The organism is Tistrella mobilis, from assembly GCF_039634785.1.
GTDB lineage: Bacteria > Pseudomonadota > Alphaproteobacteria > Tistrellales > Tistrellaceae > Tistrella > Tistrella mobilis.
Genome location: NZ_JBBIAB010000020.1, coordinates 1 through 54,289 on the forward strand (window position 1 = coordinate 1; position 54,289 = coordinate 54,289).

At 69.9% G+C, this 54,289-nt stretch carries 58 protein-coding genes, 2 tRNA genes, 1 other RNA gene and 1 riboswitch (1 of these 62 cut by a window edge); of the genes, 41 read left to right on the plus strand and 20 right to left on the minus strand.

Translation table 11 applies throughout. The annotated features are described in order from the left end of the window. Nucleotides 1-732: 732 nt before the first annotated feature. Entirely contained in the window at nt 733-1,167 is a 435-nt protein-coding gene (locus WI697_RS21810; protein WP_062762513.1) for a CBS domain-containing protein, read from the plus strand. Between the two features lie 27 nt (nt 1,168-1,194). Here the strand turns inward: WI697_RS21810 and WI697_RS21815 are convergent, their stop codons facing one another. Both WI697_RS21815 and WI697_RS21820 read right to left on the minus strand, forming a co-directional pair. Beyond that, nucleotides 1,195-1,707 carry a GNAT family N-acetyltransferase gene (locus WI697_RS21815; RefSeq protein ID WP_345959916.1) on the minus strand — a complete coding sequence of 171 codons (513 nt, stop codon included), beginning with the start codon at nt 1,705-1,707 and terminating at the stop codon, nt 1,195-1,197. Further along, nucleotides 1,704-2,930 carry a diaminopropionate ammonia-lyase gene (locus WI697_RS21820; RefSeq protein ID WP_345959918.1) on the minus strand — a complete coding sequence of 409 codons (1,227 nt, stop codon included), beginning with the start codon at nt 2,928-2,930 and terminating at the stop codon, nt 1,704-1,706. The genes WI697_RS21815 and WI697_RS21820 overlap by 4 nt, the downstream gene beginning before the upstream one ends. A gap of 111 nt (nt 2,931-3,041) precedes the next feature. Here WI697_RS21820 and WI697_RS21825 point away from each other — a divergent pair, with 111 nt between their 5' ends. Further along, complete coding sequence (locus tag WI697_RS21825) at nt 3,042-3,548, plus strand: Lrp/AsnC family transcriptional regulator (protein ID WP_062762508.1); 507 nt, start codon at nt 3,042-3,044, stop codon at nt 3,546-3,548. Between the two features lie 21 nt (nt 3,549-3,569). On the opposite strand, the gene WI697_RS21830 is transcribed toward WI697_RS21825, so the two are convergent. The 3 genes from WI697_RS21830 to thyX form a co-directional block, all read right to left on the minus strand. Beyond that, nucleotides 3,570-4,874 (minus strand): hypothetical protein, encoded by a 1,305-nt coding sequence (locus WI697_RS21830; RefSeq protein ID WP_345959920.1) that lies wholly within the window; start codon nt 4,872-4,874, stop codon nt 3,570-3,572. Further along, nucleotides 4,874-5,161, minus strand: coding sequence for a YciI family protein (locus WI697_RS21835; RefSeq protein ID WP_062762504.1), 288 nt, complete (start codon nt 5,159-5,161; stop codon nt 4,874-4,876). Before WI697_RS21835 ends, WI697_RS21830 begins: the two co-directional genes overlap by 1 nt. Nucleotides 5,162-5,234: 73 nt before the next feature. Continuing rightward, entirely contained in the window at nt 5,235-6,173 is a 939-nt protein-coding gene (gene thyX, locus WI697_RS21840) for an FAD-dependent thymidylate synthase (protein ID WP_345959921.1), read from the minus strand. 103 nt (nt 6,174-6,276) lie between these two features. Here thyX and ssrA point away from each other — a divergent pair. From ssrA to WI697_RS21880, 8 genes are all read left to right on the plus strand, one after another. Then, nucleotides 6,277-6,600: a transfer-messenger RNA gene (ssrA, locus tag WI697_RS21845) on the plus strand. A 130-nt stretch (nt 6,601-6,730) separates the two neighbouring features. After that, nucleotides 6,731-7,246 (plus strand): SspB family protein, encoded by a 516-nt coding sequence (locus WI697_RS21850; protein WP_062762500.1) that lies wholly within the window; start codon nt 6,731-6,733, stop codon nt 7,244-7,246. Between the two features lie 6 nt (nt 7,247-7,252). Further along, nucleotides 7,253-7,771, plus strand: coding sequence for a YbaK/EbsC family protein (locus tag WI697_RS21855; RefSeq protein ID WP_345959922.1), 519 nt, complete (start codon nt 7,253-7,255; stop codon nt 7,769-7,771). Between the two features lie 10 nt (nt 7,772-7,781). Beyond that, nucleotides 7,782-8,138, plus strand: coding sequence for a ribbon-helix-helix domain-containing protein (locus tag WI697_RS21860; RefSeq protein ID WP_345959923.1), 357 nt, complete (start codon nt 7,782-7,784; stop codon nt 8,136-8,138). Nucleotides 8,139-8,234: 96 nt separating this feature from the next. Then, a tRNA-Pro gene (locus WI697_RS21865) sits at nt 8,235-8,311 on the plus strand. A 122-nt stretch (nt 8,312-8,433) separates the two neighbouring features. Further along, nucleotides 8,434-8,727, plus strand: a complete 294-nt coding sequence (locus tag WI697_RS21870; RefSeq protein WP_014745967.1) for an ETC complex I subunit — start codon at nt 8,434-8,436, stop codon at nt 8,725-8,727. Nucleotides 8,728-8,747: 20 nt separating this feature from the next. Next, a tRNA-Arg gene (locus WI697_RS21875) sits at nt 8,748-8,824 on the plus strand. A 188-nt stretch (nt 8,825-9,012) separates the two neighbouring features. Beyond that, nucleotides 9,013-9,615: a DUF4893 domain-containing protein gene (locus WI697_RS21880; protein ID WP_345959924.1), complete on the plus strand. Its 603-nt coding sequence runs from the start codon at nt 9,013-9,015 to the stop codon at nt 9,613-9,615. 25 nt (nt 9,616-9,640) lie between these two features. Here the strand turns inward: WI697_RS21880 and ubiM are convergent, their stop codons facing one another. Both ubiM and WI697_RS21890 read right to left on the minus strand, forming a co-directional pair. Then, nucleotides 9,641-10,834: a 5-demethoxyubiquinol-8 5-hydroxylase UbiM gene (ubiM, locus tag WI697_RS21885; protein ID WP_345959925.1), complete on the minus strand. Its 1,194-nt coding sequence runs from the start codon at nt 10,832-10,834 to the stop codon at nt 9,641-9,643. An 80-nt stretch (nt 10,835-10,914) separates the two neighbouring features. Next, nucleotides 10,915-11,946, minus strand: coding sequence for a bile acid:sodium symporter family protein (locus WI697_RS21890; RefSeq protein ID WP_156503068.1), 1,032 nt, complete (start codon nt 11,944-11,946; stop codon nt 10,915-10,917). A 107-nt stretch (nt 11,947-12,053) separates the two neighbouring features. Here WI697_RS21890 and WI697_RS21895 point away from each other — a divergent pair, with 107 nt between their 5' ends. The 3 genes from WI697_RS21895 (at nt 12,054) to WI697_RS21905 (ending at nt 13,731) form a co-directional block, all read left to right on the plus strand. Further along, nucleotides 12,054-12,926 carry a LysR substrate-binding domain-containing protein gene (locus tag WI697_RS21895; protein ID WP_345959926.1) on the plus strand — a complete coding sequence of 291 codons (873 nt, stop codon included), beginning with the start codon at nt 12,054-12,056 and terminating at the stop codon, nt 12,924-12,926. Nucleotides 12,927-13,005: 79 nt separating this feature from the next. Next, entirely contained in the window at nt 13,006-13,284 is a 279-nt protein-coding gene (locus WI697_RS21900) for a type II toxin-antitoxin system Phd/YefM family antitoxin (protein ID WP_345959927.1), read from the plus strand. A gap of 117 nt (nt 13,285-13,401) precedes the next feature. Then, complete coding sequence (locus WI697_RS21905; RefSeq protein WP_298649582.1) at nt 13,402-13,731, plus strand: hypothetical protein; 330 nt, start codon at nt 13,402-13,404, stop codon at nt 13,729-13,731. Nucleotides 13,732-13,748: 17 nt separating this feature from the next. On the opposite strand, the gene WI697_RS21910 is transcribed toward WI697_RS21905, so the two are convergent. After that, nucleotides 13,749-14,648 (minus strand): LysR family transcriptional regulator, encoded by a 900-nt coding sequence (locus WI697_RS21910; RefSeq protein ID WP_345959928.1) that lies wholly within the window; start codon nt 14,646-14,648, stop codon nt 13,749-13,751. Between the two features lie 145 nt (nt 14,649-14,793). On the opposite strand from WI697_RS21910, the gene WI697_RS21915 reads away from it, so the two are divergent. Further along, on the plus strand, nt 14,794-16,287 hold the full coding sequence (locus WI697_RS21915) for an MFS transporter (RefSeq protein ID WP_385999153.1): 1,494 nt from the start codon (nt 14,794-14,796) through the stop codon (nt 16,285-16,287). Here WI697_RS21915 and WI697_RS21920 read toward each other — a convergent pair. Beyond that, a complete protein-coding gene (locus tag WI697_RS21920) occupies nt 16,262-17,161 on the minus strand; it encodes a cation diffusion facilitator family transporter (RefSeq protein WP_345959929.1) in 900 nt (299 codons plus the stop codon). The two genes, WI697_RS21915 and WI697_RS21920, sit on opposite strands and share 26 nt — an antisense overlap. After that, the gene (locus tag WI697_RS21925) at nt 17,158-18,105 is read right to left on the minus strand and encodes a LysR family transcriptional regulator (protein WP_345959930.1); all 948 of its coding nucleotides are present in this window, start codon (nt 18,103-18,105) and stop codon (nt 17,158-17,160) included. The genes WI697_RS21920 and WI697_RS21925 overlap by 4 nt, the downstream gene beginning before the upstream one ends. 117 nt (nt 18,106-18,222) lie before the next feature. Here WI697_RS21925 and WI697_RS21930 point away from each other — a divergent pair, with 117 nt between their 5' ends. Beyond that, a complete protein-coding gene (locus tag WI697_RS21930; RefSeq protein WP_345959931.1) occupies nt 18,223-19,251 on the plus strand; it encodes an aldo/keto reductase in 1,029 nt (342 codons plus the stop codon). On the opposite strand, the gene WI697_RS21935 is transcribed toward WI697_RS21930, so the two are convergent. After that, on the minus strand, nt 19,248-19,775 hold the full coding sequence (locus tag WI697_RS21935; RefSeq protein WP_345959932.1) for a DUF488 domain-containing protein: 528 nt from the start codon (nt 19,773-19,775) through the stop codon (nt 19,248-19,250). The genes WI697_RS21930 and WI697_RS21935 overlap by 4 nt on opposite strands. A gap of 132 nt (nt 19,776-19,907) precedes the next feature. On the opposite strand from WI697_RS21935, the gene WI697_RS21940 reads away from it, so the two are divergent. Genes WI697_RS21940 through WI697_RS21950 form a run of 3 tightly spaced genes read left to right on the plus strand, consistent with a single transcriptional unit; the run spans nt 19,908 to nt 22,420 of the window. Continuing rightward, entirely contained in the window at nt 19,908-20,834 is a 927-nt protein-coding gene (locus WI697_RS21940) for an SMP-30/gluconolactonase/LRE family protein (RefSeq protein WP_062762480.1), read from the plus strand. A 57-nt stretch (nt 20,835-20,891) separates the two neighbouring features. Next, on the plus strand, nt 20,892-21,494 hold the full coding sequence (locus tag WI697_RS21945) for a GNAT family N-acetyltransferase (RefSeq protein WP_345959933.1): 603 nt from the start codon (nt 20,892-20,894) through the stop codon (nt 21,492-21,494). Beyond that, the gene (locus tag WI697_RS21950) at nt 21,491-22,420 is read left to right on the plus strand and encodes a carbon-nitrogen hydrolase family protein (protein WP_345959934.1); all 930 of its coding nucleotides are present in this window, start codon (nt 21,491-21,493) and stop codon (nt 22,418-22,420) included. The genes WI697_RS21945 and WI697_RS21950 overlap by 4 nt, the downstream gene beginning before the upstream one ends. Nucleotide 22,421: 1 nt before the next feature. Here WI697_RS21950 and WI697_RS21955 read toward each other — a convergent pair whose 3' ends face one another. The 3 genes from WI697_RS21955 to WI697_RS21965 all read right to left on the minus strand — a co-directional run bounded on the left by WI697_RS21955 (nt 22,422) and on the right by WI697_RS21965 (nt 23,794). Beyond that, nucleotides 22,422-22,703, minus strand: coding sequence for a hypothetical protein (locus tag WI697_RS21955; RefSeq protein WP_062762477.1), 282 nt, complete (start codon nt 22,701-22,703; stop codon nt 22,422-22,424). Between the two features lie 173 nt (nt 22,704-22,876). Continuing rightward, on the minus strand, nt 22,877-23,209 hold the full coding sequence (locus WI697_RS21960; protein WP_345959964.1) for an Hpt domain-containing protein: 333 nt from the start codon (nt 23,207-23,209) through the stop codon (nt 22,877-22,879). Between the two features lie 33 nt (nt 23,210-23,242). Beyond that, complete coding sequence (locus tag WI697_RS21965) at nt 23,243-23,794, minus strand: DUF192 domain-containing protein (RefSeq protein ID WP_269451103.1); 552 nt, start codon at nt 23,792-23,794, stop codon at nt 23,243-23,245. 342 nt (nt 23,795-24,136) lie between these two features. Next, a riboswitch (TPP riboswitch) is annotated at nt 24,137-24,245 on the plus strand. Nucleotides 24,246-24,299: 54 nt separating this feature from the next. On the opposite strand from WI697_RS21965, the gene WI697_RS21970 reads away from it, so the two are divergent. From WI697_RS21970 to WI697_RS22040, 15 genes are all read left to right on the plus strand, one after another. Then, entirely contained in the window at nt 24,300-25,031 is a 732-nt protein-coding gene (locus WI697_RS21970; protein WP_345959935.1) for an ABC transporter ATP-binding protein, read from the plus strand. Then, nucleotides 25,028-25,807 carry an ABC transporter permease gene (locus WI697_RS21975; RefSeq protein WP_062762474.1) on the plus strand — a complete coding sequence of 260 codons (780 nt, stop codon included), beginning with the start codon at nt 25,028-25,030 and terminating at the stop codon, nt 25,805-25,807. Before WI697_RS21970 ends, WI697_RS21975 begins: the two co-directional genes overlap by 4 nt. A gap of 40 nt (nt 25,808-25,847) precedes the next feature. Continuing rightward, on the plus strand, nt 25,848-26,819 hold the full coding sequence (locus WI697_RS21980) for an ABC transporter substrate-binding protein (protein ID WP_197465078.1): 972 nt from the start codon (nt 25,848-25,850) through the stop codon (nt 26,817-26,819). 336 nt (nt 26,820-27,155) lie between these two features. Further along, nucleotides 27,156-27,629 carry a Na+/H+ antiporter subunit E gene (locus WI697_RS21985; protein WP_014745989.1) on the plus strand — a complete coding sequence of 158 codons (474 nt, stop codon included), beginning with the start codon at nt 27,156-27,158 and terminating at the stop codon, nt 27,627-27,629. After that, nucleotides 27,629-27,952, plus strand: coding sequence for a monovalent cation/H+ antiporter complex subunit F (locus WI697_RS21990; RefSeq protein WP_062762472.1), 324 nt, complete (start codon nt 27,629-27,631; stop codon nt 27,950-27,952). The genes WI697_RS21985 and WI697_RS21990 overlap by 1 nt, the downstream gene beginning before the upstream one ends. Further along, nucleotides 27,949-28,305, plus strand: coding sequence for a monovalent cation/H(+) antiporter subunit G (gene mnhG, locus WI697_RS21995; protein WP_062762470.1), 357 nt, complete (start codon nt 27,949-27,951; stop codon nt 28,303-28,305). The genes WI697_RS21990 and mnhG overlap by 4 nt, the downstream gene beginning before the upstream one ends. Beyond that, nucleotides 28,302-28,910, plus strand: coding sequence for a DUF4040 domain-containing protein (locus tag WI697_RS22000; RefSeq protein WP_345959936.1), 609 nt, complete (start codon nt 28,302-28,304; stop codon nt 28,908-28,910). Before mnhG ends, WI697_RS22000 begins: the two co-directional genes overlap by 4 nt. Next, on the plus strand, nt 28,900-29,325 hold the full coding sequence (locus WI697_RS22005) for a Na(+)/H(+) antiporter subunit B (RefSeq protein WP_014745993.1): 426 nt from the start codon (nt 28,900-28,902) through the stop codon (nt 29,323-29,325). The genes WI697_RS22000 and WI697_RS22005 overlap by 11 nt, the downstream gene beginning before the upstream one ends. Nucleotides 29,326-29,332: 7 nt before the next feature. Next, on the plus strand, nt 29,333-29,896 hold the full coding sequence (locus WI697_RS22010) for a cation:proton antiporter subunit C (RefSeq protein ID WP_228382222.1): 564 nt from the start codon (nt 29,333-29,335) through the stop codon (nt 29,894-29,896). Next, the gene (locus WI697_RS22015) at nt 29,893-31,380 is read left to right on the plus strand and encodes a monovalent cation/H+ antiporter subunit D family protein (protein ID WP_345959937.1); all 1,488 of its coding nucleotides are present in this window, start codon (nt 29,893-29,895) and stop codon (nt 31,378-31,380) included. The genes WI697_RS22010 and WI697_RS22015 overlap by 4 nt, the downstream gene beginning before the upstream one ends. A gap of 4 nt (nt 31,381-31,384) precedes the next feature. Beyond that, nucleotides 31,385-32,902 carry a proton-conducting transporter transmembrane domain-containing protein gene (locus tag WI697_RS22020; RefSeq protein ID WP_345959938.1) on the plus strand — a complete coding sequence of 506 codons (1,518 nt, stop codon included), beginning with the start codon at nt 31,385-31,387 and terminating at the stop codon, nt 32,900-32,902. Further along, nucleotides 32,899-33,138 carry a hypothetical protein gene (locus WI697_RS22025; RefSeq protein WP_062761449.1) on the plus strand — a complete coding sequence of 80 codons (240 nt, stop codon included), beginning with the start codon at nt 32,899-32,901 and terminating at the stop codon, nt 33,136-33,138. The genes WI697_RS22020 and WI697_RS22025 overlap by 4 nt, the downstream gene beginning before the upstream one ends. Continuing rightward, entirely contained in the window at nt 33,131-34,852 is a 1,722-nt protein-coding gene (locus WI697_RS22030; protein WP_345959939.1) for a proton-conducting transporter transmembrane domain-containing protein, read from the plus strand. The genes WI697_RS22025 and WI697_RS22030 overlap by 8 nt, the downstream gene beginning before the upstream one ends. 198 nt (nt 34,853-35,050) lie before the next feature. Further along, nucleotides 35,051-35,605: a GNAT family N-acetyltransferase gene (locus WI697_RS22035; RefSeq protein WP_062761447.1), complete on the plus strand. Its 555-nt coding sequence runs from the start codon at nt 35,051-35,053 to the stop codon at nt 35,603-35,605. Nucleotides 35,606-35,673: 68 nt separating this feature from the next. Then, nucleotides 35,674-37,047: a hypothetical protein gene (locus WI697_RS22040; protein ID WP_345959940.1), complete on the plus strand. Its 1,374-nt coding sequence runs from the start codon at nt 35,674-35,676 to the stop codon at nt 37,045-37,047. Nucleotides 37,048-37,074: 27 nt separating this feature from the next. On the opposite strand, the gene WI697_RS22045 is transcribed toward WI697_RS22040, so the two are convergent. Next, entirely contained in the window at nt 37,075-37,443 is a 369-nt protein-coding gene (locus WI697_RS22045; protein WP_062761445.1) for a DUF4870 family protein, read from the minus strand. 154 nt (nt 37,444-37,597) lie between these two features. On the opposite strand from WI697_RS22045, the gene WI697_RS22050 reads away from it, so the two are divergent. Then, nucleotides 37,598-38,530 (plus strand): ChaN family lipoprotein, encoded by a 933-nt coding sequence (locus tag WI697_RS22050; RefSeq protein WP_345959941.1) that lies wholly within the window; start codon nt 37,598-37,600, stop codon nt 38,528-38,530. A 4-nt stretch (nt 38,531-38,534) separates the two neighbouring features. Here the strand turns inward: WI697_RS22050 and WI697_RS22055 are convergent, their stop codons facing one another. The 3 genes from WI697_RS22055 to WI697_RS22065 all read right to left on the minus strand — a co-directional run bounded on the left by WI697_RS22055 (nt 38,535) and on the right by WI697_RS22065 (nt 42,060). Beyond that, on the minus strand, nt 38,535-39,200 hold the full coding sequence (locus WI697_RS22055) for a QsdR family transcriptional regulator (protein WP_345959942.1): 666 nt from the start codon (nt 39,198-39,200) through the stop codon (nt 38,535-38,537). A gap of 144 nt (nt 39,201-39,344) precedes the next feature. Further along, complete coding sequence (gene arfB, locus WI697_RS22060) at nt 39,345-39,788, minus strand: alternative ribosome rescue aminoacyl-tRNA hydrolase ArfB (protein WP_014746008.1); 444 nt, start codon at nt 39,786-39,788, stop codon at nt 39,345-39,347. Between the two features lie 79 nt (nt 39,789-39,867). After that, nucleotides 39,868-42,060, minus strand: coding sequence for a methyl-accepting chemotaxis protein (locus tag WI697_RS22065; protein ID WP_345959943.1), 2,193 nt, complete (start codon nt 42,058-42,060; stop codon nt 39,868-39,870). A gap of 311 nt (nt 42,061-42,371) precedes the next feature. Here WI697_RS22065 and WI697_RS22070 point away from each other — a divergent pair, with 311 nt between their 5' ends. Next, nucleotides 42,372-44,036: a methyl-accepting chemotaxis protein gene (locus WI697_RS22070; protein WP_345959944.1), complete on the plus strand. Its 1,665-nt coding sequence runs from the start codon at nt 42,372-42,374 to the stop codon at nt 44,034-44,036. Here WI697_RS22070 and WI697_RS22075 read toward each other — a convergent pair. Together WI697_RS22075 and WI697_RS22080 are read right to left on the minus strand one after the other, a co-directional pair. Further along, nucleotides 44,002-44,865, minus strand: coding sequence for a zinc metalloprotease HtpX (locus tag WI697_RS22075; RefSeq protein WP_345959945.1), 864 nt, complete (start codon nt 44,863-44,865; stop codon nt 44,002-44,004). The genes WI697_RS22070 and WI697_RS22075 overlap by 35 nt on opposite strands. A 78-nt stretch (nt 44,866-44,943) precedes the next feature. Continuing rightward, nucleotides 44,944-46,014: a Panacea domain-containing protein gene (locus tag WI697_RS22080; RefSeq protein ID WP_296715638.1), complete on the minus strand. Its 1,071-nt coding sequence runs from the start codon at nt 46,012-46,014 to the stop codon at nt 44,944-44,946. Between the two features lie 317 nt (nt 46,015-46,331). Between WI697_RS22080 and WI697_RS22085 the strand changes: the two genes are divergently transcribed. The 6 genes from WI697_RS22085 to WI697_RS22110 form a co-directional block, all read left to right on the plus strand. Next, nucleotides 46,332-46,871 carry a peroxiredoxin gene (locus tag WI697_RS22085; protein WP_014746013.1) on the plus strand — a complete coding sequence of 180 codons (540 nt, stop codon included), beginning with the start codon at nt 46,332-46,334 and terminating at the stop codon, nt 46,869-46,871. A 294-nt stretch (nt 46,872-47,165) separates the two neighbouring features. After that, nucleotides 47,166-47,699 carry a carboxymuconolactone decarboxylase family protein gene (locus WI697_RS22090; RefSeq protein WP_345959946.1) on the plus strand — a complete coding sequence of 178 codons (534 nt, stop codon included), beginning with the start codon at nt 47,166-47,168 and terminating at the stop codon, nt 47,697-47,699. Between the two features lie 532 nt (nt 47,700-48,231). After that, the gene (locus WI697_RS22095) at nt 48,232-50,043 is read left to right on the plus strand and encodes an N-acetylglutaminylglutamine amidotransferase (protein WP_062767462.1); all 1,812 of its coding nucleotides are present in this window, start codon (nt 48,232-48,234) and stop codon (nt 50,041-50,043) included. Between the two features lie 82 nt (nt 50,044-50,125). Next, nucleotides 50,126-51,910: an N-acetylglutaminylglutamine synthetase gene (gene ngg / locus WI697_RS22100; RefSeq protein WP_323755109.1), complete on the plus strand. Its 1,785-nt coding sequence runs from the start codon at nt 50,126-50,128 to the stop codon at nt 51,908-51,910. Next, nucleotides 51,907-53,130, plus strand: a complete 1,224-nt coding sequence (locus WI697_RS22105) for an osmoprotectant NAGGN system M42 family peptidase (RefSeq protein ID WP_345959947.1) — start codon at nt 51,907-51,909, stop codon at nt 53,128-53,130. Before ngg ends, WI697_RS22105 begins: the two co-directional genes overlap by 4 nt. A gap of 233 nt (nt 53,131-53,363) precedes the next feature. Then, nucleotides 53,364-54,289 carry the 5' portion of a cysteine synthase A gene (locus tag WI697_RS22110; protein WP_345959948.1) on the plus strand. Its footprint extends 79 nt past the window's final position, so only the first 926 of its 1,005 coding nucleotides appear in the window; it begins with the start codon at nt 53,364-53,366; its stop codon lies off the right edge, out of view.

The following is a 54,289-nucleotide window of genomic DNA, read 5'->3' on the forward strand; positions in this document are numbered from 1 at the left end:
ATCTCTCTAGGCACAAGGTCATATCGAGATGCCAAGGCGCTCATCGGTCAGTCGTTCTTAAAGTCCTAAGATCGACGACCGCCGCCCTCGCATCCCTTCCGATCCGTTTCACAATGTCAAAAATCCAGACGAAGCGTCCCCGCCTCGCGGCACCCTCGGGCGCCCGCCTCTCTTAAGAGGCTGTATTCTCTGGCTTTTCAGCCCCGCCCGGCGCCGCGTCGTCCGCGGTGCCCGTCGGTGTGGGGCGGTTTATAAGGGCCACAGCCAACCCTGGCAACACCTTTTTTGACGGTTTTTTCGGACATCCGTCCGGCGACCGCACAACCCATTGGGACTCCGTGAAGAATCGCCTCCGGATTTTTTCGCGACGCAGAGACCGTTCCGGTCCGGGCAGCCATCACGCCCCCGTACCGGCCCGTCCACCTGCTTCGGCGGATCCCCGGTCGCGGCATCTTGTACCGGCGCCCGGCTATGCCCATCCTACATGGTTAAGGAAATGCTGCGATCAAGCCCCCACCCCACCCGTGGAGGCGGATCGTGGCGGCGACGCGGAGCCCATTCGCGCGCCATCCCGCCGCTTACGCGCGGGGACACCGATGCCGGGACCGGGGGCCACCCACGGACCCCGTCTCCGGGCATCGCAGGAGGAACGTCACGGCCGGCGGGTCCGTTCAACGGACAGACCGTCCCCCTTTCTGCCCGGGGACGGCCAGCTTGGAGGAGATCGGGCGCATGCTCGTCGAACACATCCTGCGGCGGAAAGGCCGCCGCATCGCCATCGTTGATCCGGAAGCCACCATTTCCCGCGCCCTCGAGATCCTGGCCCAGGACAATATCGGCGCCCTGCCGGTGGTCCGCGACGGCCGCATCGTCGGCATGCTGTCGGAGCGCGACGTCGCCCGCGGCCTGGTCGACCGGGGCGCCGCCCTGCTCGACACCCCGGTCACCGAGCTGATGACCACCCGGCTGACCACCTGCCGGCCCGAGACCACGATCGAAGAACTGATGACCATGATGACCATGCGCCGTATCCGCCATGTGCCGGTGCTGGGCGAGGATGGCGGCCTGACCGGCATGATCAGCATCGGCGACGTGGTGAAATGCCGCCTGGACGAGCTGGAGACCGAGGCCCAGGCGCTGCGCGACTACGTGGCCGGCGTTCAATGACCGGCTCTGCCCGGCCCTGACCGGCCGTCAGCCGGCCTCTGCGGCCAGCCGATCCAGCGCCACGCCGTCGATCATCTGCAGCATCCCGCCCGTCGCCTCGAAGCCCATCCGGGCATAGAAGCGGCGGGCGCGATCGTTGTCGGCCTGGACATGCAGCTCCAGCCGGTCGGCGCCGAGCGCAGTCGCACGGCCTGCGACATGGGCGATCAGCCGCCGGGCGACCGCCCCGCCGCGGGCGGCCGGCACGACGTAGAGATTGTCGAGCAGCAGATAGTCCCGCGCCCGAAAGCTGGAATAGACCGGGAACCAGCTGGCAAAGCCCAGCGCCCGGCCGGCCGCATCTTCGGCCAGCGCCGCCTGAAAACGCGGTGCCGGACCGAAACCGTGTGCGGCCACCAGCGCCTCGGTCGCGCGAAACCGGGCGCCGGCGCCGTCTTCCACCGCAAGATCGCGCAGCAGCGCCCAGAGCCGCCCGGCATCCGCCGCCACGGCCGCCCGGATCACGATCCCGGCGCCCTCTCCTGCTTCTGCTCCGGTCATCCCACCCTCTTCAGCGCCCCGGCTGCCTTCGCGTCAGCTGCCCGCTTCACATCTTCGGGCACCAGCCCGGTCGACAGCGACCAGGCATCGACATCATTGGCGCCTTCGGTCGCGATCACCAGCACCCGCGCCGCAGGCCCGAGCCCGAGTGCCGCCTGAAGCCCCGGATCCGCCACCGCCTGAAGCAGGCCCGCGAGCCCCGCGGCACCGCTTTCGCCCACCACCAGGGCAGGATCACCCGCAACCGGCCGGGCCAGCCGGTTCACCGCCGCCCGTGCCGCTGCATCGGGCACCGCCATGAAATCGCGGGCGAGGCGCGAGAGGATACGCCAGCCGGTCGCCGAAGGCTCGCGGCATTCAAGCAGCGCCATCACGGTCGGCGCATGGACGGCAAGCTGCAGGCGCCGCCCGGCCCGCGCACTTTCCAGCAGACAGGCGGCCCCGTCGGGTTCCACCACCACCAGCCGGATGCCCAGGCCCGCCAGCGCCAGATGTGCCGCGACCGCGGCCGCCATGCCGCCGACACCGGCCTGGAGGAACAGATGGGTCGGCGGCCGGTCGCCGCATTGACGCAGGATCTCGGCCGCCATCACGGTATAGCCCTGCATCACCAGGGTCGGGATCCGTTCCTGCCCCGGCAGGGCCATGTCCGAGACGTTGATCCAGCCTTCGGCTGCGCAGCTCCTGGCGACCGCGGCCAGGCTGTCGTCGTAATCGCCCGCCACCCGCACGATCCGGGCCCCCTCGGCCCGGATGGCATCGGCGCGCACCTCGCGCACGCCCTGATGCAGGAAGACCACGGCCCGCGCGCCCACCAGCCGCGCCCCGGCGGCGACCGACCGGCCATGATTGCCGTCGGTGGCGCAGGCCATGGTGAGGGTGCGGGTGACCGCAAGAAGGGCAGGCGTGCCGAGATCTTCCGGCCCGAAGCGGCGCCCCGTCCGCCGCCCGGCCTCGTCCAGCGCCAGACGGATCGCGGCATGGGCGCCGCCGAGCGCCTTGAAGCTGCCGAGCCCGTGGCGACCGCTCTCGTCCTTCACCAGCAGCGCACCAAGCCCCGAGGCCGCGGCGAGCCCCGGCAGTTCGACCAGCGGTGTCGGCCCCTCGCCATGGGTGACGGCGAACAAAGCCTCCGCCGCGGCAGCGGCCCCGGCGCCGAAGGCGGCCGCATCGGCAGGATCGAGCGCGCCGCCGGCATCGGCGAGCATGTTGGGCAGATACATGGTCCATCCCCTGGCTGCTGTGAGAGGATGGAAGAATATTGCGTGTGGTCAGAGAAAGGCGCTTTGATCCCGGGGTGTCGACGCAAGTTTTTCTCGTCCGGAGGCCACCAGATGACGATCGGATCCAACCGCGCCGAACTCGACGGCTTCGATCTGGCGATCCTGGCCCTGCTTCAGCAGGATGCGCGCCTGCCGCAGCGGCGGATCGCCGAGGCGGTGGCGCTGTCGACACCGGCGGTGCAGCGGCGGATCCGGCGGCTGGAAGAGATCGGCGTGATCCTGGCCAATGCCGCGATCGTCGATCCGGCCCGGCTCGGCCGGCCGATCACCATTCTGGTGCTGGTGGAGGTGGAAAGCGAACAGGCGGCCCCGCTGGACGCGACCCGCGCCGCCTTTGCCGCCGCCCCGGAGGTCCAGCAATGCTATTACGTCACCGGCGAGGCCGATTTCGTGCTGGTGGTGACGGTGCCCGACATGGGTGCCTATCAGGCGCTGACCCGCCGGCTGTTCCTGGACGACCCCAATGTCCGCCGTTTCCGGACCTTCGTCGCCATGGAACGGGTGAAGGTCGGGCTGGCGGTGCCGGTCGATGCCGCGGCCGTCAACGGCCGGTCGTGAATTCCCGAGGCGATCGTAAACTCAAGACGCCGTCGTGAAGGGATTGGCGCCGGTCGCGGCCAGCACCGCCCAGGCGGTGGCGCCCAGATGCGGCCAGCGGTGGTAGCGGAAATCATCGATCACGCTGTCGGGGCCGATGGCGAGGCCGGTGGTGATCGACGGCCGGCGCGTCGCCCAGAGCCAGCCCCCGGGCGAGACCTCGCCCAGCACCAGATCGAGCAGGCGCTGCGCCTCGCCCGTCTGGCCCAGATGGCCGGCAACCAGGGCCGCCTGGGCGGTGCCCTCGATCCAGACCCCGTCGCGGTCGTCGTTGAAATCGAAACCGCCATCGACGCCATGGGCATCGCCCGCCCAGGCCCAGGCGCTCCGCCAGGCCACGGGTGCCCCCTGCAACAGCAGCGGCCAGAGCTGGGCATCCAGCCCCGAGGTCCTGGTGTTGAGCGTGGCCCCATCGGGCAGGGTGCCGGTCGGGAAATGGTCGCTGCCGGCCTGCCACATCCGGTCGAGGAACCGGCGCGCCCGATCTGCCGCAACGCCCCAGCCGGCCGTGCCGGGATCAGCAGTCTTCAGGCGCGTGAACAGCGCCACCAGATCGGCATGATGCTCGGTCGATTTCCAGCCGATCCGGCGCAGCCCCGCCCCGGCCCCGTCCACCCCGCCGGTATAGCCGCCGGGGCCGGCCTCGTCGGCGGTCTGGTCGATCACCCAGCCCCCGATCCGGCGGGCGGCGTCGAGGGCCTGTCGGCGCAGATCGGCCGGGAAGGCCGGATCCTCGGGGCGTTCTGCCACCGCAAGCAGGGCAAGGCCCACCCAGGCCGCATTGCCGGTGGCGGTGCCGGTCTGATAGGGATCCTCCACCCAGCGGCCGGCGGCGGCATCCCACCAGCCATTGGGCGGCGGCGGGCTTTCGGTCTGGGCACCGGCGCGATAGGCATTGCGCACACGGCCGCGATCGGCACCCGCCTGGCGCGGATCTTCCGACAGCACGGCATCGGCGAAGGCGATGGCGATCCTGGCTGCGGCATCGCTGCGGCCGCAGGCGATCAACGCCCGGAGCGCCAGGGCGTTGTCATAGGCGAAGGCGGCGCCGGCAAGCGCCGGGTCCGGATGCGGGCCCGACCCCGCCGGGGCATCCCAGCTGCGCAGGAAAACCGGCCCGGCGCCGTCGATCGCATCCACCCGCCCGGCCATGGCCTGGCAGAGCGGCACCACGCCCTGGGGCAGGACCGGCGCCGCGGCCGGAGCCCGCATGATGCCGAGCGCGGTGAGCGCCGCGACCAGGACAGGAAGGGTCGGGCGCAGAGGATGGGTCGGGCGTCGCGACATCAGAGATCGGCGACCCGGAACGGCCGGATCTCGAAACTCTGCCACACGCCCTGCACGGTATAGGGGTCGGCGGCCAGGGCGGCATCCAGCGCCGCCCGGTCGGGATATTCGGCCAGCATGGAGGAGCCGATCATGGTGCCGGCCTCGTCCAGCATCGCGCCGCCGATGATCAGATGGCCGTCGGCCTTCATTCTGCGTGCATTTTCCAGATGGGCCGGGCGCGCCGCCGCACGGCGGGCCGGCGCTTCGGCATCGGTACCGTCGCGGGCGATGACCAGGAACTGCATGGGCGTCTCCTTGATATCTCGTCTCGGCCGGTCTGCCGCCGGCCCGGCGTGTCGCGTCTCTGTCGGGGCCGGATCAGGCGTCGCGGCCGAGCAGGGCCATCAGCTCGCGCCATTCGCGCGGGCTCATGCCGGTCTCCTCGCGCGCCGGCATCTCGCCGGCCAGCATGCGCCGGACGACATGCAGGGCGCTGCGCGACAGGTGTGCGCCGCCCAGCCGGTATTCCTCGAAGGCGGCGGCGACCAGCGGCACCCAGCGATGGGTGATGTCCATCATGGTCTCGGCATAGGCGCGGATTTCGTACTGGGCATGGGGATCGGCACGCAGCGACAGAAAATGCAGCAGGTTGTGCAGATCGGTCTTCCAATACCACTGCGTGTAGTAGTTCAGGGTCAGGTTCATCCGCGCCAGTTCGCGCGCCAGGCGGTCGCGGGTCGGATCCTCGGCCTCGCCCTCGTCGGTCTCGTTCAGCATCCAGCGGTAGTTGTCGTACACCCGCCGGGCATCGTCGCGCAGGATGTCCATCACCCGGCCGGCCTGATCGGCCGGCAGCAGCGCCTCGCGGCCCTGGCGGTTGCTGGTCGACTGCGCCGCCACCTGGTCGGCCGCCGGCACATAGAACTCCCGGTCCAGGATCGAATAGCGCGCCGAGTACTCGTTGACATTGGCGGTGCGGTGGCGGATCCACTGCCGCGCCACGAAGATCGGCAGCTTCACATGCAGCTTGATCTCGCACATCTCGAACGGCGTGGTGTGCCGGTGGCGCATCAGATAATTGATCAGCCCGCGGTCCTCGTTGACCTTGCGGGTGCCGCGGCCATACGAGACCCGCGCCGCCTGAACCACCGCCGCATCGTCGCCCATATAGTCGACCACGCGCACGAAACCATGGTCGAGCACCGGAAAGGCGGTGTGCAGCACGCTTTCCATGCCGGTCGAGACCGTGCGCAGGGTGGGCACCGCCTCGGCGCGCAGGGCGTCGATTTCGGCCTGCTGCTCGGGGGTTACGGTCATCGCGTCGGTCTCCTTCCGGCGTGGATCTGGTCGCCCCTGGATACAGGGGCCGCCCCCCGCAGGCAAGGGCGCGGCGTCCCCCTGCATCGCATGGCCGCAGCTTGGGCTTTGCATGTCACGGCCGAGCGCCTATATATGGGGTGCCGGTCGCAAGGCCGGCTATGGCGATACAGGGCCTCACGGAATAAACGTATCGGACCCGGGGGCAGTGCCCGGCGCCTCCACCAGTTCAGATCACCGGCCTTCGGGCCGGTGCTCCATGGGGGCGAGCCAGGATCGACGTGCGTGGTAAAGGTTTGGTCTTCGCCCGGCATGATACCGCCGTTATCGGGTCACTCAAACAGGTGCGAACGACAACCGTGTCGCCCTCGCTGCCTAACTAGGCAAGCGCGGTCCGGGGGGCACCGGGCAACAGAAGCCCCCCACTCTATCACCGGCCGCAGCCGGTCCGGATGCCGTGTCGCGGGATGCGGGGTCCGCCGTTGCAGCCGGACCTCGGCCCTTCTTGACCAGCCGACGATCATCTTCAACCGACGATCATCGAGACCGGACGCCGCATGCCGCAGATCGCCTACGACCAGCTCATCGACACCGCTCTGCGTGGGGTGGTCCGCACCGTTCTCGAACAGGCTGCCGAAAGCGGCCTGAGCGACGGCCATCATTTCTACCTGACCTTCCGCACCCAGGCGCCGGGCGTCGAGGTGCCGGAATATCTTCGCGCCCGCTACCCGGAAGAGATGACCATCGTGCTGGAGCACGAGTTCTGGGGCCTGGACGTGAACCAGCACGGTTTTGCGGTGACGCTGGCCTTTGGTGGCCGCCATGAGCGTCTGGTCGTGCCCTTCGTCGCCATCACCGGCTTCGCCGATCCGAGCGTCAAGTTCGGCCTTCAGTTCCACGCCATCGACGAGGCAGACGACCTCTTCGACGACGAGGATGAAGAGGTCGACGAGGAGATGTTCGAGATCGAGGACCGGCTGTCCGAAGGCCAGGACAACGGCCGCGCGGCGCCGACCCCCGAGGCCGAGGCCGGCGACAACGTCGTGGCGCTCGACCGGTTCCGCAAGCGCTGACCCCCGATGGCGGAGGCAACCACCGCCGATGGTGCCGCCGGCCTGCCGGCGGCCGCCCGCCGTGTGGCCGCAGCGCTTGAAGCGGCCGGCCATCCGGCCGTCATCCGCATTTTCCCCGACAGCACCCGATCCGCCGCCGAGGCTGCCGCCGCCGTCGGCTGCCGGACGGAAGAGATCGTCAAATCGCTGATCTTCCGGCGCAGCAGCGACGATGCCGCGGTGCTGGTGCTGATCGGCGGTGCCGACCGGGTCGATACCGCAAAGCTCGCCCTGGTCGTGGGATCGAAGACCGGCCGGGCGGATGCGGATTTCGTGCGCCGGGCCACCGGCTATGCCATCGGCGGCGTGCCGCCGCTCGGCCATGCGACAGCTGCGGTGGTGGTGATGGATGAAGGGCTGATGGCGCTGTCCACCGCCTGGGCGGCCGCCGGCACCCCGCATGCGGTGTTCGAGACCACGCCGGCCGATCTGGCCCGGATCACCGGTGCCGTGATCGCAGCCGTGGCCGCCACGCCTGCAGCCTGACCGGCCGGCCATGGCCGCTCCGCTCCCGCCCGCCCCCCTGGACGAAGATCCCCCGCAGGACCTGATGCTGCCGCCCCTTGAGGCGGCGGTCGAGAAACGCTCGGTCTCCATCCAGGGCCACCGCACCAGCGTGTCGCTGGAAGCGCCGTTCTGGCGGGTGCTGAAGCGGGCGGCACGCGCGCGCGGCATCTCTCTGGGCGCGCTGGTCGCGGCGATCGATGCCGCCCGGCGGGTGGACCGGGTCAACCTGTCGAGCGCGCTGCGGCTCTTCGCCCTGGCCGAGGCGGAAAGCCGGGCCACCGCGGCCCCTTCCGACCCGGAATCCACGCTGCGGGCCCCGTCGGAAGACGCCTCGGACCAGCTGTGACACCCCCGGCGCTTGCGCCGCAGCATCCGCGTGGTATATCTCTGGGCCGGGGATGAGAGCCGACGGCCCGTCCGTGACCACATTCCCGAATTTTGGCGGGGCGTAGCGCAGCCTGGTAGCGCATCTGCTTTGGGAGCAGAGGGTCGCGTGTTCGAATCACGCCGCCCCGACCATATCTATCCTGTCCGGCCGCGCCGGCCCACCAGCCTCGCGGCCACGAACCGGACCACCCGAAACGGCCCGCCGGCCCGAAGCGACCGGTATCGAGGCCCGTCGACAAGGATCGTGTGAGGCGATGGACGCGCGCATCTACCTGCCGGCGAAGAACGCCATGCAGTCCGGCCGCGCCAACACCCGCAAATGGGTGCTGGAGATGGAACCCGCTGCGGCGAAGCGCCTGGACCCCCTGATGGGCTGGACCGGCTCTGCCGATACCGACCAGCAGGTCGTGCTGCGGTTCGAGACCCTGGACGAGGCCGTGGCCTTCGCCAAGCGCAAGGGCCTGACCTACGAGGTCTACGAGCCGCATATGCGCGACCTGAAGATTCAGGCCTATGCCGACAAGTTCCGCTGGGACCGCGTGCGCTGAACAGCGTTCCGGCCTGACGGGTGCCCTTAGCTCAGTTGGATAGAGCATCGGCCTTCTAAGCCGGCGGTCGCAGGTTCGAATCCTGCAGGGCACGCCAGTCTTTCACGTCGCAGTCCGGTCCGCCGGGCTGCGGCGTGTCGTTTCGGGGGCGTGGCCGGCCGGTGCCCGTCTTCTTACCGAGACACCGTGTTCTTGCTGAGACATGGGGCTGCCGGGGGTGGCGGCAGGGCGCCCGCTCGATCATGCTGAGGGGCAGACCTTGCAGTCCGGAAACCGGAGGACGTGATGCCCCTGAACGCCCGCAAGGCGGTGCCGGTCGCCCTGGCCGCCATGCTCGCCGTCGCCACCGCCGCCCTGCCCGCCCGCGCCGACGGCACCTTCCCCACCAGCCTCGCCACCGAAGATCAGCAGCGGCTGGAGGCCTTCGAGACCGCCCGCGCCGAGGCGATCGCCGAGGCGCGCGCCGGCGGATCGCCCGAGGATGTGTCGGTGCTGGACGAGGTGCTGAGCGGCCGGCCGACCACGATGACGCCGGCCGAGATGGCCGGGATCTGGCGTTGCCGGACGATCAAGCTGGGCGGGCTGCTGCCGCTCACCATCTATCGCGACTTCAAGTGCCGGATCACCGATGACGGCGCCGGGCTGCGGCTGGAAAAGCTCTCGGGCTCGCAGCGGACCGGCGGCACCTTCTATGATCTGGCCGACGAAACCCGGCTGGGCTATGCCGGCGCCGGCTGGGTGGCGGGCGAGGCTCCCATGCGCTACGGCACCGATCCCGAGCGCAACCAGGTCGGCTATCTGGTGGTGCTCGGCCCCGAGCGCATGCGGCTGGAACTGCCGCTGCCGCAGTTCGAGTCCAAATTCGACATTCTGGACCTCAGGCGCTGACGGGACTTCAGGCACTGACGGGACTTCAGGCGCTGAGTTGCCGGGGCCGGCCACGATCCATAAGCAGCGCCGAAATCGCCCGGCGCACCGGTGCGGCCCCGCGGCCAAGATCCATCACCGCCCGCCGGGCAAGGCGTGCGGCGGGGTCGTCGCGGGTGTAGAGCCCGACGATGGCATTGGTCGCCGCCCAGAGCGGGGCCGTGGTCAGCTTGTGGCCGGCTTCGTAGCGATGCAGCATCAGGGCCGAGGCGATGTCGCCATCGGTGCGGGCGGCGCGGGCGATGCCCTCGGCCAGGCGTTCGGCGCTCTTCAGCCCCAGATTGAAGCCGTGGGCGGTGACCGGATGCATGCCGACCGCGGCATCGCCGATCAGCGCGAAGCGATGGCCGACGAAGCGGCGGGCCTGGACGGCGACCAGCGGCCAGCCATGGCGGGTGCTTTCAAGCTGCAGCCGGCCGAGCCGGCCGTCCAGCCGGACCATGATCTCATCCGCGAAGGCCGCGGGGTCGAGTGCGGTCAGCCGCGCGATTTCGGTATGGGGCAGCGTCAGCACCACCGAGGAGCGGCGGCCCGTGAGCGGCAGCAACGCCACCGTCTGGCCGTGACCGAACCATTCGGTCGCCACACCGCCATGATCGACCTGATCGTGGCTCATCCGGCAGACCAGCATGGTCTTGCCGAAATCCACCTGATCCGCGGCAATGCCGCGGGCCTCGCGCATCTTCGAGAACCGGGTATCGGCCGCGACCACCAGGCGGGCAGTCAACTCGCGGCCATCCTCCAGATCGACCGCCATGCCATGCGGGCGCACCCGGATGCCGGTCGCCTTCAGACCGTCCAGGATCGTCGCGGAGGTCTGCTCGCGCACCGCGTCATGAAGCGCCCGCCGGATCAGGTGATTGGGCACCAGACGGCCCAGCGGGCGGCCATCGGCGGCACCGTCGAAGATCAGGCTGCGATGGCCGGCCCCGTTCAGCACCCGGGCGGCGCGGAGGGGGGCGGTCTCTCCGGCCGGAATCCGCGCCCAGGCGCCCAGCCGCTCCAGCACCGCCATGGAATGATGGGTGAGCGCGATCTCGCGGCCGTCGAAAGGCGGGTCGGCCAGCACGGCCGCCGGCTGCGGATCGATCAGGGTAACGTCGAGCCCGGTGCCGTCCAGCGCCCGCGCGAAGGCAAGCCCTGCCGGGCCCGCGCCGATCACCGCCACATCCGTCTGCATGCGCCCCTCCTCCGTGACACCGGCCGCCGAGGCCGGGACGGCCTCGCGGGCGACAGGCTAGCAGCGGGCGCGGTGCGGTGCTATGCGGCGTTGTGTCCGGTGGCGGCACCCTTTGTCCTGGCGTCCGCTTCGGCCTCCGCCTCCGCTTCGGCGAGCCGGGCATAGCGGCGGGCCAGCACGGCGCAGACCATCAGCTGGATCTGGTGGAACAGCATCAGCGGCATCAGGATGGCGCCGGTATCGCGGCCGGCGAAGATCACATTGGCCATGGGCACGCCCGAAGCGAGGGTCTTCTTCGAGCCGCAGAACACGATGGTGATCCGGTCGGCCCGCGAGAAGCCGAGCCAGCGCGAGCCCAGCATGGTGATCGCCAGCACCAGGGCCAGCAGCAGGCAGTCGACCACCAGCATCACCGCCAGATCCAGCGCACCGACCCGGTTCCAGAAGCCCGAGACCACCGCGCCTGAAAAGGCGAGATACACGACCAGCACGATGGAGCCGCGATCGACCAGCCCCAGCGGTTTGCGGTGCCGGCGCAGCCAGTCGCCGATCCAGCGTTCCAGCACCTGGCCGGCGATGAACGGCACCAGCAGCTGGAAGACGATCGCCTCCACCTGATCCAGCGACACCCCCTGGCCGCTGGCCCCGAACAGCAGCGCCACCATGGCCGGGGTGATGAACATGCCGAGGATGTTCGAGGCCGAGGCCGAGCACACCGCCGCCGGGACATTGCCGCCGGCGATGGCGGTGAAGGCGATCGAGGACTGAACGGTGGAGGGCAGCACGCAGAGGAACAGCAGCCCCATCGCGATCGCCGGCGACAGCACGCTTTCCGGCAGCAGATGGGTGATGGCAAGACCCAGCACCGGGAAGATCACGAAGGTCGTGGCCAGCACCGCGATATGCAGGCGCCAGTTGGTCATGCCCTCGATCACGGTTGCGCGGGACAGCCGGCCGCCATGGAGGAAGAACACCGTCGCGATGGCGACGGTCGCGACATCGTGCAGGATCTCCGATGCCCGGCCGTCCACGGGCAGGATCGAGGCGGTCGCGACCGCCAGAATCAGCGCCAGCACGAAACGGTCCGGTAGAATGCGCGACAACAGGGCCATGGACGTCCTCCTTTCTGCTGTTCTGCGCCATCGCGGTTCAGGATGGAAGGAATAACAGGCATCATGTTTCACGATGACCGGATCCCCATCCCCGAGAGGCCGAGCCGATGCTCGATCCCGTTCAGCTGCGCAGTTTCATGGCCGTGGCCGAGGCCGGCAGTTTTACCGCCGCCGCCCGCGGGCTGGGGCTCGGCCAGTCGACCGTCAGCCAGCATGTCGCCCGGCTGGAGGCGGCGGCCGGCCGGCGGCTCATCGATCGCGACACCCATCATCTGTCGCTGACGACGGATGGCGAAGCCATGCTCGGCTTCGCCCGCGCCATGCTGGCGGTCGAAGATCGCGCCCGGGCGCATTTCGCCGCCCGTGAACTCCATGGCCGGCTGCGCTTCGGCGCCTCGGAAGGCTTCGTCACCAGCCGGCTCGGCCGGGTGCTGGAAAGCTTCGTGCGCGACCACCCGGCCATCGATCTGGAAATCACGGTCGCGCTCTCGGGCACGCTGCACCGCATGCTGGATGACGGCCTGCTGGATCTGGTGCTGGCCAAGCGGCGTCTGGGCCGGCCCCGCGGCCGGCCGGTGCACCGCGAGCCGCTGATCTGGGCGGCGCGCAGCGCCGACATCGCCGATCCTGCCCGGCCGCTGCCGCTGATCGCCTTTCCGCCGCCCAGCATCACCCGGGCGGCGGCGATCGACGCGCTCGACCGTGCCGGCCGGGCCTGGCGGATCGTCTGCACCTCGGGCAGCCTGAGCGGGCTCAAGGCCGCGGCCGATGCCGGGCTGGGCGTGATGGTCCAGCCCCGCAGCATGCGTCCTCATGGCCTGGTGGAACTGGAGGGTGGCCCCGGCCTGCCGGCGCTGGAAGAGGTGGAGTTCATCATCGAGGACGTTTCGGTCCGCCGCCCGCCCGACAGCCCGGAAGCCCGCGCCGCCCGGATCCTGACCGAGGCGCTGGTGGTGGGGGGGATCTGGCGGAATGGGTGAACCGGCCGCGATATGCGGCGCTGAAATTGACGCATGCGCCCCCCATCTCTAAAGTAGAACGGCAATCGGGAGGCCCGATATGAGTGACACTCTTGAAATTCCCTCTAAGGAATTTGAGCACAACTTCAGCCGGTACAGGTCGGCTGCAAAACATCAGCCGGTTGTCGTCCTGGACGAAGGGGAGGATGCCGTGGTTCTGATTTCGATGAACGAGTATCGTCGCCTGAAGCGGCGGGATCGGGAGGTTTTGCGGGTCGAAGATCTTTCCGACGATGACATCGCTGCCATCGAGGCCGCCGAGCCCGGCCCCGAATGCGCGCAGTTTGACCACGAATTCCCCGCACATGGCTGGAAGTGAGCGGGGACGGTGAGAGCCCCCGATCCGACCCCGGGCCTGGTCGTTCGCTACAGTTTTCTCTGGTGGTCTGAACACCGCGCCGGGCGAGAAGAAGGGGTGAAGGACAGGCCTTGTGCCGTGGTCCTGGTCAGCCTTGATGAAGACGGCCTCAAACAGGTGACGGTCCTGCCGATCACCCATTCACCGCCCGGCGATCCCGATGCGGCTCTGGAACTGCCTGCCGAGACCAAGCAGCGCCTCGGCCTTGATGGTTTGCGGTCCTGGATTGTCCTCGACGAAGTCAACCGTTTCATCTGGCCTGGGCCGGACCTCGTCCCAAGGGTACGGGGCGACATGTCGACCGTTGCATACGGACATCTTCCCCGCGCCCTGATGCTTGAACTGCGCCGGCGGGTCGGTGTCCTGGCAAAAGCAAGACGGCTGCGGACAGTGCGGCGCACGGAATAGACGTGGGCCGCGCGCCGTCAGCGCCGTTCCCCAACCACCTCCCGCACCACCCCGCGCAGCCAGCGATGGACCGGATCGGCATCCATCCGCGGGTGCCAGAGCAGCGAGATGGTGATGTCGGGCACCGGCAGTGGCAGGGGGATGGTGACGAGGCCGTCGCGCAGCCGGCCGGTGGACCGCTCGGGCACGGTGGCGATCAGCCCGCCGTCGCGGACCAGGGAAAGGGCGGCCGGGAAGCTGGCGACGGTGGTGATCACCCGCCGCTCCAGCCCCAGCACCGCCAGCGCCTGATCGACGGCTTCGTGGCCCGTGGGCCGGCGCGCCACGCGGACATGGTCCCCCGCGGCATAAAGTGCCGGCGTCGCCCGGGGCGCGTTGGCCAGCGCATGGTCGGCCCGCACCACCGCCACGAAGCGGTCGCGGAACAGGGCCTGGGCCCGCAATTCGGGCCCTGCGGTCCCGTCCGCCACCCCCGTTTCCAGATCCACCACCGCATCGCGCAGCGCCGTGCCGTCCTTGTCGGTGCGGGCGACGAAATGCAGGCGCACGCCCGGCGCCTCCTGCGCGATCCGCCCGAGCAGGGCTAGACCGAAGGTTTCGACGAAGCCCTCGCGGGTTCTGAAGGTGAACGCGCGGTCGATCCGGGCCAGATCCGGCGGGGCTGCCGGCCGCAACAGGGCGGCCGCATCGCGCACCAGCCGCGCCGCCTCGTCCCGCAGCTCCAGCGCCCGCGGGGTCGGCACCAGGCCGCGGCCGGCCCGGACCAGCAGCGGGTCGCCGGTGGTCTCGCGCAGCCGCGCCAGCACCCGGCTGGTCGCCGACGCGCTGAGCTGCAGCCGCGCCGCCGCCCGGGCGACACTGCATTCACTGAGCAGCGCATCAAGCGCGATGAGCAGGTTGAGATCCGGGATGGTCATGCCCTGATGATAGCACATGGCGCTGCATGACATATGGCGCCTGATGCAGCCTTTGACTGCAAATGCTGCATCTTCCGCCATGTGAAGGCCGGGCGCAGGCTGTCTGCATCTCCCGAGCGGGAGCAGGCGATCGACGGAGACCCCGATGACAGACATGCCTCCCTCCTCCTCCCCCACGCACGCCGATAGCACCCGGGCCGATGACACCCGGGCCGGCCGCACGGGTCTGGCCGGTCTGGCGCTTTCCATGCTGACCGCCTCGCTCGGCGTCAGCATCGCCAATGTCGCCCTGCCGACGCTCGCCCAGGCCCTCGACGTGCCGTTTCAGGCGGTGCAATGGGTGGTGCTGGCCTATCTGCTGGCGGTGACGGTAGCGATCGTCGGCGCCGGCCGGCTGGGCGATGCGCTCGGGCGCCGGCGGGTGCTCTCGGCCGGGCTCGTGCTCTTTGCGCTTGCCTCGGCGGCCTCGGCGCTGGCGCCCTCTTTCGACCTGCTGATCGCGGGCCGGGCACTCCAGGGGCTGGGGGCGGCCGTGCTGATGGCGCTGACCCTGGCACTGGTCCGCGAGACGGTGGCGGCAGAGCGCACCGGCGCCGCCATGGGCCTGCTCGGCACCACCTCGGCCATCGGCACCGCGCTCGGGCCTTCGATGGGCGGGCTGCTGATCGCCGCCGCCGGCTGGCGGGCGGTGTTCATCGTGCTGGTGCCGGCGGCGCTGGCCGCCCTGCTGCTGATCCGCCGCGGCCTGCCCGCCACGCCCGCCCCCAGTCCGGCCGCCCCCGCAGCCCCTCGCCCAGGGCTCGACCTGCCGGGCACGCTGGTGCTGGCCGTCAGCCTCGGCGCCTATGCCCTGGCCATGACCCGGCCGCACGGGCTCGATACCATGGCCTTCATCCTGCTCGCCATCGCCGCCCTCGGCGTCACGATCTTCCTGGGCGTGGAGCGCCGCGCCCGGGCACCGCTGATCCGGCCGGCGGCGCTCTGCGAACCGCTGCTCGCCGCCGCGCTGATCTGCAATCTGCTGATCGCGACCGTGATCATGACCACGCTGGTGGTCGCCCCCTTCTACCTCTCGCACACGCTCGGCCTCGACACCGCGCGGGTCGGGCTGGTGATGTCGGTGGGGCCCGTGCTGTCGGCCCTGACCGGCCTGCCGCTCGGCCGGCTGGTCGATCGGGGCGATGCCGGTTTGATGGCGGTCGCAGGGCTCGCCGCCATGGCCGCGGGCGCCGCCCTGCTCGCGGTTCTGCCCGGCTGGTTCGGCCTGCCCGGCTATCTTGCCGGCATCCTGGTGCTCACCCCCGGCTATCAGCTGTTTCAGGCCGCGAACAACACCCAGGTCATGGCCACGGTGCCCGCAGACCGCCGCGGCGTCACCTCGGGCATGCTGGGCCTTGCCCGCAATCTGGGGCTGGTGACCGGTGCGGCGGTGATGGGCGCGGTCTTTGCCGCCGCCGCCGGCGGCAATGTCACCACGGCCGGCGCCCATGCCGTCGCCCGGGGGCTGCGCGTCACCTTCGCCACCGCCGCCCTGCTGATGCTGGCCGGCATCGTCATCGCGCTTGTCGGACGCACGATGGCGGGGCGCATGATTGCGGGACGGTCGGCGGCGGTCAGATCCAGGCGGGATCGGTCGTGAACACGATGGTCAGCCAACGATGCGGGCCGGCCTCGCCCAGTGCCTCGCCGATCTCGCGGCGGATGCCGTCGAACCAGGCGGTCGTGCCCGGATGATCGGCGGGCACCACCACATGGATCTCGATGAACCGGCCGCGGCCGACCTTGGCGGCATAGCTGGAATAGGTGGTGAAGCCGTGCCGCGCCACCACCGCATCCATCACCCGCCGCACCCGGGCATCCAGCGTGTCGGGGGTCATCAGGAAGATCTCGGTCGCCGCCCGCCACACGATCCGCGCCGGCACCGGCAGCAGGCAGAGCGTCAGCACCATCAGCACCGCCGGGTCGACATAGGGGGTGAGCCACGCATGGGGCGTGCCGTCCAGAACGGCCCCCGCGACGAAGGCCGCCAGCAGCGCGCTGGTGATCAGCGCCGAGAGCAGCCAGCCCCGCGCATCCAGCGCCAGCAGGTCCGATCCGATCTGCCGGTTGGCGCGCCGGCCATAGGCGAACATGATGAAGCCGATCGCGGCCACCACCACCGCATAGCCGGCCGCCCAGCCGAAGGCCAGCGGCCGGCCGCCGGCCAGCAGATCGGTCGCCGCGGTCACGAAGGCATAGCCGCAGAGCAGCAGGGTGATGCCGCCATTGACCGCGATCACCATCGGCTCGATATGCCAGAAACCGTGCTGGAAGCGCCGGCTGTCCTCGCGGGCGACCAGACGGGTGACCATCAGCGACAGCAGCGACAGGGCGGCATCCAGCACCGAAAACACACCGTCGAAGATGATCGACTGCGCGCCCGAGGCCAGGCCGAAGCCGATCCCCAGCGCCGAGACCAGCAGGGTGGCGGCGATCGACCGGCGCAGAACCCGGGCTTCATGCGCGACGGTCATGCCCGGTCCTCCCGGCCGGAGGCGGGCAGCGCCGCCGCCCGCTCGCGCAGCACCCGCCGCGCGACGTCGATGAAGGCCCGCAGCTTGGGCTGATTGCGGCTGCGGTCGGGGAAATAGAGCCGCAGCCCGTCCGAGACCGGCAGCCAGTCCGCCAGCACCGTCTCCAGCCGGCCGGCCGCAAGATCATCGGCGATCTGCAGATCGGCGGCATAGATCAGCCCCAGCCCCGCCAGCGCCAGCTCGCGCATCAGGGCGGCATCGTTCACGATCGTCGCCCCCGGCGGGTCCAGCCGGAAGGCCTCGGCCGCGCGTTCGAATTCCCAGCGATAGATCATGCCCGATGTCGGGTAGCGATAGCGGATACAGTCATGGCCATCCAGCAGCGCCCGCGGGTCCGACGGCCGGCCATGGGTGTCGAAATAGCCGGGCGTGCCCGCGACCACCCAATGGAAATCGCGGGTCAGCGCCAGGGTGATCATGTCGCGGGCGATGAATTCGCCGATCCGGATGCCGGCATCGAAGCCTTCATCGGCCAGATCCACCGCCGCATCCTGCACCGCCACCTCTACCGTCACCTCCGGATACAGCCGGCGCAGGACCGGCAGCACCGGCACCATCACCAGATCCACCGCCAGCCGCGGCACGGTCAGACGCAGATGGCCCTGCGGCCGGCTGCGGAAATCGTCCAGACGGTCGAAGGCGGCGGTCATGTCGGCCATGGCCGGGGCCAGCCTCGCCTTCAGCGCCTCCCCCGCCTCGGTCAGCCCCACCTTGCGGGTGGTGCGGTGAAACAGCGCCACCCCGGTGCGCAGCTCCAGCGCCCGCACGGCCTGGCTGACGGCGGCCGGCGTCACCCCCAGCACACCCGCCGCGCGCCGGAAACTCGCCTGCTCGGCCACCGCCAGGAATTCGGCCACGCCCTGAAAGGCGTCGCTCCGCGACATCGGACACCTCGATTGGAAAGTTGAACTTAACAGACTGGATATGACTACACGATTTTCATGACGCTTTCACCGGAGGAGGATCAGCTATCGGATCCGTTATCGGGAAAGGTCCCGCTCATGCAGTACACGACCCTCGGCCAGAGCGGCCTCGTCGTCTCGCGGCTCGCCTTCGGCACCATGACCTTCACCGCCGGCAATGCCGACATGCCCTCGGTCTACAAGACCGGCACGGCCGCGGCCGAGGCGATGATCGGCCGGGCGCTCGACGCCGGCATCACCCTGTTCGACACCGCCGACGGCTATGCCGGCGGCGAGAGCGAGACCATGCTCGGCCGTGCGCTCGGGGCCCATCGCGACCGCGTCGCCATTGCCACCAAGGTCGGTTTCCGCAACGGCCCGGCCCTCGACCGTCAGGGCCTGTCGCGCCGCCACATCCTGCGGTCGATCGATGAAAGCCTCAGCCGGCTCGGCACCGACCGGGTGGAGCTGTACATCGCCCACCGCGAAGACCCGCACACGCCGCTGGAAGAAACGCTGGATGCGCTCGATGCCGTGGTCCGTGCCGGCAAGGCGCTCTATCTCGGCGTCTCCAACTGGCAGCCGTGGAAGATCGCCGCGGCGCTGGAGATCCAGCGCGCCCGCGGCCTTGCGCCGTTCACCCACGCCCAGATGCACTATTCGCTGCTCGGCCGCGACGTCGAGCGGGATTTTCTGCCGATGGCCGCCCGCTACGGCCTGGGTCTCACGGTCTGGGGGCCGTTGTCGGGCGGTTTCCTGACCGGAAAATACGATCAGGGCCGCCTGGACCGGGCCGATGGCCGGCTGTCGGGCTTCGACCTGCTGCCCTTCGACAAGGCGCGCGGCTTCGCCCTGCTCGACGTGATGCGGCCGATCGCGGCGGCCCATGGGGCCAGCCTCGCACAGCTCGCCATCGCCTGGCTGCTGGCCCGGCCGGGCGTCTCCAGCGTCATCCTGGGCGCAAGCCGCATGGACCAGCTGGACGACACCATCACCGCCGCCGGCCTGCGCCTGTCCGCGGACGAGATCGCGGCGCTCGATACCGCCACGGCCCTTGCCCCGGTCTATCCGCACTGGTTCATCCAGGGCCTGGCCGATGCGCCGATGGCAGCGGCACTTGCAGGCTAGCTGCCGAAAAGATCGCCAATTGCGGCCGGGGCCGGACGGCTGCGGGCCAGGCGTTCCAGCGCCGCCCCGTCGCTCTCGGCCCCGCCATCGGGCGTCAGATGCACCAATTGTGCCCCCGCCGCCCTCAACAGCGGCGAGACCAGGTGGAAGCGGTGGCAGTCCAGCGGGTCGCATTCGGCGCACATCAACGCGATGCGATGGTGGCGGGCGCCGTGGAGCAGGCGGGTGATGCCGCGTGCCCGCGCCTCGGCAAGCCGCTCCGGATCGGCATCGGCCGGCGGCCGGCCGCCCAGCTCGGCCCCCAGCGGCACATGGGCGATGCCGGCCATCTTCAGCGCCGCCGCCAGCGGCCGGGCCCCGAATTGCGGATGACGCCGGGACCAGGGCACGGAGCGCAGATCGGCCACGGCCGTGATTTCCGCCGCCCGAAGCAGGGCGACGAAGCGGTCGATCGGATGGTCGGAATGGCCGATGGTCCAGAAGACCGGCCGGGCCACGCCAGTGTCGTCGGTGGGCGTCTCCATCGGGCCATCATGATCCGCCCGGCCCACGGCTGCAATTCCGCAGACCGGCCATCGGACAGACCGGCCGCGCGGTGCGGTGCAGATCGCGCTAGGCTTCGCAAAACACACGAAGACCACCCAGGAGGATCGCCCATGTCCGAGACACCCCCCGTCACCCTGCTCGCCGAAGGTCTGGCCTTCCCCGAGGGCCCGGTCGCCATGCCCGACGGCTCGGTGATCCTGGTCGAGATCGCCGCCGGCCGCATCACCCGCGTGATGCCCGATGGCCGCAAGCTGACCGTGGCCGAGCCCGGCGGCGGCCCCAACGGTGCCGCGATCGGCCCCGACGGCATGCTCTATATCTGCAACAATGGCGGCTTCGAATGGACGGTCGACAAGGGCTTCACCAGGCCCGCCGGCACACCCGCCGACTGGTCGGGCGGGCGGATCGAGCGGGTCGATCCCGAGACCGGCAAGGTCGAGGTGCTCTATACCGAAAGCGATGGCCGGGGCCTGCGCGGCCCCAACGACATCGTCTTCGACGATCAGGGCGGGTTCTGGTTCACCGATCTGGGCAAGACCTTCCACGACCGGACCGATCACGGCGCGATCCACTACGCCAGGGCCGACGGCTCGCTGATCCGCACCGCCGCCTGGCCGGTCAGCAACCCGAACGGCATCGGCCTCTCGCCCGACGGCCGCACGGTCTATGCCGCCGAGACCACCACCGGCCGGCTCTGGGCCTGGACCATCACCGGCCCGGGAGAACTGGCGCCGCAAAGCTGGCCCGAGGTCGAGCATCCGCGGCTGATGGGCCCGGCCCCCGGCTTCCGGCGCTATGACAGCCTGGCGGTAGAGGCCTCGGGCAATATCTGCGTCGCCTCGCTGCGCATCGGCGGCATCGAGGTCTATGCACCCGACGGGCCGGTGATCGATTTCGTGCCCTTCGACGACCCCTACACCACCAATATCTGTTTCGGCGGCCCCGGGCTGAAGACCGCTTATGTCACCCTGTCGGGCACCGGGCGGCTGGTCAGCGTGCCCTGGCCGCGGGCGGGGCTGAAGCTCGCCTATGGTTGACGGGCGGGGTGCCGCAAGGCTATCGGGAAGGTGAGCTGAGCTGACGAAGGGGCCGCCATGTCCGCCGCGATCCATATCGAAAGTCTGACCGGCCGGGCGCTGCACGACCGGCTCGACGATCTGGCGGCCCTGCGCATCGCCGTGTTCCGCGACTGGCCCTATCTCTATGACGGCGACCTCGATTACGAGCGCCGCTATCTCGCCACCTATGCCGAGGCCCCCGGCAGCGTGATCGTGGCCGCAATCGAGGCGGCGACCGGCCGGGTGGTCGGCGCCGCCACCGGCCTGCCGATGTGCCACGAGCCCGAAACCCTGGCCGGCCCCATGCGGCAGGCGGGCTACGACATCGACCGGCTGTTCTATTTCGGCGAGTCGGTCCTGCTCGCCCCCTGGCGCGGCACCGGCATCGGCGTCGGCTTCTTCAATGCCCGGGAAGCCCATGCCCGGGCGCTGGGCCGGATGAGCCATGCCTGTTTCTGCGGCGTGGTCAGGCCCGACGACCACCCGCGCCGCCCGGCGGGCTTCGTGCCGCTCGACGGGTTCTGGCGCCGCCGGGGCTATGAACCCGTGGCCGGCGCGGTGGGGGAAATCTCGTGGCGCGACCTGGACGAGGCCGAAGAGACGGCCAAGCCCATGCAGTTCTGGGCGCGCGCACTTTGACCGGCATCACCGCACGTCCCGCCCGCGGCCGCAGCGCCCCGGCCCCCGGCCCCGAGCGGATCACCGTCGCCGCGGCCGCCTGGCCGGTTGCACGGCCGGACAGCCTTCAGGCGCTGGAAGCGCGTCTCGACCAATGGCTCGGCCAGGCCGTGGCCGGCGGCGCCGAGCTGGCGGTTTTCCCCGAATATGGCGGCATTGAGGCGGGGGTGCTCTCGCCCCGCTGGCGCCCCGGCGACCTTGCGGCGGATATCGATGCCGCCTCGGACATGGCCGGGGTCTGGCTGGATCTGCACCGGCGGCTTGCCCGCCACCACCGCATTCATCTGCTGACCGGCAGCCTGCCGGTGCGCGATCCGGCCCATGACCTGCCGGTCAACCGCTGCTGGCTGGTGGCCCCCGACGGCAGCGCGGCGCATCAGGACAAGCGGATGATGACCCGGTTCGAACGGGAAAGCTGGGGGATCGGCCCGGGCGATGCCCGGCGGGTCTTCGACACCGCCCTCGGCACCATCGGCATCGCCATCTGCTATGACGCGGAATTCCCGCTGGAGGTGCGCGACATGGTCGCCGCCGGCGCCGGGATCCTGCTGGTGCCCAGCTGCACCGACAGCGCCGCCGGCTATCACCGGGTGCGGGTCGCAGCCCGGGCGCGGGCGCTGGAAGGCCAGTGCTTCGTGATCCAGTCCCCCACCGTCGGCACGGCCGACTGGTCGGAAGCGGTGGATGTGAACCGGGGGGCGGCGGGCATCTTCGCGCCGCCCGATCGCGGCCTGCCCGATGACGGGGTGGTGGCGCAGGGCGGGCTCGACCAGCCGGGCTGGACCATCGCCACGCTCGATCTCGGCGCACTCAGGCGGGTGCGGGCCGACGGACAGGTGCTGCCGCTCCGCCATTGGGACGAGCAGGCATCCGCCGGCCGGGCATGATCTAGTCGGCTTCCGCCTCGATCCGCGCGACCACCGGGCTGGCGCGAAGCGCATCGACCAGTTCGGCCGTGCAGGCGACCGGCACCATGCCGAAGGCGGTGGGCGGCCCGATCCAGACCAGATGATCGGCCAGGCCGAGACGCTCGGCCTCTGCCTGCAGGCCGCGGGCACGGCGGGCGGTATCGGCGGCGGCGGCGGCGAGCCCTCGTCCGGTCGACGGGGTTTCCGTCGCCGCCAGGGTGATCAGATAGCGTCGGGTTCCGGCCGGCTTGGGCGGCGGCATGGGCATGGGTCCTCGGGAGGGTCTTGGTCCGCAGGGAGGGCGGCAGGCTGGTGCCGCCGCGGACCAGCATATGGCATCTTCCGCGTCCGGGGGTAAGACCATGTCGGTGACATCGCGCCGTCACCGCGAGATTGGCGCGGCAGGACCGGCGCGGCGAGATGGGCGCAGCGGAATCAGGGCCGGCTGCGGAACACCGCCCGGCTGTGCTCGAACAGATGGCGGATGGCGTGCAGCGCCGCCGCCCGGGCGGCGGTATCGGCCGCCGCCAGCGGCTCGGCCGCGGCCAGTTCGGCGGCCAGCGCCCTCGCCCCCAGATTGGCGGCAGACCCCTTGAAGCCATGGGCCGCGCGCCGCCAGGCCTCGCCGCCCGCACCGAGGGCTGCCTCCAGCGCCGCCAGATACTCCAGCGCCCCGGCTTCGAACAGGCCGAAGACCTCGTCTTCGAGATCCCGGTCGCCGAGGGTATAGGATCTGAGCTGATCGAGGTCGAAGATCTCCACCGGCATCTCCTTCACCGGCATTCTTTCCGGGCGTGGCAATCAGTCGAGCGGGAATTCCGCATGCACCACCGTGTCGCCCGGGCGGATGCCGAGCAGCCGGGCGGTGCCGGCATTCAGCTCCAGCACCGCACGTGCGGCATGCTTGGAGCCGATCGGCGTGTCGGTCAGCGGCACGGTATCGGCCGCGATGTCGACCACCACGCCCTCGGCATCCAGGAACAGCATGTCGAGCGGTACATAGGTGTTGCGCATCCACATGGTCGGCTGGCTGCCCTCGGGGAAGACGAACAGCATGCCGCGATCGGCGTCGAGATCGGAGCGGAACATCAGCCCCATGGTCCGCGCCTCGTGCGAGCGGGCGACCTCCACGCGGAACATGCGGGCCTTGCCGCCCTCGGCCGGCCGGATCGCCAGCGGCTCCAGCGGCTGTTCCGGCAGGGCCTGGGCCTGGATCACCGCGCTTGGCCAGGATCTCGCCGCCACCGCCGGCCAGGCCCAGGCGCAGTTGGCCGCCAGCATCATGGTTGCGATCAACAGACAGAGCGATGCCCGGTAGCCTGGGCGGCACCGGTTCAGGACCTGGTCCAGCATGCGCGTTCCTCGTCGGGGGCTCACGCGGCCGTTACCGTCGTCTGCCTGCCCGGGCATGTGAAGATCCTCTGCCCGAAGATCGTCTGCCCGGAAAGGCGGTCGTCGCGTCGGCCGTCGCGGCTTGGTGCGGTCGGGGGACGTGGCGGAGCCTGCACCGCAGCCGCCCTCGGGACGCAACGCCCGAAGGGCGCCCGGACCCAGGGATGACCGTGGTGCGTCTTCGGTCATACTCCTGCCCGGGCCTGCGCGCAACCGGAACGCTCGGGCCCTGCGAAAACACGCGCCTTACGCAAGGGATGCCATGGGATCTTGCACCCTGGATACCGCCGGTGCATAGTTCGGCCTTCACTTGGGGGGAGCCGCGGTGCGGCGGCTGAGAGGTTCCCGGTTCGGAACGACCCCTGAACCTGATCCGGTTCGCACCGGCGGAGGAACAAGTGCGCATGCCATGCCCGACGACATCCGTCCCCTCATCCATCCGTTGACCGCAGAGCCCGCGGCCCGGATGCAGGCGCCTGCCCTGCATCTTGCCGATGTCACCATCCGTCCGGGCGGGCGGCTGGTGACCGACGGGCTCGGCCTGGATATCGCCGCCGGCCGCATCACCGCGCTGCTCGGCGCCAGCGGTTCGGGCAAGACCACGCTGCTGCGCCTGATCGCGGGCCTTGATGTCGCGGGGCTGGAACGCGGCCGGGTCACCGCCTCCGACGGCCGGCCGCTCGACGGCCGGATCGCCTGGATGGCCCAGCAGGACCTGCTGATGCCCTGGGCCCGGGTCATCGACAACGTCACGCTGGGCGACCGGCTGCGCGGCCGGAAAGCCGACCGTACCCGGGCGCTGGATCTGCTCGACCGGCTGGGTCTGGCCGGCACCTCGGCGCTGCGCCCGGCGGCCCTGTCGGGCGGCATGCGCCAGCGCGTCGCCCTGGCCCGCACGCTGATGGAAGACCGGCCGGTGGTGCTGATGGACGAGCCCTTCGGCGCGCTGGATGCCGTCACCCGCCACGGGCTGCAGGATCTGGCCTGCCGCATGCTGCGCGGCCGCACCGTGCTGCTGGTGACCCATGATCCGCTGGAAGCGCTGCGCATGGGCGACGAGATCGTGGTGCTGACCGGCAACCCGGCCCGGCCGATGGCGGTCGCCGCCCCGCCCGGCCCGGTGCCGCGCCCGGTGGATGCCGCCGATCTGGGCGACAGGCTGGCCCGGCTGATGGCGGTGCTGGAGGTGCGCGCATGACCGGACAGGCTTCGGGCGCCTGGTGGCGCGGGCTGGTGGCGGTGGCCGGGCTGATCGCCGTCTGGTGGGCCGCCGTGCTCGCGACCGGGCTGCCGCCCTTCCTGCTGCCCGCCCCCGACCAGGTGGCGCAGGCGATCTGGACCAACCGGGCGCTGCTGGCCGATCACGCCGCGGTCACCGCGCTTGAAATCGCGCTCGGGCTTGGCGCCGGCACGGCCGTCGGCGTCACCTCGGCGCTGGCGATCGCCGGCGCGCCCAGGCTCGGCCGCTGGATGATGCCGGTGATGGTGGGCGCCCAGGCCCTGCCGGTCTTTGCGCTGGCGCCGCTGCTGACCCTCTGGTTCGGCTATGGCTATGCGCCCAAGATCGTGATGGCGGCGCTGATCATCTTCTTCCCCGTCGCCGTCGCCTTCCTGGACGGCCTCAGGCGGACCGAACCCGGCTGGCTCGACATGGCGCGGGTGATGGGCGCATCGCGGCGGCGCAGCCTGCTGCTGATCCGCCTGCCCGCCGCGCTGCCGGCCCTCGCCTCAGGGCTCAGGGTCGCGGCCGCGGTGGCGCCGATCGGGGCCGTGGTCGGCGAATGGGTCGGCTCGTCCGCCGGCCTCGGCTATCTGATGCTTCATGCCAACGGCCGGATGAAGACCGACCAGATGTTCGCGGCCCTCGCCGTGCTGGTCGTCCTGACCCTGGTTCTCTATCTCGTGGTCGACCGGGCGCTGCGCGCCGCCATGCCCTGGCAGGCGGATGCGCTCGACGGCGGCCAGCGCAGCTGACACCCCGCACCCATATCACCACTCCCGGAGGAGATGCCCCATGACGCAGCGTGTTGCCACGCGGCGCGGCATGCGCCGTCTGCTGGCCGCCACCCTGGTTGCCGCCACCGCCCTGGCGGCCCCGGCTGCCCAGGCGGCCGAAAAGCTGACCCTGCTGCTCGACTGGTATGTGAACCCCGACCATGCCCCCCTGCTGGTCGCCCAGGAAAAGGGCTATTTCGCCGAGGAAGGGCTGGAGGTGGAGATGATCGCCCCGGCCGATCCGTCGGATCCGCCCAAGCTGGTCGCCGCCGGCCGGGCCGATCTCGCCATCACCTATCAGCCGCAGCTGATCGCCATGGTGCACGAGGGTCTGCCGCTGAAGCGGGTCTCGACCCTGGTCGCCACCCCGCTCAACAGCATCATCACGCTGGCCGACGGCCCGGTGAAGACGCTCGCCGATCTGAAGGGCCGCAGGATCGGCTATTCGGTCGCGGGCTTCGAAGACGCGCTGCTCGGCCGCATGCTGGCCAGCGCCGGGCTTTCCGTCGACGACGTCACGCTGATCAACGTCAACTTCGCCCTCGCCCCCTCGGTGATGTCGGGGCAGGTGGATGCGGTGATCGGTGCCTATCGCAATGTCGAGCTGGTGCAGATGGCGCTGGAAGGCCGCCCCGGCCGCGCCTTCCTGGTGGAAGAGCACGGCGTGCCGCCCTATGACGAGCTGGTCGTCGCCGCCCGCGCCGACAAGGCCGCCGATCCGCGCTTCGCCGCCTTCAACCGCGCGCTGGAAAAGGGCGTGCAGTTTCTGATCAACCACCCCGATCAGTCCTGGGAGCTGTACATCAAGGGCCGGCCCGAGATCGCGGACGAAGGCAACCGGAAGTCGCTGGAGGCGACGCTGCCGCGCTTTGCCCACAGCCCGGCGGCCCTCGATTACGGCCGCTGGCGCAATTTCGCCGCCTTCATGCACGAGGCCGGGCTGATCGACACCCCGAAGCCGGTCGAAGACTACGCCCAGGCCTGGCGTTGATGCGGAACCGACGCTGATCCGGTTCCCCGTCCCCTCTGATCAAGCCTGAAACGCCCGCTTGCGACCATGTGCCGCAAGCGGGCGTTGCCTTTACCACGCCCCGGGTCGGTCTCATGCTATGCCAAGGACTTATCGGACTTAATTCGTCCGGATTTCCTTGACCCGTCCCGGGTTTCCTGGGAAAAACGCGGGCCAGGGAGGACGCTGTTCGACGGGACGGACACGCGCTCTGCATGCGCCATCTCCGCTTCGCGTCCGGCTGAACACGACGTTCGGCCGCAGGCGCGCCGGCGCCTCCTTGCCGTCAAGGGGACCAACCACTCAGGGGAGACTGCGGTGGCGCGAGCCTTCGGCCTGTTTCTGGCACTGCTCACGACCTGGCTGCTGATGTCGGGCATCTACAAGCCGTTGATCATCGGCTTCGGCGTGCTGTCCTGCGCCTTTTCGGTGTGGATCGCACGCTGGCTCGGCATCCTGGACCGCGAAGGGGCGCCGCTCGGCATGCTGCCGCGTGCAATCCCCTACTGGTTCTGGCTGTCGGTCGAGATCATCAAGTCGAACATCGACGTCTTCAAGCGCGTCTGGGGCCTGGCCCCGATCGATCCCGCCTGGAAGCGGGTGCCCACCAGCCAGACGACCGATCTGGGCCGGGTGATCTACGCGCAGTCGATCACCCTGACGCCCGGCACGGTCTCGGTCGACTTCGAAGGCGGCATGATCGTCGCCCACGCCCTGCATTCCAGCGCGCTGGAGGGGATGGACGAGGGCGAGATGGACCGCCGCTGCACCGCGCTGGAGGGCCGTGTCTGATGTTCATCGCCGCCACCGCCGCCCTTGTCGTCGCCCTGGTGCTGGGCCTGGCCCGCGCCGTTCTGGGCCCCACCCTCTTCGACCGGGTGCTCGCCGCCAACGCCATCGGCACCAAGATCGTGCTGCTGCTGGCCGTGATCGGCTTTCTGACCGAACGCCCGCATTTCCTCGACCTGGCGCTGACCTATGCGCTGATCAACTTCATCGCCACCGTGGCGATCCTGAAGCTGCTGCGCCACCGCCATCTCCGCAGCCTGACCACCGAGGACGTGGCCGCCGACGAGATGGATGCCGCCGCAAAGCGCAAGGGAGGCCACGCATGACACTGGTCATCGACCTGATCTCGTGGGCCCTGATCCTGGGCGGGGCGCTGTTCGTGATCACCGGCGCCGTGGGCCTGGTGCGGATGCCCGATTTCTACACCCGGCTGCATCCGGCGGGCATGATCGACACCTTCGGCGCCTGGCTGATGCTGGCGGGCATGTGTGTCCAGGCCGGCTTCACCCTGGTCACCGTCAAGCTGATCATCATCGGCCTGTTCCTGTTCTTCACCTCGCCCACCGCCTCGCACATCGTCGCCAATGCGGCGCTGGTGTCGGGCATGAAGCCAACCGGCCGGCGTCTCGACACGCCCGAGCCGTCCTCTGCCGGTGCCCATCGGGAGACGCGCCCGTGATCGTCATCGGACCCTGGTCGATCCTGACCACCGATCTGCTGAACATGGCCCTGCTGCTGATGCTGGCAGGTGTCGCGATCGCGATCGTGCGCACCCGCAGCCTGCTGACCGCGGTGCTGCTGCAAAGCGCCTATTCCCTGCTGATCGCCGCCCTCTGGATGGTGCTGGATGCCATGGACGTCGCCTTCACCGAGGCGGCGGTGGGTGCCGGCATCTCCACCGTGCTGTTCCTGGCCGCCCTGGTGCTGACCGGGCGGGAAGAGGATCGCGGCCACAACCCCGTGCTGCCGATGATCGCGGTGGTCGCAACCGGCGCCGCCCTGCTCTATGCCACGGCCGACATGCCGGCCTTCGGCGACCCCGATGCCCCCGTCCAGACCCATACCGTGCCGCGCTATATCGAGGGCTCGGTCACCGAGCACGGCATCCCCAACATCGTGACCAACGTGCTGGCCAGCTATCGCGGCTACGACACGATGGGCGAGACGGTGGTGGTGTTCACGGCCGCTCTTGCCGTGACCATGATCCTGGGCGGCGGCGTGGCGGTGGCCCGCCGGCGCCGCAACGGCCGCGACGACGAGGAGGGCACCTCTGATGATGCGTGATCATTATCTGATCCTTCGGGTCGTCTCGAAGGTGCTGATCCCGTTCATCGTGATGTTCGGGCTCTATGTGCAGTTCCACGGCGAATACGGCCCCGGCGGCGGCTTCCAGGCCGGCGTGATCATCGCATCCGGGCTGATCCTCTATGCGCTGATCTTCGGCCTGACCGACCGTCAGCGCGAGGGCATGCTTTCGGTCTGCCGGCTGCTGGCACCGCTGGGCGCGCTGTTCTTCGTCGGCACCGGTTTCGCGACCCTGTTCTTCGGGGGCAACTTCCTGGAATACGCCGCCTTCGCGCCGGCCGAGCCCAAGCTCGGCCTGCTCATCGGCATCATCGTGGTCGAACTGGGCGTGGGCCTGGCCGTCGCCGCCTCGATGATCCTGATCTTCTTCACCTTCTCGGAACGGCGGAGCTGAGGTGGGCGTGTTCGAGCATTTCAACTACTGGGTCGCCGTCTTCCTGATGATGACCGGCTTCTACACCGTGATCGCGCGGACGAACATGGTGAAGAAGCTGATCGGCCTCGGCATGTTCCAGACCGCCGTCTTCCTGCTCTACATCAGCATGGGCAAGATCCGGGGCGCCACCGCGCCTTATCTGGTCGACGGCGTGCCCTTTTCCGAAAACACCTACACCAACCCGCTGACCAGCGTGCTGATCCTGACCGCGATCGTGGTCTCGATCGCGACCACCGCGGTCGGCCTCGCGATCGTGGTGCGCATCCGCGAGGCCTACGGCACCGTCGAAGAGGACAAGACCATCGCCATGGACATGGCCGACGAGCGTGCGGAAGACGCCATGCCGCCGACCATCCGCGAGGCCAAGCGCCGGCTGGGCTGGCTGCCCCGCAGCGGCGCCCCGCGCGTGACGCCGCCTGAGCCCGCCAGGCAGCCCGCCCGCGAGGCGGCGCCCCGGCCGCCCGCGCCCAAGCGCGGACCCATGAGCCGCCGCAAGAGCGCGCCCCGCAAAGGGAAGGGCCGTCCATGAGCCTGGTCACCCATCTGCCGGCGCTCCAGGTTGCCACACCCCTGGTCGCCGCCCTGTTCGTGGCCATCGTCGGCCGGCGGAGCTTCGCCTATGCCGTGCTGGTCCTGGTCAGCCTGGCGAGCTTCGCCAGCGCCGTCACCCTGACGATCGAGGTGCTGAACCAGGGGCCGATTTCCTACGAGATGGGCGGCTGGGCGCCGCCCTGGGGCATTGAATACCGCATTGATCTGCTGACCTGTCTGGCCCTGCTGCTGGTCTCGGGCATCGCCGCGATCTGCGCCCCCTACGCCCCAGCCTCGATCTCGGCCGAAATCCCCGACAAGCGCATTCCGTCCTTCGTCGCCATGTATCTGCTGGCGCTCGCCGGCCTGTCCGGCATGGTGGCGACGGGCGACGCCTTCAACATCTACGTCTTCATCGAAATCACGTCGCTGTCGACCTATGCGCTCGTCGCCATGGGGCCGGACCGGCGCGCCCTGTCGGCCGCCTTTCAGTATCTGATCATCGGCACGATCGGCGCGACCTTCATCCTGATCGGCATCGGCCTGATCTACATGATGACCGGCACGCTCAACATCGCCGATCTGGCCCAGCGCCTGCCGGCGGTCGAAGGCAGCCGGGTGGTGGTTGCGGGCTTCGCCTTCCTGGTCATCGGGCTTGCGATCAAGATCGCGCTCTTCCCGCTGCATGTCTGGCTGCCCAACGCCTATGCCTTCGCGCCCTCGCTGGTCTCCGCCTTCCAGGCGGCGACGGCGACCAAGGTCGGCATCTATGTGCTGCTGCGCTTCATCGTCTCGGTCTTCGGCGCCTCTTATGCCTTCGACGCCATGCCGCTGGGCTGGACGCTGATCCCGTTTGCGGTGCTGGCGATGTTCGCAGGCTCGCTGGTCGCGATCTTCCAGGTCGACGTCAAGCGCCTGCTCGCCTATTCCAGCGTCGCGCAGATCGGCTACATCATGCTGGGCCTGGCGCTCGGCAACCAGCACGGCGTCTCGGCCGCGCTGATCCATCTGGTCAATCACGGCGTGATGAAGGCGGCGCTCTTCCTGGCGCTGGGCCTGATCGCGGTCCGCCTGGGCGGCACGCGGCTTGAACATCTGCAGGGGCTGGGCCGGACCATGCCGGTCACCGCGGCCGCGATCGTGATCGGCGGGCTCAGCCTCGTCGGCGTGCCGCTGACCTCGGGCTTCATCAGCAAATGGTATCTGGTCTCGGCGACGCTCGATGCCGGCATGTGGCCGCTGGCCGTGCTGGTGATGGCAAGCTCGCTGCTGGCGGTGATCTATGTCTGGCGCCTGGTCGAGACGATGTATTTCCGCGCCCCGGTCGAAGGCGCCGCCGAGGCCTGCGCGGGCCCGTCCAACCCCTGGCTGGCCTGGCCTGCCTGGTTTGCGGCGGCGCTCTGCATCTATCTCGGCATCGACACCAGGGCAACGGCCGGGCTTGCCGAGCTTGCGACCCGCGCGCTGATCGGGGGGGCCTGACGCCATGACGCCTGAATTCCTGCTCGTCGCGTCGCTGCTCTCGCCGGTCGCGGGTGGCATCCTGATCCTTGCCGCCGGCCGCTCGCCGGGCGCGCGCGACATCCTGATGGTGGCGGCGGCGGTGGTCACCGCCGTCTTCACCCTGATGCTGGCGGCCCGGGTGCTGGACGGCGCCCGGCCCGTGCTCACCCTGCATCAGCTGATGCCCGGCCTGCCGATCGGCTTTGCGGTCGAACCGCTGGGCATGATCTTCGCCGCCGTCGCCGGCACGCTCTGGCCGATCACCGCGGTCTATTCGATCGGCTATATGCGCGGCAATCACGAGGCGCATCAGACCCGCTTCCATTTCTGCTTCGCGCTGGCGATCGTCAGCGCGCTGGCGCTCGCCTATTCCGACGGCCTGCTGTCGATGTTCATCGCCTACGAGGTGCTGACGCTGTCGACCTATCCGCTGGTCACCCATTCGGGCACCAAAGAGGCGATGAAGGCCGGCCGCACCTATCTGGGCATCCTGCTCGGCACCTCGATCGGCTTTCAGCTGACCGCGATCATCGGCGTCTATGTCCTGGCCGGCACCGTGGCCTTCACCGCCGGCGGCGTGCTGCCCGATGGCCTGTCTCCCGCGCTGCTCGGCCTGCTGCTCGGTCTCTTCGCCTATGGCATCGGCAAGGTGGCGCTGATGCCGCTGCATGCCTGGCTGCCGGCGGCGATGGTGGCGCCCACCCCGGTCTCGGCCCTGCTGCATGCGGTGGCGGTGGTCAAGGGCGGCGCCTTCGCGGTGGTCAAGGTCGTGGCCTATACGCTGGGCGCCGACCGGCTGTCCGCCGCCGGTGCCAATGACTGGCTGGTCTGGGTGGCGGCGGCCTCGATCGTGATCGCCTCGTCGATCGCACTCACCCAGGACCATCTGAAGCGCCGGCTCGCCTATTCGACCGTCAGCCAGCTGGCCTATGTGACGCTGGCGGCGGCCATCATGGCGCCGCTGTCGCTGGTGGGGGCGGCGATGCACATCGCGGCCCATGCCGTCGGCAAGATCACCCTGTTCTTCGCCGCGGGCTCCATCCACACCGCCGCCCACAAGGATTATGTCAGCCAGCTGGACGGCATCGGCCGGCGCATGCCCTGGACCATGGGCGCCTTCGCCCTCGCCACCCTGTCGATGATCGGCCTGCCGCCCGCGGTCGGCTTCACCAGCAAGTGGTTCATCCTGGAAGGCGCGGTCTCGCGCGAGCAGTGGATCGCGGTCGCCGCCCTCGGCGCCTCCACCCTGCTGAACGCGGCCTATTTCCTGCCGATCGTCTGGCGCGCCTTCTTCAGGGCGCCGGTTGCGGCGAAATCGGTGGGGGCCGCCGCCCCCCATGGTGGCGATGGCCATCACGATCATGGCGAGGCGCCGCTGCCGATGGTGCTGGCGATCCTGACCACGGCGGGGCTCACCTTCCTGCTGTTCCTCTACCCCGACCCCGTGCTTGCGCTGGCAGAGGCCATGGCCGGCACCGTCACACAGGGAGGCCTGCGTTGACCGGTCCCATTTCCCCAAGGCTGCAGAAGACCGGGCTTGCCGTCGCGGGCGCGGTGCTGATCCTGGCCGCGCTCGCCGAACTCGCCATCCATCGTCACGGCTATCTGGGCTTCGACGAGATCTTCGCCTTCCATGCCTGGTTCGGCCTGATCGCCGGCGGTGTGGCGGTGGTGGGCGCCCGCGCGATTGCCCTCGCCCTCGGCCGCCCGGAAGAGACGGAGGCGGAGGATGACTGAGCCCGGCCTCTTCGCCACCCTGCCGCCGGCCGGCCTTCTGCTGCTCGGCGCCCTGCTCACCGCCCTTCTGCCCCGCGGGCTGCGCGCCCTTCCGGTGATCGCGGCCCCCGTCGCCGTGCTGGCGGTGGCCTGGCTGCTGCCCGACGGTGCCGGTGCCGGCCATGCCTGGCTCGATCAGGTTCTGGTCCCGGTCACCGTCGATGCCACCGGCCGGGCCTTCGCCACCATCTTCGCGCTCGCGGCCCTCGCCGGCGGGCTTTATGCCCTGCCCCGGGCCTCGACCACCGAACTGGTCGCGGCCCAGGCCTATGGCGCGGGCGCGGTCGGCCTCGCCTTCGCGGGCGATCTGCTGACGGTGCTGGTGTTCTGGGAAGTGCTCGCCATCGGCTCGACCGTGGTGATCTGGGCCGCCGGCACCGAACGCGCGCGCCGGGCGGCGATGCGCTATCTGCAGATCCATCTGGCCGGCGGCATGATCCTGATGATCGGCATCGTCGGCCACATCACCGGCGGCGGCGCGAATACCCTCGCCGCCCTGACCGCCGATGTCGATGCCGGCAGCTGGGCCGCCTGGTTCATCCTGGCGGGCGTGGTGATCAATGCCGGCGCCCCGCCGCTCTGGGCCTGGGTGTCCGACGCCTATCCCGAAGCCTCATCCACCGGCATGGTGTTCCTGTCGGCCTTCACCACCAAGGCCGCGGTGCTGGTGCTGATCCGGCTGTTCCCGGGCACCGAGATCCTGGTCTGGACCGGCATCGTCATGGCCGCCTATGGCGCGCTCTATGCCGTCATCGAAAACGATCTCCGCCGGGTGCTGGCCTTCTCGATCGTCAGCCAGGTGGGCTTCATGGTCACCGCGGTCGGCATCGGCACGCCGCTGGCGCTGGCCGGCGCCTCGGCCCAGGCCTTCGCCCATATCCTCTACAAATCCCTCATGACGATGGCGGCGGGCCACATGGTCGCCGCCACCGGCAGGCGCCGGCTCGCCGATCTGGCCGGCATCGGCCGGGCCATGCCGCTCACCTGGGCGGCGCTGCTGCTGGGCGGGCTCGGGCTTGCCGCCGTCCCGCTCACCGCCGGTTTCGTCTCCAAGGGCGTGATCCTCTCGGCGCTGGGCAAGGACGGCGCCGGCATCGCCTGGGCGGCGCTGGTCGGCATCGCCGTGGTCTCCACCGTCTATGCCGCGCTGAAGCTGCCGGTGGTGCTCTGGGGCACGCATCGCCTGCAGGGCGCCGGCCGCGGCATCGGTGATCCGGGCGTGATGCAGATGCTCGCCATGGGTTTCATGGCGGCGCTGGTGGTGGGGATCGGCGTGGTGCCGGGCACCCTGCTCGGCATGTTCCCGGCCTCGGCCGATTATGCCGTCTTCACCGCCGACCATCTGATCACCCAGATCCAGCTTCTGGCGGCTGCGGCCATCGTCTGGTTCGCCGCCGCCACACGGCTGGCACCAGGGCGTGGCATCACCCGCGATTTCGACTGGATCTATCGCACCTTCCTGCCCCGGCTGGCGGCGGAATTCGCCATCCACGGCGATCCGCTGCGCAGCGGGCTGGCGAAGCGGATCCACCGGCGGATCGATTTCGTGATGGCCGGCATCTTCCGCATCCACGGCCCCGAGGCACCGCTGGCCCGCGACTGGCCGACCGGCGGCACCGTGCTCGGCATCACCGTGATGCTGGGCCTCTGTCTGGTGGTCTATTACGCCGCCTGACCGCCCGGGTCTCGCCGCTTCCGACGCCCCGCCGACCCCGTCGGCGGGGCGTCGTCGTTAAAAAACGCCGTTTGCAATGCCGCCATGCCGCCGCCGCGCTGGTCGCCGGGGGGGTTGCGGCGCTAAGGTTTGCGAAAGGGTCGGTGCCGTATCATCCGCAGGCCCCCCTCACACATCGACATGCACAGAGCATCCGTCATGCTGCGTCCCGCACGTCCCACAGACGCCGCCGCGATCGCCGATCTCGTCGCCATGGCAGACCCCAAAAGCATCGGGGGCCTGACCGGCATCGAAGATCCGGCCCGGGCGATGGAAGCCTTCCGCGCCCTGATCCGCGGCCGGTCCGGCGTCGCCTCGCATCTTTATGCCCGCGTCTTCGAAGAGGCCGGCCGCCCGATCGGGGTGGTGGTGGCCTATCCCGGCCGTCTGGTCTCAGGCCCCGCCATCCCGGCCGAAGCGCGGGTGACCGAGGCCGACGAGTTCTATATCGACAATGTCGCGGTCTTCCCCGAACACCGCGGCCGCGGCATCGCCCGCCGGCTGATCGTCTCGGCCGAAACCGCCGCACGCGGCAACGGCTTCCCGGCCGTGTCGCTGATCGTCGACGAACGCAACCTCGCCGCCCGCGGGCTTTATGAGAAGCTCGGCTACACGGTCTCGGGCCGGGCGGTCGTGCGCGGGGAAAGCTTCCACCGCATGCGCAAGCCCCTGGTCGCCGAGCAGACCGCGCCGCGCGCCGCGGCCCTCGCCTGATGAAGCCAGGCCCGGCACCAGAGCCCGGCGGCACGCGCATCTGGCCCCGGCGGACCCGGGCTGCCGCCATGGTCATGCTGGCCGCCGTACCGCTGGTGCTGCTCGCCTGGCTGTTCAAGACACCGGGCTGGGGGCTGGCCGCGGGCATCGCGCTCGCCGCCTATCTCGCCCTCACCTGGCAGGATCTGCGCCGCCCTACAAGGCGCGTGGTGGGCGCCATGCTGGCGATCGGCTGGGCGGCACAGCTCGCCACCGGTGCCGGTCCCGAAGCGCTGATCCGCACGCTCTCGGCCAATGCCGTGGTCGGCGTGCTGATCGTCGCCTGCGGCCTGCTGGCGGTGCCGGCGGCAAGCCCGCGCTATGTCGCCGAACTCACCCGGCTGGTCTCGGGCACCCAGGGGCGCCGACCGCCGCTCGGCCGGCTGGCGCTGGTGTTCTGGACCGGTCATGTGCTGGGGGCGCTGCTCAACATCTCGGCGCTGTCGGTGCTGCTGCCGGCGCTGGGCGGTGCCCGGGCGCGCGACGGCCGGCTGATGCGCAGCCTGCATCGCGGCTTCGGCCTTGCCGGGTTCTGGAGCCCGTTCTACGCCACGGTCGCGATCGTGCTGATCGCCTATCCGGGGGCCGGCTGGTCGGGCCTGCTGGCCGCCACTTTGCCGATCATCCCCGCAGCCTTCCTGCTCGACATGGGGGCGGCGCTGCGCCATGGCCGCACCGCCCTCGCCCGCTCGGTCGAAACCGCCGTGCCGGAAGACGAGGCGCCCTCGCCATCGGGGCCGCGCCGGCGCGGGCCGTCGCTCTGGCTGGCGGCGGGCGGGCTCGCCGCCCTCGGCATCGGCCTCGACATGGTCATGCCCGGCCCGACGCTGGTCTGGGTGATCGTGGCGGCGCTGGCCGCCGCCCTGATCTGGATGATCTGGGCCAACGGCACCGCCGCCACCTGGGACCGGCTGATCCGACCGCGGCTGATCGGCCCGCCGGGCATGACGCTTCAGGCCAATGAAATCGCGGTCTTCGCGGCGGCAGGGCCGCTGGCCGCCGGCCTGGCGGCGATCCTGGCGCCGGCGGCCGGCAATATCGCCGCCATCGCCGATGCCATGCCGCTCTGGCTCGCCATCCTGGCGGTGGAGTTCGTGATCTTCGGCCTGTCGCATCTGGGCGTGCACCCGGTGGCCTCGATCCTGCTGGTCGCAGGCGCCCTGCCCCCCGAAGTGGTGGCCGGCCGCGAGGCGGTCTTCGCAGGGGCCAGCCTCGCCGGCTATACCCTCACCCTGCTCGCCTCGCCCTTCAGCGTCACCGGCCAGGTCTTCGCCAGCCTGACCGGCGCCAGCCCCTGGAACCAGACCGTCACCCGCAATATCGGCTATGCCCTGTTGCTGGCGCTGCTCGCCGCCTTCTGGCTGGATCTGGGCGCGATGGCGCTGATCGGGGCGATCGGCTGACGGCCCGCGTCCCTCAACGGGCCCCCGTCAACGGGGCCGCTGGCCGTCGCGCATCCGCAGCCAGCCGCGCACGAAGCGCCAGACCATCCAGATCCAGGTGATCCCCAGCACCACGAAGCCGATGAAGATCACGGTCAGGGCGGCGCCGATGACATTGGCGATCACGCCGAACCAGAAGGTCTCCACCAGATAGCGGTAATGCGCCCGCTCGGTGGTTTCGGTGTCGAGCATGAAGAAGCGGACATGGGCGATGATGCTGGCCACCACCAGCGGCAGGGCGGTCAGCATGCCCAGAAGATGCAGGCCGTAGGTCACGGTCAGCATCACCTCGGCCTGATGGGCGGTGCGGTCGTCCGCGCCCGGCCTGAGTTCGAATTTCGGTGTGCTCTGGACCATGCTGATCCGGGCTCCCTGCGATCGGTGTGGCGGCATCACGCGAAGCGCTTGGCTTCGCGGCCGCTTCGGGCGAAATGTAGGCATGGTCGCAAGCCATCGCCAGCGTCCCGATGCTTAAGCCCCTCAAACACGCCCAGAGGAGCCCTCTCCGGCCATGTTCCTGCGTACCGTGCCGCCCTTGACGACCCTGGCGTTCGCCATCCTGATCGCCCCGGCAGCGCATGCCGATGTTCCGCCCGCCCTGCTCGATGCCGCCCGCGATGCGAAAGTGGTGCTGCTGGGCGAGCGTCACGATCATGCCGGCCATCATCTGATGCAGGAAGAAGCCTATCGGGCGCTGATCGCCGCCGGCCACCGCCCGGCGCTGGTGATGGAAATGTTCAGCCGCGACGCCCAGCCGGCGATCGATGCCCTTCTGGCCGGGCTCGGCACCATGCCCGATCAGCGCGCGCTCGACCTGGCATTGGAGCGGATGCCCCAGGTCTCGGGCTTCACCGCCGGCGGCTGGCAGGATTGGGGGGCCTATCGCCCGATCGTGGCGGTGGCCCTGGAACACGGCCTGCCGGTCCGGGCGGCGGACTGGCCGCGGGAGGCCCGCCGGGCGCTGGCGATGGACGGCTGGCAGGCCCTGCCCTCGGGCTTCGTTCAGCATTTCGCACTCGACGAGCCGGCGGAGCCGGATGTCGAAGACGGGCTGACCCGGGCGATCGTCGAAGGCCATTGCGGCCATGCCCCCGGCGATGCGCTGGAGGGCATGGTCCGGGTCCAGCGCGCCCGAGATGCCGGCATTGCCGGCGCCGCGCTGGACGCCCTGGCCGCAGCCGGGGTGGATCAGGCGCTGGTGATTGCGGGCGCGGGCCATGTCCGCCGCGATCTGGGGGCGCCGCTCTATCTGAAGGCCGCTGCCCCCGAACTGCCGATACTGACGGTGGGCCTGGCCGAAACCGGCGAGAGCGATGCCGCCCCCGATCTGCGCCCAGCCCGCGACGAAGAACCCTTCGATCTGGTCTGGGTGGCAGAGGCCCAGCCGCGCGAAGACCCGTGCAAGGCCTTCGCCGACCAGCTGCGCAACATGAAGCGCCCCTGAGCCGTCATCCTGCCCGAGCGGCGGCCTCGCGCGCGGCGGCCGGGTCGAGCAGCAGCGAAGTGACGTCGAGCGAGGTCCGCAGATCCCGCCGCGGGCCGCCCAGCAGATGGGCGTACATGAAGGCATCGCCCAGGCGCACGATCGCCTCGGCCAGAACGGGGATCGGCAGCCAGGGGGTGAAACGGCCGGCGGCCTGTTCGGTCGCCATCACCTCGCCCAGCAGCCGGGCGGAGCGGGTCTCGATCGGCCCCATCGAAGTCGCGAGCCGGATGAACAGCAACGGTTCGCGCTGCACGAAGATCTTGAGCGGCTCGGCGTCGAGCACATCGGTCATGAACCGGTTGAGCAGCGCCACGATGCCGGGCACGCCGGTCTCCCGGATGTCGCGCTGGGCGCGGCGGAAGCTGTATTCGGTGCGATCGGCCAGCACCAGCCCCAGCAGCCGGTCGCGATTGCCGACCCGGCGATAGAGCGTCGCCCGGCCCACACCCAGTTCGACCGCCAGATCCGACATGTCGATCGCCTCGCCGCGGGTATAGCGGCGCACGGCCGCCTTCACCACCTCGGCCTCGGCGGCATTGCGCGGGCGATCGTCTTCCAGCCCGCCTTCGGCCAGGCCCGGGGTCTTCGCGGCCCGGCTGCGTGCGGGGGCCGGCCGCGCCGTCGCCATGCGTCGGGATCGTGTCGGGGATGCGTCGTTCATCTATCCTGCCTGTGGTGGCCGCCGAAACGGGTCGGGGCGCGCTGGCCGAAATCGCGGCCGGTGCTGAGACAGTGTATCACGAAACCGGGCCCGGCTGAAAACCGGCGACACTCAGTCGGCAACCGGGCGGCCGCGATTGCGCTTGATCGCCCCGCGCTTGGTCTTCTCGTCCATCCGCCGCCGCTTCGCGCCCAGCGACGGCCGGGTCGGGCGGCGCAGCGGATCGCGGTGGCGGGCCTCGGCGATCATCCGGCGCAGCCGGTCCCGCGCGTCTTCGCGATTGCGCTCGCGGCTGCGAAACCGATCGGCGAGCAGCACGATATCGCCCTCGGCCGTCGCCCGGCTGCCGGCCAGCGCCAGCAGGCGGCGCCGGGTCTCGTCATCGCCTACGAACCGCGCCCCGGCCACCCGGAAGCGCAGACGGACGGCGGTCGACACCTTGTTCACATTCTGCCCGCCGGGCCCCGAGGCCAGCAGATAGCTCTCCTCGATCGCCGCCTCGTCGAGGCGGACGTTCCGGGCGGCGCGGTCGAGATCATCTTCCCTGAGGCTCATGCCCCCAAAATGGCCGCAGGGGGTGCGGCATGCAAGTGATGCCGCACCCCCGCCTGTCGTCCGGGACATGCCGATGTCGTCAGGCCCGCACCGTCTGCAGGAAGTCCTCCACCTGCCGGCGGAGATCCTCGCCGTTCCGCCCCAGATCGCCCGCGGCCGAGAGCACCTGATTGGCGGCGAGGTCGGTTTCCCGCGCCGCCGCGGTGACGCTGCCGATATTGCCCGTGACCTCGACCGTGCCCTGGCTCGCTTCCTGGACATTGCGCGAGATTTCGCGGGTCGCCGCGCCCTGTTCCTGCATGGCGGCGGAAATCGCGGTCGAGATTTCATTCACCCGATTGATGGTCGAGCCGATCTCTTCGATCGCATGGGCCGAGTCGCGGGTCGCGTCCTGGATCGAGCGGATCTGGGCGGCAATCTCTTCGGTCGCCCGCGCGGTCTGCACCGCCAGCGTCTTCACTTCAGAAGCCACCACCGCGAAGCCCTTGCCGGCCTCGCCGGCGCGGGCCGCCTCGATGGTCGCATTCAGCGCCAGCAGATTGGTCTGAGAGGCGATGTCGTTGATCAGCTGCACGACATTGCCGACCTTCTGCGCCGCCTCGGACAGGTTCTTCACCCGCAGACCGGTGGCATCGGCCTGACGCACCGCCTCGCCCACGATGCCGCTCGACTGGTTGACCCGATCGCCGATCTCGCCGATCGCGGCCGAAAGCTGCTCGGCCGCCGCCGCCACGGTCTGGATGTTCTGGCTGGCCTGTTCGGTGGCGCTGGCCGCGGCGGTGGACCGCCGGCTGGTCTCGTCGGCCGTGACCGTCATGGTCTCGGCGGTCGACCGCAATTCGGTCGCGGCCGACGTGACCCCGTTCAGAACTCCGCCGACCGAGGCCTCGAAACGGTCGGCCATGTCGCGCATCGCCTGGCGCCGGGCGGCTTCGGCCGCCGCCTGATCCTCGGCACGCTGGGCGATGTTGCGCCGCAGATCCCCCTGCATGCGGGTCAGCGCCGTCGCCAGCCGGCCGACCTCGTCCTTCTGATCGACCGTCAGGCTCTGGTCGAAGCGCCCTTCGGCAATGCCGTCGGCAAAACCGGCGCAGGCGCGGATCGGCCGGGCGATCCCGCGGGCGGCAAGCGCCACCACCAGGATCGCGCCAAGCACCACCGCAAGCCCGACCCCCAGCGAGACCAGCGTGTCGCGCGTCGAGCGCTCGGCCATATCGCCGCTCAGCGCGTTGACCGAGGCGAGCGCCACATCCCGCGGCACCGAGATCACCACCGACCAGGGCGTGACGGTGCTGCCGAAACGGATCGGCGAGAAAACGTCGATATCGGGATGCCCCGGACGGTCGAGCACCGTCGCCTCGCCGGCGCGGATCACCTCAAGCCCGTCGGTCCAGCTGTCGCCCGCCGCGGTCACCGGCTGGCCGATCGTCTCGGGCGCGCCGCTGTCGGCCACGATCAGCCCGGCATCGCTGATGATCGCAACCCGGCTTCGGCCGTCATAAAGCGCGCTCGACACCTTCACCGCCAGCGCCTGGATGAAATCCAGGTTGTAGTCGGTGCCGGCCACGCCGCGGAAACGGCCGTCGATCATGATCGGCACCGACAGCGTCGCCAGGAAGACCGGCTTGCCCTGCACGATATAGGGCAGCGGGCCCAGAATGTTCTCGCGGCCCGTCTCGGCCGGGCCGATATACCAGCCGCCCTTGACCAGACCGTTGGGATGACGGTCGCTGCTGTCGTATTCGACCAGCGGCTGGATCGCGATCCGGCCGTCGGTGCCACGGGTCCAGTAGGGCAGGAAACGGCCGGTCGCATCCGATCCCTGCTCGCGGTCGCCGCGGAAGGCGGCATCGGCGCCATCCAGCGCATCCGGTTCCCAGGCCGAATAGGTGCCGTTCAGCGCCGGATCCTGCGCCAGCGCCTGGCGGAGCATCGTGTTCAGCTGGTCGCGCCGCTGCCCGGCCGGCGTGCCTGCCGGACCATCCGCGGCCAGCACCGCGAAGCTGCGCGCCAGCGTCCGGGCAGTATCGAGCCCGGCTTCCAGCTGGGCCTTGATCGCCGCCGCCTCGGTCGCCGCCCGGTTTTGCAGCGCCGCCTTGGTCTGGCCGTCGACGATTCCGAGCACGCTTTCGGTGACATAGTCATGCGTGTTGCGCGCCGATACCAGGCTGAACCCCACCAGCACCGCCACCGTCGTCGCAAGGCACAGCCCCGCGGTCAGCGCGATCCTGGCCTGCACGCTGGTCAGCCGCCCCGACAGAACAGACACCATCTTTTCCCCTCCACACCGCACCTGAATCAAATCCTGATACATAAAGTATTCGACGCCCGAAAATCCGCCTTGATCGATGTCAAATGATCTTCATTAACAAACGGTTAGCTTAATTCCCAACTCAACCGCACATGAATAAAGAACTGCAAATGTCCTTGAAGGTCATATGATTTGATATGTGCAGCATGAATGCATGCCAATGGCGAAAGTAGCAAGATGACGAAATGACATGACACTCTTTACGCCCTGGTAAGGTCGGACGTCGCAGTCTGAAGCGCACGTTCTCATGAACCTCCCCGGGACGCCTTCAGATGAAGCTCGCACACAAGATCCTGGCGCCGGTCGCGATCCTTGCCGCCATCGCCATCCTGATCGCCCTCGCCGGCATGGTTGGCCTGAACCGGATGGGTGATGCCGCCCATCGCATGGCCGATGATTCCGACCTGGTGATCAAGACGTCGGAACTCAGAAGCGTCAGCCGGGCGCTGCAGCGCGATGCGCTGAACCTGATCTTCGAGCCCGAAGCCGGCCGTGCCTCGATCGCCAGCCGCTTCGACAGCCGCGCCCAGGCCATGGAGGCCCAGCTGGTGGCGATCGAGGCCGTCGTCGGCGACCGCGACCGCCGGTTCATCGGGCTGCAGCGCGAGGTGATCCGGGCCCTGATCCGCGTGCGGGAACTGGCGCTGGCGGGGAAGACCGATGCGGCGCATCAGGCCTTCATCAACGGCGTGCGCCAGGCCGAGCGTGCGGCATCGGAGCTGACCGACCCGATGATCGACGACGGCATCGCCGAGGTCGCGGCCCAGTCCACCGGCCTGGAAGACACCCGGACCTCGGTCATGGGGGTGATGCTGGCCACCGCCGTGATCGGCGTCCTGGCCGGCGTCCTGCTCTCAAGCCTGGTCGCGCGCCGCGGGGTCATCGCCCCGCTTGGCCGGATGACCGGGGCGATGGCGCGACTGAAGGCCCGGGATTACGGTTTCGATCTGGCCGATGCCGGCCGCAGCGACGAGATCGGCGCCATGGCCGCCGCGGTCGCGACCTTCCGCGATGCGATGCAGGAAACCGACCGGCTGCAGGCCGAACAGCGTGTCGCCGAAGAACGCACCCTCCGCCGCCTGGCCCGCCGGGCCGAGCTGGTGAAGGAGTTCGTCGACGGCATGAACGGCCTCTCCGCCCGGCTGGCCGACGAGGCCCGGCAGCTGGAAACCGATGCCGGCGCGCTTTCGGGCGCCGCCGCCGAGACCAGCCGGATGACCGCCAGCACCAGCACCGCCACCGACCGCACCACCGCCAATGTCCAGACGGTGGCGGCGGCGACCGAGGAACTCTCGGCCTCGATCGGCGAGATCAGCGCGCGGGCGAACGAAACCGCCTCCACCTCGGGCAGCAGTGCCAACGAGGCCCGGCGAACCGCCGATCAGGTCAGCCAGCTGCGCCGCACGGCCGAAGAGATCGGCCAGGTGGTGGCACTGATCACCGACATCGCCGCCCAGACCAATCTTCTGGCGCTCAACGCCACGATCGAGGCCGCACGCGCCGGCGAGGCGGGCAAGGGCTTCGCGGTCGTCGCCGCCGAGGTGAAGACGCTCGCCACCCAGACCGGGCGGGCGACCGAAGAAATCCGCACCAAGGTCGACGCGGTCCAGACCGCAACCGACGGCGCCGTCGCCTCGATCGAGCGCATCGTCGGGATGATCGGCGAGATCAGCAGCATGACCACCTCGATCGCGACCGCGGTGGAAGAACAGTCCGCCGCCACCGGCGAAATCACCCGCAATGTGCAGGAGGCGGCCAACGGCACCGAGCGGATCCGCCAGGATGTGCAGGTGCTGGACCACACCGCCACCCGCACCCACGACATCGCCGGCCGGGTCGGCGGCTTCTCGACCGAGGTTTCGCGCCGGTCGGGCGAGCTGCGCGATCTGGTCGCGGGCTTCGTCAGCCGCCTGTCCGAATCGGAAGCGGCGGCCTGAGCGGCCGGGCCATCTCGGCCAGCCGCCGGACCCGCTCCGCCGTCGCGGGGTGGGTCCGCAGCAGGCCGGGCCCCTGGCGGCGCAGGCGGAAGATCGCCTCCCAGGGTCCCGAACGCTCCAGCGCCAGCAGGGCCCTGGCCAGCGCCGCCGGATCGCCCGTCAGCCGTGCCGCCTCCAGATCGGCCGCAAACTCGCGGGTGCGGGAGAGCGCCAGCTGCATCAGCCCCACAAGCCCGGGGGCAGCGATCAGCAGCAGCACCGCCGCCAGGGGCACGGTGACGGCCCCCAGCAGGATCAGCGGCAGGTTCAGGGCCAGCAGGGCGATGCCGAGCCAGGCCATCAGCCCGGTGATCCGCCCCAGCCCGTCGGCCAGACGCATGATCTTGAGGTCGCCATTGGCGATATGCGCCAGTTCATGGGCCAGCACCGCCATCAGTTCCGGGGGCGTCAGGCGGCGCAGCAGCCCGTCGGTGATCACCACCACCGGCACGCCCGCGTCATCGAGCGCAAAGGCGTTGGGCTGGCGCGCCGGGCACCAGCAGAGCCGCGGACGGGCATGGATCCCGGCACGGGCAGCCAGCGCCGCCAGGGCGTCGTGGATTTCCGGAAGGGCCGCATAGGGGATCGGCCGGGCGCGATGGGCGCGCAGCACCAGCCCGGCCGGCAGGCCCGGCAGCAGCAGGGCCGCGGCGACGGCACCGGCCAGCGCCCACGGAATGCCGTCGGGGCCCCAGACGATCCAGCTGGTCAGGCACAGAACCAGCGCCATGCCCGCGACCAGCAGAACCGACCAGGCAAGATTGCGCAGAACCTGGCGTGTGGTTGCCATCCGTCACCTCCGCCCGCGACGCCACCCCTGAAGGGCATGCCTCTCAGACAGGCGATCTGGGAGAAGGCAAGAGGCGGATCAAGAGGGGGAAGCCGGCGATCCGCGGCGGGGCGCGAAGACCCGGGTCTGCCGGCGCGGCCTGGTCAGGCCGGGCAGGTCGGCCCCCAGCGCATCGGCAAGCGTCGGCCCGTCGGCGCTGATCAGGCGGCTGGCCTCTGCCTCGGCGCGGCCGATATGGCGCAGCCGTTCCGGATGCCAGGGGGTCGGTGCCACATCGGCGGCATGGCGGGGCGTCTCGGCGCGCCGCCGATCGCGCAGCAGGGCCCGGACCAGGGCGCGGGCCGCGCGGGGGTCCAGCCCGTCAGGGCCCGCCATCTGGGGGCGCGGCTGCGCCATCGGCTGGGGCAGCGGGCGCTTGCGCGCAGCCGCGGCGATTTCTGCCGCCAGCCCGTCCGGCCGCCGCGCCCTGGGTGCCTCGGCCGGGGCCGCCCCCGGCCGGCCGACGATGCGGTCGGCGACCTCGTCGCGCCGGACCCGGCGTGAGGGTTCCCACCGCGCCGGGCGCCCGGGGCTGCCCGCCGGCGGCACGTCGCCCGCCGAGGTCAGCCCCTGGGGCACCGGCGGCAACTTCACCTGGGGCTGGGCGGGCGGCAGGGGCGGCGGCACCCGGTCGCGGGCGGCGCGCCGCTCGATCTCGGCCGCCGCCGCGGCCGACATGCCGCTGCGGGTGCGCTCCGACAGGCCGCGCAGCTCGCGTCCCAGCATGTCGAGTTCGATCTCGCTGCCGATGCCGCCGTCGCGGGCCAGGCGCCAGGTCTCCAGCCCGCCGATCAGCGCGTTCAACCGGTCCAGCTCCAGGCTGCCGAGCCCCGCCCAGACCGTTTCCATGAAGCGTTCCACCACCTGAGGCAGCGGCCGGAGCTTCAGGGTCGCGGCATCGACCCTGAGCAGGTCGGGCGCGCGCGGACCGACATCGGTAACGACGAAAACCGCCGGCATCAGCCGGCCGCGGCCGGCTGCGGCGAATTGTCCGAGGGCCAGGAACAGCAGGGCGTGAAGCTTGGCCGGGGCCAGGACGCGGCCGTCATTGCGGGCCCTCTGCATCAGCCAGCCGGCGACGTCGTGGCTGCTCTCGACAGCGATCCGCATGGTCTCCCGCCCCTCTGCAGTTTCCGCAGGCATGCCCCCTTGCAGGGTCAGTATAGGGTGCCCAACTTAACCGCGACTTAAAATTCGCAGCGAAACGGGCTGACCCGGATGCCGGGGCTGCCGCCCGCCCGGCGTGACAGTTTTTAGAATCCTTCTAAAAAGGCTCTTGCGCTGCCCCGCACCGACTGATATACCCGGTTCGACATCGATTGGAACCGTTCTAAAACGAACCGGGCGGTTCCGACGATCAAGACCCCGAGTTGCCGCCCCCGGGCCGGATGTCCGGGGGCATCCTCCAGAAACGAGAGGCAGGATCCATGCTGACCATCGGTGATAAGTTCCCGTCGTTCAAGGTCAAGGCGACCGTGTCGACCGACCTGAAGAGCGCCTTCTCGGAGATCGACGAGAACACCTATGGGGGCAAGTGGAAGGTCTACTTCTTCTGGCCGAAGGACTTCACCTTCATCTGCCCGACCGAGATCGCGGCCTTCGGCAAGCTGAACGGCGAGTTCGAGGATCGTGACGCGGTCGTCCTCGGCGGCAGCACCGACAGCGAGTTCGTGCACCATGCCTGGCGCGTCCACAAGGAAGAGCTGAACGACCTGCCCTTCCCGATGCTGGCCGATGTCAGCCATGCGCTGTGCAACGCCCTCGGCATCCTCCACAAGGAAGAGGGCGTGGCTCTCCGCGCCACCTTCATCGTCGACCCGGACAACATCATCCGCCACGTGTCGGTGAATGATCTCGATGTGGGCCGCAACCCGCAGGAGATCATCCGCATCCTTGACGCGCTGCAGACGGACGAGCTGTGCCCCTGCAACTGGCAGAAGGGCGAGGACACCCTCAAGGTGGCCTGATCCTGCGGATCCGGTCGGCGGTGCGGGGTCCCGCACCGCCGACCCCCGTCTTCCCCTTGCCTGCCCCTTCCCCTTGCCTGCCCCGGCGTCCGTCGCCCCTACCTTCCGCCATCACCCCTTTCCATCTCCCGAACAGCCGCGTCGAGCCCCGGCCGGGTTGCGCATGCGCATAGATCGCGCGCAATCTGATCGTGATGAAGATATCTGGCTCCGCAGCTTTCCACCCGTCCCAAGAGCGCCGCGCCTCCGGCCGCGCTGAAGCCCCACCCATCTGAAATCCCCAGGAGAGTCGAGATGTCGATCGAGCAGCTGCGCGGCGCGCTTCCGGATTACGCCAAGGATCTGAAGCTCAACCTCGGCAACGTGCTGCAGTCGGAGAATCTGACCGCACAGCAGCTCTGGGGCACCGCCCTCGCCTCGGCGCTCGCCGCGCGCAACGCCACCGTGATCAAGGCGATCGCGGCCGATGCCGACGCCCAGCTCAGCCCCGAGGCGCAGAAGGCCGCCCGGGCCGCCGCGGCGATCATGGGCATGAACAACATCTACTACCGCTACACCCATCTGGTGTCGGACAAGGAATACGCCTCGATGCCGGCGAAGCTGCGCATGACCGTGATCGGCAAGCCCGGCGTCGACCATGCCGATTTCGAGCTGTGGTCGCTGGCGGTTTCGGCGATCAACGGCTGCGGCATGTGCATGGACAGCCACGAGAAGGTCGTCCGCGACAAGGGCATCAGCCGCGACGGCGTGCAGGATGCCATCCGCATCGCCTCGGTCGTCCATGCCGTGGCCGCCACCTTCGACGCCGAAGAGGCCCTGGCCGGCTGATCCCGGCCACCGCCCGCCCCGGTTTCAGACCCCCGCCCGCCGGTGCCGCCGCACCGGCGGGCGGGGGTTTTTTCGTCCCTGAAGGTTGACATTCGCGGCCGAAGCCCCAAGTCTGGGACACGTTTTTCGGACGAACCGCTCAAGGACAATCCGTGGCGCGACAATTCCGGCCGATCATTTCGGCCTGCATATGTCACGCTCATGACACGTGAACCTGCCATGATCTTCCACTAGTCTCTGTGGGGATCGGGCAGTGATCGTCTTTGATCAGCTCGCCCGAAGCTCTTTGACGCTTTGGACCGTCGGACCATTGCCGGACATCTTTGGCAGTGGCCGCGTTGCTACACGTCGGGTTCCTGGCAGACGCCCTGTCGCCGGACCGAACGTGCGGGGCCCGGCATGGCCCGGCTCACATTCTCGCGCACCGGTGCGCCCCGTCTTCCCTTCCCGTCCCCGACCACCGGCAACGGTCCCGCCCCCAGCGGGAACCGGTCCGTCCGCGTCTTCGGATCATAGGAGGATGGAGACAGACATGTGCGGCTTCAGCGGCGAGATCAGGTTCGACGGCACGACGGCGGATGTCGGGGCCGTGGCACGCATGACCGCCGCGATGGACAGGCGCGGCCCGGATGCGTCCGGGATCCACGCCCAGGGGCGGATTGCGGTCGGCCATCGCCGGCTCAAGATCTTCGACCTCAGCGAACAGGCCCAGCAGCCGATGATCGATGCCGGGCTGGGCCTCGGCCTGGTCTATAACGGCGCCATCTACAATTACCGCGAACTGCGCGCCGAGCTGGAGGCGATGGGCTTCGCCTTCTTCTCCACCGGCGACACCGAGGTCATCCTCAAGGGCTATCGCGCCTGGGGCCCGAAGGTCGTCGACCGGCTGGCCGGCATGTTCGCCTTCGTGCTGTGGGAGCGCGATACCGGCCGGGTGCTGATGGCCCGCGACCGCCTGGGCATCAAGCCGCTCTATATCGAGAACCGGGGCCGCACGCTGCGCTTCGCCAGCACCCTGCCCGCCCTGCTTGCCGGCGGCGGTGTCGACACCGCCATCGACCCGGTGGCGCTGCAGTTCTATCTCCAGTTCCACGCCGTGGTTCCGGCGCCGATGACCATCCTGAAGGGCATCCGCAAGCTGCCCCCGGCCACCCGCCGGATCATCGAGCCCGACGGCACCGCCCGCGACGAGGTCTATTGGGCGCCCGATTACGGCCCGCGCGCGGATGAACGCGACCTCTCTTTCCAGGACTGGCAGGCGAAGGTGCTCGACAGCCTGCGCACCGCCGTGCGCCGCCGTCTGGTCGCCGACGTGCCGGTGGGCGTGCTGCTCTCGGGCGGGCTGGACAGCAGCCTGATCACCGGGCTGATCGCCGAGGCCGGGCAGAAGGATCTCAAGACCTATTCGATCGGCTTCGACGCGGCCGGCGGCGAAGAGGGCGACGAATTCCGCTGGTCGGATGTCGTGGCCGCCCATTTCGGCACCGATCACCATCAGATCCGGGTCTCCGCCTCGGAAACGCTCGAAGCCCTGCCCGATTGCGTGGCGGCGATGAGCGAGCCGATGGTCAGCCACGACGCGGTCGGCTTCTACCTGCTGTCGCAGGCGGTCTCGCGCGATCTGAAGGTGGTGCAGTCGGGCCAGGGCGCCGACGAGGTCTTCGGCGGCTATCACTGGTATCCGCCGATGCTGGCCGCCGGTGACGAGGCCGCGGTCGAGACCTATGCCCGCCATTTCTGCGACCGCCCCCATGACGAATATCTGGGGCTGGTGCGGCCCGAACACCGGGTCGACGAGGATCATGCCCGCCGTTTCGTGGCCGAGCATTTCGCACAGCCCGGCGCCACGCGCCCGATCGACAAGGCGCTGCGCATCGACAGCAACATCATGCTGGTCGACGACCCGGTAAAGCGGGTCGACAACATGACCATGAGCTGGGGGCTGGAGGCGCGCGTGCCCTTCCTCGACCATGAACTGGTCGAACTTGCGGCCCGCGTGCCGGCCGAGATGAAGGTGAAGACCACCCCCGACGGCCGCCATCTGGCCCAGGGCAAATACGTGCTGGCAGAGGCCGCCCGCGCCGTGATCCCCCATGCGGTGATCGACCGGCCCAAGGGCTATTTCCCGGTGCCGGCGCTGAAGCATCTGGAAGGCCCCTATCTGGAGATGGTCCGCGCCAGCCTGGGCAGCGAGGGCGCCCGGTCGCGCGGCCTGTTCGACCAGGCGGCGGTCGACCGGCTGCTGGCCGATCCCAAGGCGCATATCACGCCGCTCCGGGGCTCCAAGCTCTGGCAGCTGGCCCTGCTCGAACTCTGGCTCGACACCCACGGCATCCGCGGGTGACCCGACCATGGCCGACGCACCCGCATCCACCGGTCCCGGCCTCCCCCGCCGCTCCGAGATGACCAGAAAGGCTCCGGTCGACATGACGCGCCGCCAGAACCGCGACACCCGCCCCGCGCGGGATACCCGGCTGGATCGACGATCCGGCCCCTCGCTCGCCGGCCGCCAGGCCCATGGCACCGCCTTCAGCCGCCAGGAGGCGACGGTGGACATGGGCTGGGGCCGGCTGATCTTCGGCCAGACCTTCGACGACAACCGCCACCTCGCCGATGCCATCCGCATGGAAGAGGAAGGCAAGCGCGATGTGGCGCTCTATCTGGCCGAGCCCCATGTCCTGCTGTCGCTTGCCCCGCAGGAGCTGTTCCTCGACCCGTCGCACACCTACCGGCTGTGGATGGACCGCTATCGCCCGGCCCCGCCGCGGCGGCGCGGCTTCACCATCCGCCGGGTGCGCACGGCCGAAGAGGTCGCCGAGGTCAACCGGATCTACGCCGCCCGGCGCATGGTGCCGGTGCCCGAAGACATGGCGCTGGCCTTCCGCCGCTCCCGCACCGTCACCCAGCTGGTGGCGGTGGAGACGGCCTCCGGGGCGATCATCGGCACGGTGATGGGTGTCGATCACGTTCAGGCCTTCGGCGACCCCGAAGGCGGCGCCAGCCTCTGGGCGCTGGCGGTGGACCCGCAGGCCTCTCTGCCGGGGGTGGGCTCGGCGCTCACTCTGCATCTGGCCGGGCATTTCCTCGCCCGCGGCCGCGCCTATATGGATCTCTCGGTCATGCATGACAATGCCGAGGCGATCGCGCTTTACGAGAAGCTGGGCTTCCAGCGGGTGCCGGTGTTCTGTGTGAAGCGCAAGAACCCGATCAACGAGAAGCTGTTCATCGGCCCCTCGCCCTCGGACGCGCTCAACCCCTATGCCCGGATCCTGGTCGACGAGGCCCGGCGCCGCGGCATTGCGGTCGAGGTGCTGGATGCCGCCCGCGGCTATTTCACCCTCACCTTCGGCGGCCGCGCGATCACCTGCCGGGAAAGCCTGACCGAACTGACCAGCGCCATCGCCATGAGCCGCTGCCAGGACAAGCGCGTCACCCGCGACGTTCTGGCCGAGGCGGGGCTGTCGGTACCCGAACAGGTCACCGCCGCCGACCTCGCCCGGGCCGAAACCTTCCTCGCCGCCCATGGCCGGGTGGTGGTGAAGCCGGTGGACGGAGAGCAGGGCCGCGGCGTGCAGGTCGACATCCGCGATGCCGACACCCTGGCCCGCGCCTGCCGCGCCCTGTCGGAACAGGGTGTGGCGGGCGTGGTCGAAACCTTCGTCGAGGGCGAGGATCTGAGGATCATCGTCATTGACGGCGAGGTGGTGGCGGCGGCGATCCGCAAGCCGGCCGAAATCACCGCCAACGGCACCGATACCGTGCGCGCGCTGATCGAGGCGCGATCGCGCCGCCGGGCCGCCGCGACCGGCGGCGAAAGCCGGATCCCCATGGATGCCGAAACCGAACGTGCGGTGACCGAGGCCGGCTGGACCATGGACGACGTGCCGCCGGCGGGCGAGGTGATCCGGGTGCGCAAGACCGCCAATCTGCACACCGGCGGCACCATTCACGACGTCACCGCCGAACTGCATCCGGCCCTGGCCGAGGCGGCCGTCCGCGCCGCCCGGGCGCTGGACATTCCGGTGGTCGGCCTGGACTTCATGGTCCCGGCCGCCGACCAGCCGGATTATTGGATCATCGAGGCGAACGAGCGCGCGGGCCTTGCCAATCACGAGCCCCAGCCGACCGCCGAACGTTTCATCGACTTCCTGTTCCCACAGACGGCCACCCGCCGGCGCAGCATGCCGGCCCAGGCCGAGGAGACGGCATGAACGACGCGACCCGACGCCATCGGGATGGGTCTGGCCCCGAGGCCGGCATCCGCATCGATCGCGACTACCTGCTCGACACCCTGCTGGCCCTGCTGAACACGCCCAGCCCCTCCGGCTATACCGACGGCATCGTCCACATGGTCGGCCAGGAGCTGGAGCGGCTGGACATCGAATTCGATCTCACCCGCCGCGGTGCCATCCGCGCCGTGCTGCGCGGGCGCGAGCGCCATCCGGCCCGGGCGCTGGTCGCCCATCTGGACACGCTGGGCGCCATCGTGAAGCGCCTGCAGCCCAATGGCCGGCTGTCGGTCGTGCCGATCGGCCACTGGTCGGCGCGGTTCTCGGAAGGCGCCCGCTGCACCATCTTCACCGATGACGGCCGCCATCGCGGCACCATCCTGCCGCTCAAGGCATCGGGCCACACCTTCGGCGGCGAGATCGACAAGCTGCCGGTCGGCTGGGACTATGTCGAGCTGCGCGTCGATGCGCTGGTCGACAACGAACGCGATCTCGAAGCCCTCGGCATCCGGGTGGGCGACATCATCGCCGTCGATCCGAACCCCGAGGTCGGCCCCAATGATTTCATCAACAGCCGCTATCTCGACGACAAGGCCGGTGTCGCCACCCTGCTGGCGGCGGCAGAGGCGGTGCAGCGCTCGGGCGTGAAGCCGCCGGTCGACACCTATCTGCTGTTCACCATCTCGGAGGAAGTCGGCTCCGGCGCCTCGTCGATCCTGCATGGCGAGATCGCCGAGATGGTGACCATCGACAACGGCACCACCGCCCCGGGCCAGGCCAGCCGCGAAACCGGCGTCACCGTCGCGATGATGGACAGCGCCGGCCCCTTCGACTTCCACCTGACCCGCAAGCTGCTGGCACTCTGCGCCGATAACGGCATCTCGCATCAGCGCGACGTCTTCCGCCATTACCGGTCCGACAGCGCCTCGGCCATCGAGGCGGGCAATGATCTGCGCACGGCGCTGGTCTGTTTCGGCATCGACGCCTCGCATGGCTACGAGCGGATCCATCGCTCGGCGCTCGACGATCTGGCGAAGCTCGAAGCGCTCTACATGTTGAGCGAGCCGACCTTCAAGCGCGATGCCAAGCCGCTCGGCCCGCTGACCGGTTTCCCGGTGCCGCCCGACTGGGACGAGGAGGAAACGGCCGAACGCCTCGGCACCCCCGCCCCGGCAGAGGAAGCCGCCGAACCCCACAAGTGACGGCGGTAAGATGATCGGCGTAACATGATCGGCCCCTGGGCCTGATCCCGACGCCCCGCCCTTTCCCCAAGGGCGGGGCGTTCTTATATTCCGAAACAACACTTCTGCCATGACGAATTGCCGGGCGCCCCGGCTTGATCCCCATCGATCGCCATTGGTAGGATGCGACAGAAAAATTTTCCGGCGTCGCGCCGCAGAATGTGCCGCGGCGCAGAACAGACGGGATCCCTCAGATGACCATCATGAACGGCTTCGCCGATGCCATCGGCAACACGCCGCTGATCAAGCTGCGGCAGGTGTCGGAGCGCACCGGCTGCACCATTCTCGGCAAGGCGGAGTTCATGAACCCCGGCGGATCGGTCAAGGATCGCGCGGCGCTTTACATCGTGCGCGATGCGCTGGAGCGCGGCGCCCTCCGCCCGGGTGGCCGGATCGTCGAGGGCACCGCCGGCAATACCGGCATCGGCCTGGCGCTGGTCGGCAATTCGATCGGCTGCAGATCGACCATCGTCATCCCCGAGACCCAGTCGGAAGAAAAGAAGCAGACCCTGCGCATGCTGGGCGCCGATCTGGTCCAGGTGCCGGCCGTCCCCTACAAGGACCCGAACAACTACGTCCGCGTGTCGGAGCGGCTGGCGAACGAACTGGCCGAGAGCGAGCCGGGCGGCGCGGTCTGGGCCAATCAGTTCGACAATGTCGCCAACCGCCGCGCCCATTTCGAGACCACGGGCCCCGAGATCTGGGAGCAGACCGGCGGCCGGATCGACGGTTTCGTCTGCGCAGTCGGCACCGGCGGCACACTTGCCGGCATCACCATGGCGCTGAAAGAGCGCAACCCGGACATCCAGTGCTGGCTGGGCGACCCGATGGGCTCGGCGCTCTATTCCTGGGTCACCACCGGCGAGCTGAAATCATCGGGCAGCTCGATCAGCGAGGGCATCGGCCAGGGGCGGGTCACCGCCAATCTGGACGGTGTCAGCTTCGACGGCGCCGTGCAGGTGACCGACGAGGAAAGCCTGCCCATGCTCTACGACCTGATCTCGGAAGAAGGGCTGCTGCTCGGCGGTTCCTCGGCGATCAATGTCGGCGCGGCGGTGAAGATGGCCGAGGCGCTGGGCCCCGGCCACACCATCGTGACCATCCTCTGCGACAGCGGCCA

Coding starts and splice junctions, on each gene's coding strand:
- WI697_RS21880 (WP_345959924.1), top strand. CDS start 9,013: ATGCCCCTGAACGCCCGCAAGGCGGTGCCGGTCGCCCTGGCCGCCATG.
- WI697_RS21900 (WP_345959927.1), top strand. CDS start 13,006: ATGAGTGACACTCTTGAAATTCCCTCTAAGGAATTTGAGCACAACTTC.
- WI697_RS22035 (WP_062761447.1), top strand. CDS start 35,051: ATGCTGCGTCCCGCACGTCCCACAGACGCCGCCGCGATCGCCGATCTC.
- thyX (WP_345959921.1), bottom strand. CDS start 6,173: ATGACCGTAACCCCCGAGCAGCAGGCCGAAATCGACGCCCTGCGCGCC.
- WI697_RS21955 (WP_062762477.1), bottom strand. CDS start 22,703: ATGCCGCCGCCCAAGCCGGCCGGAACCCGACGCTATCTGATCACCCTG.
- WI697_RS21820 (WP_345959918.1), bottom strand. CDS start 2,930: ATGTATCTGCCCAACATGCTCGCCGATGCCGGCGGCGCGCTCGATCCT.
- WI697_RS21990 (WP_062762472.1), top strand. CDS start 27,629: ATGTTCATCGCCGCCACCGCCGCCCTTGTCGTCGCCCTGGTGCTGGGC.
- WI697_RS22045 (WP_062761445.1), bottom strand. CDS start 37,443: ATGGTCCAGAGCACACCGAAATTCGAACTCAGGCCGGGCGCGGACGAC.
- WI697_RS21965 (WP_269451103.1), bottom strand. CDS start 23,794: ATGCTGGACCAGGTCCTGAACCGGTGCCGCCCAGGCTACCGGGCATCG.
- WI697_RS22085 (WP_014746013.1), top strand. CDS start 46,332: ATGCTGACCATCGGTGATAAGTTCCCGTCGTTCAAGGTCAAGGCGACC.
- WI697_RS22065 (WP_345959943.1), bottom strand. CDS start 42,060: ATGGTGTCTGTTCTGTCGGGGCGGCTGACCAGCGTGCAGGCCAGGATC.
- WI697_RS21960 (WP_345959964.1), bottom strand. CDS start 23,209: ATGCCGGTGGAGATCTTCGACCTCGATCAGCTCAGATCCTATACCCTC.
- WI697_RS21850 (WP_062762500.1), top strand. CDS start 6,731: ATGCCGCAGATCGCCTACGACCAGCTCATCGACACCGCTCTGCGTGGG.
- WI697_RS21930 (WP_345959931.1), top strand. CDS start 18,223: ATGCAGTACACGACCCTCGGCCAGAGCGGCCTCGTCGTCTCGCGGCTC.
- WI697_RS22030 (WP_345959939.1), top strand. CDS start 33,131: ATGACTGAGCCCGGCCTCTTCGCCACCCTGCCGCCGGCCGGCCTTCTG.
- WI697_RS21825 (WP_062762508.1), top strand. CDS start 3,042: ATGACGATCGGATCCAACCGCGCCGAACTCGACGGCTTCGATCTGGCG.
- WI697_RS22090 (WP_345959946.1), top strand. CDS start 47,166: ATGTCGATCGAGCAGCTGCGCGGCGCGCTTCCGGATTACGCCAAGGAT.
- WI697_RS22070 (WP_345959944.1), top strand. CDS start 42,372: ATGAAGCTCGCACACAAGATCCTGGCGCCGGTCGCGATCCTTGCCGCC.
- WI697_RS21895 (WP_345959926.1), top strand. CDS start 12,054: ATGCTCGATCCCGTTCAGCTGCGCAGTTTCATGGCCGTGGCCGAGGCC.
- WI697_RS21935 (WP_345959932.1), bottom strand. CDS start 19,775: ATGGAGACGCCCACCGACGACACTGGCGTGGCCCGGCCGGTCTTCTGG.
- WI697_RS22020 (WP_345959938.1), top strand. CDS start 31,385: ATGACGCCTGAATTCCTGCTCGTCGCGTCGCTGCTCTCGCCGGTCGCG.
- WI697_RS21980 (WP_197465078.1), top strand. CDS start 25,848: ATGACGCAGCGTGTTGCCACGCGGCGCGGCATGCGCCGTCTGCTGGCC.
- WI697_RS22055 (WP_345959942.1), bottom strand. CDS start 39,200: ATGGCGACGGCGCGGCCGGCCCCCGCACGCAGCCGGGCCGCGAAGACC.
- WI697_RS21855 (WP_345959922.1), top strand. CDS start 7,253: ATGGCGGAGGCAACCACCGCCGATGGTGCCGCCGGCCTGCCGGCGGCC.
- WI697_RS22005 (WP_014745993.1), top strand. CDS start 28,900: ATGATGCGTGATCATTATCTGATCCTTCGGGTCGTCTCGAAGGTGCTG.
- WI697_RS21975 (WP_062762474.1), top strand. CDS start 25,028: ATGACCGGACAGGCTTCGGGCGCCTGGTGGCGCGGGCTGGTGGCGGTG.
- WI697_RS22040 (WP_345959940.1), top strand. CDS start 35,674: ATGGTCATGCTGGCCGCCGTACCGCTGGTGCTGCTCGCCTGGCTGTTC.
- mnhG (WP_062762470.1), top strand. CDS start 27,949: ATGACACTGGTCATCGACCTGATCTCGTGGGCCCTGATCCTGGGCGGG.
- WI697_RS21940 (WP_062762480.1), top strand. CDS start 19,908: ATGTCCGAGACACCCCCCGTCACCCTGCTCGCCGAAGGTCTGGCCTTC.
- WI697_RS22080 (WP_296715638.1), bottom strand. CDS start 46,014: ATGCGGATCGCTGTCGAGAGCAGCCACGACGTCGCCGGCTGGCTGATG.
- WI697_RS21970 (WP_345959935.1), top strand. CDS start 24,300: ATGCAGGCGCCTGCCCTGCATCTTGCCGATGTCACCATCCGTCCGGGC.
- WI697_RS21890 (WP_156503068.1), bottom strand. CDS start 11,946: ATGGCCCTGTTGTCGCGCATTCTACCGGACCGTTTCGTGCTGGCGCTG.
- WI697_RS21830 (WP_345959920.1), bottom strand. CDS start 4,874: ATGTCGCGACGCCCGACCCATCCTCTGCGCCCGACCCTTCCTGTCCTG.
- WI697_RS21915 (WP_385999153.1), top strand. CDS start 14,794: ATGACAGACATGCCTCCCTCCTCCTCCCCCACGCACGCCGATAGCACC.
- ubiM (WP_345959925.1), bottom strand. CDS start 10,834: ATGCAGACGGATGTGGCGGTGATCGGCGCGGGCCCGGCAGGGCTTGCC.
- WI697_RS21910 (WP_345959928.1), bottom strand. CDS start 14,648: ATGACCATCCCGGATCTCAACCTGCTCATCGCGCTTGATGCGCTGCTC.
- ngg (WP_323755109.1), top strand. CDS start 50,126: ATGACGCGCCGCCAGAACCGCGACACCCGCCCCGCGCGGGATACCCGG.
- WI697_RS21870 (WP_014745967.1), top strand. CDS start 8,434: ATGGACGCGCGCATCTACCTGCCGGCGAAGAACGCCATGCAGTCCGGC.
- WI697_RS22105 (WP_345959947.1), top strand. CDS start 51,907: ATGAACGACGCGACCCGACGCCATCGGGATGGGTCTGGCCCCGAGGCC.
- WI697_RS22095 (WP_062767462.1), top strand. CDS start 48,232: ATGTGCGGCTTCAGCGGCGAGATCAGGTTCGACGGCACGACGGCGGAT.
- WI697_RS21835 (WP_062762504.1), bottom strand. CDS start 5,161: ATGCAGTTCCTGGTCATCGCCCGCGACGGTACCGATGCCGAAGCGCCG.
- WI697_RS21925 (WP_345959930.1), bottom strand. CDS start 18,105: ATGTCGCGGAGCGACGCCTTTCAGGGCGTGGCCGAATTCCTGGCGGTG.
- WI697_RS21810 (WP_062762513.1), top strand. CDS start 733: ATGCTCGTCGAACACATCCTGCGGCGGAAAGGCCGCCGCATCGCCATC.
- WI697_RS22050 (WP_345959941.1), top strand. CDS start 37,598: ATGTTCCTGCGTACCGTGCCGCCCTTGACGACCCTGGCGTTCGCCATC.
- WI697_RS22075 (WP_345959945.1), bottom strand. CDS start 44,865: ATGGCAACCACACGCCAGGTTCTGCGCAATCTTGCCTGGTCGGTTCTG.
- arfB (WP_014746008.1), bottom strand. CDS start 39,788: ATGAGCCTCAGGGAAGATGATCTCGACCGCGCCGCCCGGAACGTCCGC.
- WI697_RS21815 (WP_345959916.1), bottom strand. CDS start 1,707: ATGACCGGAGCAGAAGCAGGAGAGGGCGCCGGGATCGTGATCCGGGCG.
- WI697_RS22015 (WP_345959937.1), top strand. CDS start 29,893: ATGAGCCTGGTCACCCATCTGCCGGCGCTCCAGGTTGCCACACCCCTG.
- WI697_RS21945 (WP_345959933.1), top strand. CDS start 20,892: ATGTCCGCCGCGATCCATATCGAAAGTCTGACCGGCCGGGCGCTGCAC.
- WI697_RS21860 (WP_345959923.1), top strand. CDS start 7,782: ATGGCCGCTCCGCTCCCGCCCGCCCCCCTGGACGAAGATCCCCCGCAG.
- WI697_RS21920 (WP_345959929.1), bottom strand. CDS start 17,161: ATGACCGTCGCGCATGAAGCCCGGGTTCTGCGCCGGTCGATCGCCGCC.